The sequence below is a fragment of the Xanthomonas sp. LMC-A-07 genome, from assembly GCF_030208825.1.
GTDB classification, from domain to species: Bacteria; Pseudomonadota; Gammaproteobacteria; order Xanthomonadales; family Xanthomonadaceae; genus Xanthomonas; species Xanthomonas campestris.
Window position 1 is genome coordinate 1 of sequence record NZ_JARVTF010000015.1, and the last position, 57,671, is coordinate 57,671.

At 64.7% G+C, this 57,671-nt stretch carries 44 protein-coding genes, 4 tRNA genes and 1 pseudogene (1 of these 49 running past the window's edge); 15 read left to right on the plus strand and 34 right to left on the minus strand.

The annotated features are described in order from the left end of the window. The first annotated feature begins 400 nt into the window (after positions 1 to 400). Positions 401 to 2,509, plus strand: coding sequence for a methyl-accepting chemotaxis protein (locus QRM89_RS16465; protein WP_285448523.1), 2,109 nt, complete (start codon positions 401 to 403; stop codon positions 2,507 to 2,509). A gap of 524 nt (positions 2,510 to 3,033) precedes the next feature. Here the strand turns inward: QRM89_RS16465 and QRM89_RS16470 are convergent. After that, a complete protein-coding gene (locus tag QRM89_RS16470; protein ID WP_114999188.1) occupies positions 3,034 to 3,402 on the minus strand; it encodes a response regulator in 369 nt (122 codons plus the stop codon). Positions 3,403 to 3,476: 74 nt separating this feature from the next. Between QRM89_RS16470 and QRM89_RS16475 the strand changes: the two genes are divergently transcribed. The 5 genes from QRM89_RS16475 to rmuC all read left to right on the plus strand — a co-directional run bounded on the left by QRM89_RS16475 (position 3,477) and on the right by rmuC (position 16,650). Continuing rightward, positions 3,477 to 4,802 carry a PAS domain-containing sensor histidine kinase gene (locus QRM89_RS16475; RefSeq protein WP_285448503.1) on the plus strand — a complete coding sequence of 442 codons (1,326 nt, stop codon included), beginning with the start codon at positions 3,477 to 3,479 and terminating at the stop codon, positions 4,800 to 4,802. 342 nt (positions 4,803 to 5,144) lie between these two features. Continuing rightward, positions 5,145 to 5,624, plus strand: a complete 480-nt coding sequence (locus tag QRM89_RS16480; RefSeq protein ID WP_119959639.1) for a hypothetical protein — start codon at positions 5,145 to 5,147, stop codon at positions 5,622 to 5,624. 275 nt (positions 5,625 to 5,899) lie between these two features. Then, a complete protein-coding gene (locus tag QRM89_RS16485) occupies positions 5,900 to 14,428 on the plus strand; it encodes a glucoamylase family protein (protein ID WP_285448504.1) in 8,529 nt (2,842 codons plus the stop codon). Continuing rightward, positions 14,425 to 14,709, plus strand: coding sequence for a hypothetical protein (locus QRM89_RS16490; RefSeq protein ID WP_285448505.1), 285 nt, complete (start codon positions 14,425 to 14,427; stop codon positions 14,707 to 14,709). The genes QRM89_RS16485 and QRM89_RS16490 overlap by 4 nt, the downstream gene beginning before the upstream one ends. A gap of 156 nt (positions 14,710 to 14,865) precedes the next feature. Then, positions 14,866 to 16,650: a DNA recombination protein RmuC gene (gene rmuC, locus QRM89_RS16495; protein ID WP_285448506.1), complete on the plus strand. Its 1,785-nt coding sequence runs from the start codon at positions 14,866 to 14,868 to the stop codon at positions 16,648 to 16,650. A 458-nt stretch (positions 16,651 to 17,108) separates the two neighbouring features. On the opposite strand, the gene QRM89_RS16500 is transcribed toward rmuC, so the two are convergent. The 3 genes from QRM89_RS16500 to QRM89_RS16510 all read right to left on the minus strand — a co-directional run bounded on the left by QRM89_RS16500 (position 17,109) and on the right by QRM89_RS16510 (position 20,294). Next, positions 17,109 to 17,759: a TraX family protein gene (locus QRM89_RS16500; RefSeq protein ID WP_116670597.1), complete on the minus strand. Its 651-nt coding sequence runs from the start codon at positions 17,757 to 17,759 to the stop codon at positions 17,109 to 17,111. Positions 17,760 to 17,887: 128 nt separating this feature from the next. Further along, positions 17,888 to 19,681 carry a transmembrane repetitive protein gene (locus QRM89_RS16505; RefSeq protein ID WP_285448507.1) on the minus strand — a complete coding sequence of 598 codons (1,794 nt, stop codon included), beginning with the start codon at positions 19,679 to 19,681 and terminating at the stop codon, positions 17,888 to 17,890. Between the two features lie 13 nt (positions 19,682 to 19,694). After that, a complete protein-coding gene (locus tag QRM89_RS16510) occupies positions 19,695 to 20,294 on the minus strand; it encodes an NfuA family Fe-S biogenesis protein (protein ID WP_014507816.1) in 600 nt (199 codons plus the stop codon). A gap of 92 nt (positions 20,295 to 20,386) precedes the next feature. Here QRM89_RS16510 and QRM89_RS16515 point away from each other — a divergent pair, with 92 nt between their 5' ends. From QRM89_RS16515 to zupT, 3 genes are all read left to right on the plus strand, one after another. Next, on the plus strand, positions 20,387 to 20,743 hold the full coding sequence (locus QRM89_RS16515; RefSeq protein ID WP_014507817.1) for a 4a-hydroxytetrahydrobiopterin dehydratase: 357 nt from the start codon (positions 20,387 to 20,389) through the stop codon (positions 20,741 to 20,743). Then, positions 20,740 to 21,162 (plus strand): energy transducer TonB, encoded by a 423-nt coding sequence (locus QRM89_RS16520; protein ID WP_285448508.1) that lies wholly within the window; start codon positions 20,740 to 20,742, stop codon positions 21,160 to 21,162. The genes QRM89_RS16515 and QRM89_RS16520 overlap by 4 nt, the downstream gene beginning before the upstream one ends. A 127-nt stretch (positions 21,163 to 21,289) precedes the next feature. Further along, entirely contained in the window at positions 21,290 to 22,108 is an 819-nt protein-coding gene (gene zupT, locus QRM89_RS16525) for a zinc transporter ZupT (protein WP_011037238.1), read from the plus strand. A 383-nt stretch (positions 22,109 to 22,491) separates the two neighbouring features. Here zupT and QRM89_RS16530 read toward each other — a convergent pair whose 3' ends face one another. Further along, positions 22,492 to 23,475: an RluA family pseudouridine synthase gene (locus QRM89_RS16530; protein WP_116889366.1), complete on the minus strand. Its 984-nt coding sequence runs from the start codon at positions 23,473 to 23,475 to the stop codon at positions 22,492 to 22,494. A 403-nt stretch (positions 23,476 to 23,878) separates the two neighbouring features. Between QRM89_RS16530 and rne the strand changes: the two genes are divergently transcribed. After that, positions 23,879 to 27,466: a ribonuclease E gene (rne, locus tag QRM89_RS16535; protein WP_285448509.1), complete on the plus strand. Its 3,588-nt coding sequence runs from the start codon at positions 23,879 to 23,881 to the stop codon at positions 27,464 to 27,466. Between the two features lie 568 nt (positions 27,467 to 28,034). Here the strand turns inward: rne and QRM89_RS16540 are convergent. The 3 genes from QRM89_RS16540 to QRM89_RS16550 all read right to left on the minus strand — a co-directional run bounded on the left by QRM89_RS16540 (position 28,035) and on the right by QRM89_RS16550 (position 30,058). Further along, complete coding sequence (locus QRM89_RS16540; protein ID WP_011037241.1) at positions 28,035 to 28,682, minus strand: response regulator; 648 nt, start codon at positions 28,680 to 28,682, stop codon at positions 28,035 to 28,037. A gap of 215 nt (positions 28,683 to 28,897) precedes the next feature. After that, entirely contained in the window at positions 28,898 to 29,659 is a 762-nt protein-coding gene (locus QRM89_RS16545) for a sulfurtransferase (RefSeq protein ID WP_115573020.1), read from the minus strand. A 33-nt stretch (positions 29,660 to 29,692) separates the two neighbouring features. Continuing rightward, positions 29,693 to 30,058 (minus strand): DUF6164 family protein, encoded by a 366-nt coding sequence (locus tag QRM89_RS16550; RefSeq protein ID WP_012438461.1) that lies wholly within the window; start codon positions 30,056 to 30,058, stop codon positions 29,693 to 29,695. Between the two features lie 60 nt (positions 30,059 to 30,118). Between QRM89_RS16550 and QRM89_RS16555 the strand changes: the two genes are divergently transcribed. Beyond that, entirely contained in the window at positions 30,119 to 30,550 is a 432-nt protein-coding gene (locus tag QRM89_RS16555) for an FKBP-type peptidyl-prolyl cis-trans isomerase (protein ID WP_014507823.1), read from the plus strand. Between the two features lie 11 nt (positions 30,551 to 30,561). Next, entirely contained in the window at positions 30,562 to 31,815 is a 1,254-nt protein-coding gene (locus tag QRM89_RS16560) for a TIGR03862 family flavoprotein (RefSeq protein WP_285448510.1), read from the plus strand. On the opposite strand, the gene QRM89_RS16565 is transcribed toward QRM89_RS16560, so the two are convergent. Then, positions 31,799 to 33,091: a nucleotide sugar dehydrogenase gene (locus QRM89_RS16565; RefSeq protein ID WP_115573022.1), complete on the minus strand. Its 1,293-nt coding sequence runs from the start codon at positions 33,089 to 33,091 to the stop codon at positions 31,799 to 31,801. The two genes, QRM89_RS16560 and QRM89_RS16565, sit on opposite strands and share 17 nt — an antisense overlap. A gap of 139 nt (positions 33,092 to 33,230) precedes the next feature. Here QRM89_RS16565 and QRM89_RS16570 point away from each other — a divergent pair. Next, a tRNA-Leu gene (locus tag QRM89_RS16570) sits at positions 33,231 to 33,314 on the plus strand. An 18-nt stretch (positions 33,315 to 33,332) separates the two neighbouring features. On the opposite strand, the gene hemN is transcribed toward QRM89_RS16570, so the two are convergent. The 14 genes and pseudogenes from hemN to QRM89_RS16640 all read right to left on the minus strand — a co-directional run. Next, positions 33,333 to 34,745 carry an oxygen-independent coproporphyrinogen III oxidase gene (gene hemN, locus QRM89_RS16575; protein ID WP_285448511.1) on the minus strand — a complete coding sequence of 471 codons (1,413 nt, stop codon included), beginning with the start codon at positions 34,743 to 34,745 and terminating at the stop codon, positions 33,333 to 33,335. 300 nt (positions 34,746 to 35,045) lie between these two features. Then, positions 35,046 to 35,121 (minus strand) — tRNA-Gly (locus tag QRM89_RS16580). Positions 35,122 to 35,201: 80 nt separating this feature from the next. Then, positions 35,202 to 35,275, minus strand: a tRNA-Cys gene (locus QRM89_RS16585). Positions 35,276 to 35,344: 69 nt separating this feature from the next. Then, positions 35,345 to 35,420 (minus strand) — tRNA-Gly (locus QRM89_RS16590). Positions 35,421 to 35,456: 36 nt separating this feature from the next. Continuing rightward, on the minus strand, positions 35,457 to 36,089 hold the full coding sequence (pgsA, locus tag QRM89_RS16595) for a CDP-diacylglycerol--glycerol-3-phosphate 3-phosphatidyltransferase (RefSeq protein WP_011037265.1): 633 nt from the start codon (positions 36,087 to 36,089) through the stop codon (positions 35,457 to 35,459). Then, positions 36,089 to 37,945 (minus strand): excinuclease ABC subunit UvrC, encoded by a 1,857-nt coding sequence (gene uvrC / locus QRM89_RS16600; RefSeq protein WP_285448512.1) that lies wholly within the window; start codon positions 37,943 to 37,945, stop codon positions 36,089 to 36,091. Before uvrC ends, pgsA begins: the two co-directional genes overlap by 1 nt. After that, entirely contained in the window at positions 37,942 to 39,360 is a 1,419-nt protein-coding gene (locus QRM89_RS16605; RefSeq protein WP_161960860.1) for a hypothetical protein, read from the minus strand. The genes uvrC and QRM89_RS16605 overlap by 4 nt, the downstream gene beginning before the upstream one ends. 23 nt (positions 39,361 to 39,383) lie before the next feature. Further along, a complete protein-coding gene (locus QRM89_RS16610) occupies positions 39,384 to 39,848 on the minus strand; it encodes a low molecular weight protein-tyrosine-phosphatase (RefSeq protein ID WP_012438238.1) in 465 nt (154 codons plus the stop codon). Beyond that, complete coding sequence (gene kdsB, locus QRM89_RS16615; protein WP_014507831.1) at positions 39,845 to 40,654, minus strand: 3-deoxy-manno-octulosonate cytidylyltransferase; 810 nt, start codon at positions 40,652 to 40,654, stop codon at positions 39,845 to 39,847. The genes QRM89_RS16610 and kdsB overlap by 4 nt, the downstream gene beginning before the upstream one ends. 80 nt (positions 40,655 to 40,734) lie before the next feature. Further along, positions 40,735 to 41,790: a tetraacyldisaccharide 4'-kinase gene (gene lpxK, locus QRM89_RS16620; protein ID WP_285448513.1), complete on the minus strand. Its 1,056-nt coding sequence runs from the start codon at positions 41,788 to 41,790 to the stop codon at positions 40,735 to 40,737. After that, on the minus strand, positions 41,787 to 43,556 hold the full coding sequence (gene msbA, locus QRM89_RS16625; RefSeq protein ID WP_114998716.1) for a lipid A export permease/ATP-binding protein MsbA: 1,770 nt from the start codon (positions 43,554 to 43,556) through the stop codon (positions 41,787 to 41,789). Before msbA ends, lpxK begins: the two co-directional genes overlap by 4 nt. Further along, positions 43,553 to 43,990 carry a biopolymer transporter ExbD gene (locus tag QRM89_RS16630; protein WP_019237622.1) on the minus strand — a complete coding sequence of 146 codons (438 nt, stop codon included), beginning with the start codon at positions 43,988 to 43,990 and terminating at the stop codon, positions 43,553 to 43,555. The genes msbA and QRM89_RS16630 overlap by 4 nt, the downstream gene beginning before the upstream one ends. Positions 43,991 to 43,993: 3 nt before the next feature. Continuing rightward, positions 43,994 to 44,662 (minus strand): MotA/TolQ/ExbB proton channel family protein, encoded by a 669-nt coding sequence (locus QRM89_RS16635; protein ID WP_042599154.1) that lies wholly within the window; start codon positions 44,660 to 44,662, stop codon positions 43,994 to 43,996. Continuing rightward, positions 44,556 to 47,081 (minus strand): annotated as a pseudogene (locus QRM89_RS16640) (DNA internalization-related competence protein ComEC/Rec2); the annotation flags it as partial. The pseudogene QRM89_RS16640 and the gene QRM89_RS16635, both read right to left, overlap by 107 nt. A gap of 413 nt (positions 47,082 to 47,494) precedes the next feature. Between QRM89_RS16640 and QRM89_RS16645 the strand changes: the two are divergent. Beyond that, entirely contained in the window at positions 47,495 to 48,559 is a 1,065-nt protein-coding gene (locus QRM89_RS16645; protein WP_285448515.1) for an SDR family oxidoreductase, read from the plus strand. A gap of 620 nt (positions 48,560 to 49,179) precedes the next feature. On the opposite strand, the gene lolD is transcribed toward QRM89_RS16645, so the two are convergent. The 10 genes from lolD to QRM89_RS21365 form a co-directional block, all read right to left on the minus strand. Then, a complete protein-coding gene (gene lolD / locus QRM89_RS16650) occupies positions 49,180 to 49,920 on the minus strand; it encodes a lipoprotein-releasing ABC transporter ATP-binding protein LolD (RefSeq protein ID WP_161961949.1) in 741 nt (246 codons plus the stop codon). Further along, entirely contained in the window at positions 49,913 to 51,154 is a 1,242-nt protein-coding gene (locus QRM89_RS16655; protein ID WP_014507840.1) for a lipoprotein-releasing ABC transporter permease subunit, read from the minus strand. Before QRM89_RS16655 ends, lolD begins: the two co-directional genes overlap by 8 nt. Before the next feature lie 23 nt (positions 51,155 to 51,177). Next, positions 51,178 to 51,630, minus strand: coding sequence for a hypothetical protein (locus QRM89_RS16660; protein ID WP_285448516.1), 453 nt, complete (start codon positions 51,628 to 51,630; stop codon positions 51,178 to 51,180). Next, positions 51,581 to 51,829 carry a succinate dehydrogenase assembly factor 2 gene (locus QRM89_RS16665; protein WP_014507842.1) on the minus strand — a complete coding sequence of 83 codons (249 nt, stop codon included), beginning with the start codon at positions 51,827 to 51,829 and terminating at the stop codon, positions 51,581 to 51,583. The genes QRM89_RS16660 and QRM89_RS16665 overlap by 50 nt, the downstream gene beginning before the upstream one ends. Before the next feature lie 109 nt (positions 51,830 to 51,938). Further along, positions 51,939 to 52,721 carry a succinate dehydrogenase iron-sulfur subunit gene (locus QRM89_RS16670; protein ID WP_011037280.1) on the minus strand — a complete coding sequence of 261 codons (783 nt, stop codon included), beginning with the start codon at positions 52,719 to 52,721 and terminating at the stop codon, positions 51,939 to 51,941. 16 nt (positions 52,722 to 52,737) lie between these two features. After that, a complete protein-coding gene (locus tag QRM89_RS16675; RefSeq protein WP_285448524.1) occupies positions 52,738 to 52,941 on the minus strand; it encodes a hypothetical protein in 204 nt (67 codons plus the stop codon). Between the two features lie 12 nt (positions 52,942 to 52,953). Next, positions 52,954 to 54,744 carry a succinate dehydrogenase flavoprotein subunit gene (gene sdhA / locus QRM89_RS16680; protein ID WP_012438231.1) on the minus strand — a complete coding sequence of 597 codons (1,791 nt, stop codon included), beginning with the start codon at positions 54,742 to 54,744 and terminating at the stop codon, positions 52,954 to 52,956. Between the two features lie 30 nt (positions 54,745 to 54,774). Beyond that, positions 54,775 to 55,161, minus strand: coding sequence for a succinate dehydrogenase, hydrophobic membrane anchor protein (gene sdhD, locus QRM89_RS16685; RefSeq protein WP_014507844.1), 387 nt, complete (start codon positions 55,159 to 55,161; stop codon positions 54,775 to 54,777). After that, positions 55,158 to 55,553, minus strand: a complete 396-nt coding sequence (gene sdhC / locus QRM89_RS16690) for a succinate dehydrogenase, cytochrome b556 subunit (RefSeq protein WP_011037283.1) — start codon at positions 55,551 to 55,553, stop codon at positions 55,158 to 55,160. Before sdhC ends, sdhD begins: the two co-directional genes overlap by 4 nt. Before the next feature lie 56 nt (positions 55,554 to 55,609). Then, complete coding sequence (locus tag QRM89_RS21365) at positions 55,610 to 55,918, minus strand: DUF1674 domain-containing protein (protein ID WP_308507412.1); 309 nt, start codon at positions 55,916 to 55,918, stop codon at positions 55,610 to 55,612. On the opposite strand from QRM89_RS21365, the gene QRM89_RS16700 reads away from it, so the two are divergent. Next, complete coding sequence (locus QRM89_RS16700; RefSeq protein WP_285448517.1) at positions 55,820 to 56,692, plus strand: folate-binding protein; 873 nt, start codon at positions 55,820 to 55,822, stop codon at positions 56,690 to 56,692. The two genes, QRM89_RS21365 and QRM89_RS16700, sit on opposite strands and share 99 nt — an antisense overlap. 152 nt (positions 56,693 to 56,844) lie before the next feature. Here the strand turns inward: QRM89_RS16700 and ugpC are convergent, their stop codons facing one another. Then, positions 56,845 to 57,671 carry the 3' portion of a sn-glycerol-3-phosphate ABC transporter ATP-binding protein UgpC gene (gene ugpC, locus QRM89_RS16705; RefSeq protein ID WP_285448518.1) on the minus strand. 268 nt of this gene lie beyond the right edge of the window, so 827 of the gene's 1,095 nt are visible here — the last part of the coding sequence; its start codon lies off the right edge, out of view — the gene reads right to left on this strand; its stop codon occupies positions 56,845 to 56,847.

Below are 57,671 nucleotides of genomic sequence, written 5' to 3' on the forward strand. Positions count from 1 at the left end.
ACGTCAGTTGCATGGATCACTCCTCAACATCAGGCGGGTAGTGTCGCGTATCTGTGGTGCGTTGCTCAGAGGTTCCTTAGCACAAAATGCCAGCTAAACCGCTGGCATCTTTTTACGCGTTCCCACTTCAGTCCGCCGCCACCACGCCGCTACCCATCTCGGTAGCCCGCTGGCAGGAGGCGAGGGCAGCATTGCTACGGCATCCACCAATCCACGCTATTCGTCGGAGCACGTTCTTGCAGCTCCACTCCTCACGCGCTACAGGCTCAAGGCTCACTCGATGAAACAGCTAAGTCTCTCTACCCAACTTGCATTGGGGTTCGGCACGGTGGTGCTGGTGCTATTGATCGTCGCGGCGGTTGGGCTACGTGGACAATCCGACTTGTCGGCCGCAGTGGCCATGAACGACCACACCTACCAAGTGATTGCCACCGGCCGCAGCATGTCCAATGCCTCGGTCAACATGGAGACGGGTGCGCGCGGTTTTCTGCTGTCTGGCAATGATGCAAACCTGAATCCTTATCGAAACGGCATGTTGGCCTTCGACAAGGAGTTCGCCAGGGCTAAATCCCTGACCTCCGACAACCAGATCCAGCAGGAACGTCTCAAGAACCTGCACGCGGCCTATGACGAATTCAAAGGCCACGAAGACACGTTGATTGCACTGCGCAAAAGCAATGGGGAAATGTCCGAGGTGTTGACCCTGTTCAAGGCCGGCCATGAACGTGCGGCGATGGGCAAGATTCGTCAGCTGCTGGTCGATTTCGAAGGGCAAGAGAGCGGGTTATTGGTCAAGCGTAGCGCAGCGCTGGATGCCGCCAAGGTCCGCAGCCGCTGGTCGATGATCATCGGTAGTGGCATCGCTGTACTGGTTGCGTTGGTCAGCGGTTGGCTGATCCGGCGCCGCCTGATCAACCGGCTTGGCGTTGCTTCCAACGTTGCCGATGCCATCGCTGCCGGCAACTTGTCGATTGCCGTAGACAGCAGCGGCGCCGACGAGACCGGGCGTCTTCTTGCCAGCATGAGCAAAATGCAGATGCAGCTGCAGAAGGTCTCGCAGGGACAGCTGGAGATGAAACGCAGGCATGACCAGGGCGAGCTGAATTACCGTGTGGATGAGGCCGCGTTTCCTGGCGATTACGCAACAATCGTCCGTGACAACAATGATCTTGCCGCCTCGCATGTCGCCGTAATGATGCGCCTGGCACAGATCATGGGCCGCTACGCAGTCGGCGATCTCAGCGAAGACATGGACAAGCTGCCCGGCGAAAAGGCTATGCTTACCAACACCATGGCGCAGGTAAAAACCAACCTCAGCGCAATGAACCACGAGATCAAGCATCTAGCGCAGTCCGCCGCCAACGGCGACTTCAGCGCACGCGGCGATGCCGAGCGCTTCCAGTACGACTTCCGCGTAATGGTGGACAGCCTCAACACCTTGATGTCCACCGCCGATGGCAACCTGCAGTCGCTCTCCAGCCTGTTGCAGTCGATCGCTGCCGGCGACCTCACCGCACGCATGAGTGGCGAATTCCGCGGCGTGTTCGCACAGATGCGCGATGACGCCAATGCCACTGCCACACAGCTGGCCGAGATTGTCGGCAGCATCAAGACCTCGGCAGTATCGATCAAGGGCGCGGCCAGCGAAATTGCCGCCGGCAACCAGGACCTGTCGCAGCGCACCGAACAGCAAGCTGCCAATCTGGAAGAAACCGCGGCCTCGATGGAAGAGCTCACCTCCACCGTCAAGCAGAATGCCGAAGGTGCGCGCCAGGCTAATCAGCTGGCCATCGGTGCGGCCAGCGTGGCTGTGCAGGGCGGCGAAGTGGTCGGCAAGGTCGTCGAGACCATGTCCGGTATCGAAGCCTCGTCGAAGAAGATCGCCGACATCATTTCCGTCATCGACGGCATTGCCTTCCAAACCAACATCCTGGCGCTGAACGCCGCGGTGGAAGCGGCGCGTGCGGGCGAACAAGGCCGCGGGTTTGCGGTGGTGGCATCGGAAGTGCGCACGCTTGCGCAGCGCTCCTCGGGCGCCGCCAAGGAGATCAAGGACCTCATCGACGACTCGGTGCAACGTGTGGCCGAAGGCTCCGCGCTGGTGCACACCGCCGGCAAGACCATGGGCGAAGTGGTGGCCAGCGTGCAGCGCGTCACCGACATCATGGGCGAGATCTCCGCGGCCTCTCAGGAGCAGTCGGCCGGCATTGAGCAGGTCAACCAGACCATCACCCAGATGGACGAGACCACTCAACAAAACGCCGCGCTGGTGGAAGAAGCCACTGCCGCCGCGCGCTCGCTGGAAGACCAGGCCGTGCAGCTCACCGAAGCAGTGGCCGTGTTCAAGACCGACAATCGGGTGGTGGCCGCGCCGGTTCGGCATGTGCCAAGCCCAGCGATAAACCCCGCAATTAAGGCGAAAGTGGCAGCTGCCGGCCGTACGCCGGCGCCCAAACCACGCGCCGTCGTCACCACTGCCAGCAACGAAGGCAGCTGGCAGGAATTCTAGGGCCGTCGAACCGCATGCGGTGAGCAGGCAACACACAGCCTGCTTTCCGCTGCACGGTGCTCTTCGTTTCATCGGGGAGCGCTGTGGACTTCGGCCTTGGCTAGTTGCCGAATAAACCAGCGTAGGCGGGAAGGCCTCACGGAAGCATCCACTCCTGCGGCAACGTCGGTCTATGGTCGCCGATCCATGGCCGAGTGTCGGAGGATTCAGGTGGTGCCGGCATGATGCGACGCTAGTGTTCTTGCACGCAGCTCAGCGACGCCACGGACGTTGGCCAACTGCGCTTGGCACGTACTCGCACTGTGTCCATGCATCGCATCAGATGGATGTAAACATGTCGATCCCGGAACAACCCATCACTGCGGCGCTACCGGCAGACGTACGTATTGTGGAGGTCGTGCTTGTCGATCAGCCAAGCTCATCGAACGCATTAACTGAGGGCAGTGCACTTGGCTCGTGCCCTGGCAGCAGATGCCTCGCTTACATCGCCGATGGAAGCAGGAGTAGCGCTCTGCACTTCGCTATCAGTGACTGACAAACGCCTCGATGTTCTGCACGAGATTGCGGCAGGTGTAGGGTTTGCTCAGGAAGCTCGTGCGCGGCGGCAAGCCCTTCGGTGACGATCCCAGGCCCGAGGTCAATATAGCCGGGAGGTTATTGCCGTCGGCCCGGAGGTAGGCAATGAGTCCATACCCATCCAGGAGACCGGGCATCTGAAGGTCGGTGAACAGCAGCGCGATTGCAGGGTGCGCATCGATCAGCTCGAGTGCTTCTTGCGCATCAGCGGCGGCGACAACGCCGTAGCCCTTGTCTTCCAACAGCAGCATGGCGATCTCGCGCAAGCCAGCATCATCGTCGACCACAAGGATCAACCGTTCGATTGGAGCGGGCATGAGGCAGGACTTCTTCAGATCGACTCGCAACAATACGTCGCGCAAATGAAGGCTGCGTGATCTACTGGTAAGCTATGAACGCAATGCAAGACTTTCCTGACCATCGTTATCGGCAAATGGTCGAGCTATCTCTGGATTCCATCAAGGAAATTTCGCTCGATGGCCGCGTGGTATTCGTCAACTCGCACGGCTTGGCCAGGGTCGCGGCGCGCAATGCGGACGCCGTCATCGGCAAACAGTGGGCATCGCTGTGGCCGGAGGAATTCAGGCCCAGGATCGAAGAGGCGCTCGCTGCGGCGGCGCGTGGCGAGTCGCAGCGGTTTGAAGCCGAATGCACCACCGACGATGGCCACCGGCACTTCTGGCTGGTGTCGACAAACCCGCTGCGTGCTGCCGACGGCCATGTCGAGGCGGTGCTGGCGGTCAATCGCGATATCACCGAGCGGCGCCAATCGCAGCAGGCGCTGCGCACGCTCAATGACAGCTTGCGCACCCAGCCCGAGCTGCTGGGCCCGCAAAGCGAGCTTGCAGACGCGATTGACCAGGAGCTGCAAAGCTATAGAAATGCCTCGGCGCCGGAGATCGAAGGTGAGCTCGACATCGCACGCGCTGCGCAGCGTCTGGCCGAAGCGGTCGCCGAGCGTGCGCAGGAAGGAGAGGCCGTCGGCCAGCTCCTGGCCGGCGTCGTGCACGACCTGAACAACGTGCTGCAAACGGCCGGCGCGGCCATCGAGATGGTGCAGACACGCGCCTCGGTCATCGGCCAGGACAAACAGCTTCTGGGGATGGCACAGAGCGCGCTGCAAAAAGGCTCGATCATGGCGCAGCGCCTGTTGGGGTTTGCGCGCCACCATCCGTATGCCCCCGAGTGCATAGACCTGGGCGACCTGGCAGAACGCCTGATGCCGCTACTGCAACAGGCGGCGGGAAGTACCGTTGCGGTCGAATTACATCAAGAAGCGTCACAGCGGTTCGTCCTGGCCGATGCGCACTCGTTGGAGCGCGCGCTCTTGAACCTGGTGATCAACGCACGCGATGCCTGCGCGGAAAGCGGCCACATTCGCATCACCTTGGGCAACCAGACGACAAGCGATGCCACCGACGCCGACGATCGTGCGGCAGGCGATTACGTCACGCTTGCCGTGCAGGACAATGGCAAAGGCATCGCACCTGACGTGCGTGACCGGCTGTTCGATGCGTACTTCACCACCAAGCCGGTAGGCAAGGGCACCGGCCTGGGGTTGGCCCAGGTTGACGGTGCGGTTCGGCAAGCCGGTGGTTTCATCGACGTCGAATCCGAGCCGGGCCATGGCGCCTGTTTCATCCTGGGCTTCCCCGCGGCGGATACGCAGTGCCTTGCCGCCGACGCCGCGAATAAGCGCGGCCAACCACCTGGCTAACCATCGCAATCGCAAGCGATGGTGCAAGGCGCACGAAGTGCTCGCGGGCAAGGCGCCCATGCCTGGCAGGAAATGACGGATCAGCGACATTGCTGACAGCGCAGGCGAGCCGAAGAATCGCCGCTCATTCACCGACCTTGGCCGCCGCAGCTTCACAATCGCGACCGACACCACCGTGGCCCAGTTCGACGCCGCGCGGCCGGAAGGCGCGGACTATGTGATCGTGCCCGCGCAGGCCGCAAAACCCGCCTCCTCGCACGGCTGAGACAGCAGGCGGGGCAGGGCGCGACCAAGCGTGAGGTCGATGCCCGCGGTCACGCCGGCGGATGACCACACACGCCCATGGGCGCCCGGCATGATCTCTCGCAAAACGAAGCCAAAGTGCTGGTAGAACACTTGCGTGGGCTGGCTGGTGTCCAGCACAGCGTGCCAGAGACCGGGTTTGAGAAATGGCTTCAAGGCGCGCCAGAAACAGCTGTGCCCCAGGGCCCCGCCGATGCAAGTGCGTGCGACCATGCCCCGGCACAAGCTTGCCGTAGCGACATCCTCGTGCACGTAATAGCCGGCGCAGGCACCACTGACACGATCGTTTCCAATAACCTGCTACCGCCATTCGGCAGCATCGCGCGCAAAGAATTGGGAGACGTCGATGCGTTCGTCCTCGCAAAAAGATGCACAGACATTGCCATTCAAAAATGGCAAGGCATGCGGCGAATCACGCTGATGACAGAGCCTGATGAACTCCATTCGTCCAGGCAGATGCACGAATATGCGAAGAGGAAATCGCTTGCCGAGATCGCACAGCTCTTGAAGACCGGCTGATCTGCCCCGTGCAACGGTACTGCAAGCGAGTGCCTCTGGCGCCTGACCCAATGTCAGCCACTGTCCTGAAGCCTTCACATGTCACCTGGCGCTAGCGCGCATGATCCTGGCTCTAGCGGCGCTCACGCCGCACAGGTCCTGTCTCCATGCTTCCACCACGGAAGGCTTCTGCGTTTTCTCTCTGGTGGCAGTCGATTATCCAACCAGCAGCACCACCAACACAGTCGGCGCGTAATGCTGGAAATCCCAGCGCAGCCCTGCTCGGCGATGAACAAATGGAGGGGCTGGCACGTGCGCTGGCAACCTCGCATGTGCTCTACACAGGGCCGGCACGGGAGTTGCTGCTATCGGGGCTCAAACGCAATCAGCGGGCGCTTGGCAGTGCAGCAGCGCAGCTGAGCCAGATGGTTGCTGAGGGGGTGCGCATGCACCCTGCCGGAGAGTGGTTGCTGGATAACTATTATCTGGTTGAAGAGCACATGCGCCTGGCGCGACTGCATCTTCCGCCAGGCTACAGCCGACAACTGCCGCGTCTGCAGACGCCAACCGCGACTGGCCTGCCGCGTGTCTACGAGCTGGGGCTGCAGGTTGTTGCGCATGGCGATGGCCGTGTGGACGCAATTACGCTGAGTCGCTTCATCGCCGCCTATCAGCAGGTCGCGCCGCTCAAACTTGGCGAGCTATGGGCGGTTCCAATCGTGCTCCGGCTGGCCTTGATCGACAACGTGCGCCGCATTGCCGACGACATCATGCACGATGGACGCGATACCCATCTGGCCACGCAGTGGGCAGCGTTGCTCAACGCCACCGCTGCAGCGCAGCCCAAGGATGTCGTGGCCGTTGTGGCCGACATGGCACGCTCGCAGCCGCCCGCCACCGGTGCATTCGTGGCTGAGCTCACGCGTGGTATTCAAGGCCGCGGCCCCATGTTGTCGATGGCCAGTGCATGGGTGGAGCAATGGTTGGCCAGCGAAGGCCACAGCGTGGAGGGATTGGTGCATGCCGAGAGCCAGCGCCAAGCCGCCGAGCAGGTGGCGATCAGCAACAGCATCGGAAGCCTGCGTTTTCTGGATGAGATGGATTGGCGCGAATTCGTCGAGAGCATGAGTTTGGTCGAGCAGACCTTGCGCAAGGATCCCGCCGACGTCTACGCGCGCATGGATTTCCAGACCCGGGATGCCTACCGCCACGTAGTGGAATCGCTGGCGCAACGCATGCCCGGCGACGAGACAGAAGTGGCACAGGTCGCGTTACAGCTGGCGATGCAGGCCGACGACCGGAGCTCGGTCGCCGCACATGTGGGCTATTTCTTGGTGGATGCGGGGCTACCCACGCTGCGTGCAGCACTGCGCGCGCCACATGCGCCTGCGCAAGCGCTGCCGATCTCGCACCGGCCGCAGGCACGCAGGGTGCCGCTGCCAATCTATCTGGTGCCGATTGCACTGATCTCGCTGCTATGGGCCGGCCTCCTGATGCGATGGCTGCCGGCAGTGCCGTCGGCTGTGTGGTGGTCTGTCGCTGGCCTTGCAATGCTGGCCGCCAGCGAGCTGGGGATCGCGCTGGTCAACTGGGTGGCAACGCTATGGGTGCGTCCGCATCCATTGCCTCGCATGGAGTTGCGCCTGGGCATTCCGCCGGACTGCCGCACGCTGGTGGTGATGCCCAGCATGCTGGCGAACGCGGAGGCGATCGATGAGCTGGCTGCCGCGCTTGAGGTGCACGCGCTGGCTAATCGCGATGCGCAGCTCTACTTTGCCCTGCTCACCGATTTCCTGGATGCGCCAGAGGCATCGCAGCCGGCCGACGCGTCGTTGCTAGCGCGCGCGGCGCAGCACATCGAGCGGCTCAACGAACGCTACGCCGATTCGCACGGCGACCGATTTTTCCTCTTGCACCGGGCACGCCAGTGGAATGCAGGCGAGCGCTGCTGGATGGGCGCAGAGCGAAAGCGCGGCAAGCTGGAAGCCCTCAACCGGCTGCTATGTGCCGAGGACGTGGCCCTGCAAGCTGCGGTCGAGTTCTTGCAGGTGCAGGGCGATGTCACCGCATTGGTGCACGTGCGCTATGTGATCACCCTGGACAGTGACACCCAGTTGCCTAGGGATGCTGCCCGTGCGCTCGTGGGTGCCATGTCGCATCCACTGAACGTGCCGCGCCTGGACGCGACCGGCCAACGCGTTGAAGCCGGCTACGGCATTTTGCAGCCTGGCCTTGGCACCGGTATGAGCGAAGGCGGCGAGTCGCGGTTTGCACGCATGTTCGGCATCGAACCAGGCATCGATCCCTATACACGTGTGGTGTCGGATGTGTATCAGGACCTGTTTGGCGAAGGTTCGTTCATCGGCAAGGGGATTTACGCGGTGGCGACCTTTGAACAGGTCCTGGCCGGTCGCTTCCCCGACAACCGCGTACTCAGCCACGACCTGCTGGAAGGCTGTTACGTGCGTGCCGGCCTGCTCAGCGATGTGCGCCTCTACGAGCGCCACCCACAGCGCTACGCCACGGATGCCAAGCGCCGTGCGCGCTGGGTGCGCGGCGACTGGCAATTACTGCCGTGGCTGCTGCCGTGGGTGCCTGACCGCGACGGCCGACATGCGCGTAATCCGCTGTCGTGGCTATCGCGTGGCAAGTTGCTGGACAACCTGCGCCGCAGTCTGGTGGCACCGGCCGCCTTCGCCCTGTTGTTGACCGGTTGGTTGGCATCGCCGACACCCGTGCGCTGGACGCTTTGGTTGCTGCTGCTATGGCTCTTGCCAGGGCTGGGTTCGGCAGCGTATGCGCTGGCCCATCCTCCCGAGGGATTGGCATGGCACCACCATGCGCGCCAGGTGGCGGTGGGGCTGCGTCAGTCGATGCTGCGCATTGGCGTGGTGCTTGCCTGCCTGCCATTCGAAGCCGGACTGCAGCTGGCAGCCATCGCGCGCTCGCTGGTGCGCATGGCAATGACCCACCGCCATCTGTTGCAGTGGGCGCCGTCCAGCGAGGTGGAACGTGGTGCGCGCAGTGGCGACGCAGAGCATCGGGTCATGGCAGGCGCTGCCTGCACCGCGGCGCTAGTCGTTGCAGCGGTGGCATGGATGGCCCCGTGGGCATTGTGGGCCGCGTTGCCGCTGGGGCTGAGCTGGATGGCAGCGCCTTGGTTGATGGCGTGGCTGGGCGAACGTCCCGCCGCGCCGGTGGCACAATTGTCGCAGGAACAGCGCATGTTTCTTGGCGGATTGGCAAGGCGCACCTGGGCATTCTTCGAGACCCATTGCACGGCGCAGCATCACTGGCTGCCGCCGGACAACGTGCAGGAGTATCCGGAGACCGTGGTGGCCAGCCGTACTTCGCCGACCAATATCGGCCTGGGCCTGCTCGCCAACCTGGCCGCCTACGACCTGGGCTATCTGACCATGGGCGGGGTGATCACGCGGGTGACCAACACGCTGACCACGTTAGAAGGGTTGCCGCGTCATCGCGGGCATTTTTACAACTGGTATGACACCGAAACTCTGGCGCCGCTGTCGCCACGCTACGTGTCCACCGTGGACAGCGGCAACCTTGCCGGGCATCTGCTGACCCTGCGCCAGGGCCTGCTGGCGCTGGCAGATGCGCCGCTGCTGCACTCAGCGCTCTTCGATGGGCTGTCTGACACCGTTGCCGTGCTGGCGGAGCAGCCGCGTGGTGATGGTGACGGTGCCGCTCTGGCTGCAATGACCCACGCACTGGATGGGGTGCGTGAGCTACCGGTGCCGACGTTATTGCAAGCCAAAGCGACATTGCAGCTGCTGCTGGCGCAAGGCCAACTGATGCGGGCAGCACGCCAGGGTCGCGGCATCGAGGCGCCCGATCCTTGGCTGCAGCGTTTAATGGAGACCTGTGACGCGGTGCTGGCCGAGCTGAGCCATTGCACCTCTGCAGAGGCCGATCCCGAGACAGATGCGCTGGCAGCGCACAACAGCCATGTCGCAACACTGCGGCAGCTGGCCGCAACCGATGGTACGCCCAGCACGCAACGTTGGGCCTATACACGCCTGCAGGAACTGGAGCAGCTGGCGCAGGTCGCAGGCCGCTTGGCGGAGATGGACTACGACTTCCTTTATCGCCCAGCGCAGCAGTTGTTGTCGATCGGCTACAACGTCGACGAGCGCCGCCTGGATGCGGGGAATTACGATCTGCTCGCTTCGGAAGCGCGTCTGGGAATCTTCGTGGCGATTGCGCAAGGCAGGTTGCCGCAGGAGAGCTGGTTCGCCCTCGGGCGCACGCTGACCGATACCGGCGGCGAGCCGACGCTGCTGTCGTGGAGCGGCTCGATGTTCGAGTATCTGATGCCTGATCTGGTGATGCCAAGCTACCCGCAGACGCTGTTGCATCGCTCGATGCGCGGCGCAGTGCAGGCGCAGATCCGGTATGGCGTGGCGCGCAATGTGCCCTGGGGCGTGTCCGAATCCGGCTACAACACGGTAGATACGCAGCGCAATTACCAATACCGCGCCTTTGGAGTGCCTGGGCTCGGACTCAAGCGCGGCCTGGGCCAGGATCTGGTGATCGCGCCTTACGCCAGCGCAATGGCGTTGATGGTCGAACCGGATGCGGCGTGTCGCAATCTGCAGCGGCTGCATGGGTCGGGATTTTGCGGGCGCTTCGGTCTCTATGAGGCGATTGACTACACGCCGGCGCGCGTTCCGCGTGGCACCCAGCATGCGGTGGTGCGCTCTTTCATGTCGCACCATCAGGGCATGGCGCTGCTTGCGCTCGACCAGGTGCTGCGTGATGCGCCCATGCAAGCCCGCTTCATGGCCGACCCACAATGCCAGGCAACGGCATTACTGCTGCAGGAGCGCGCGCCGCGCGCCGGTGTTTACCTCAAGGGATTGACCGACGCCGAAGATCGACCAGTGCCCAGCGAGGCGGGGATGGCGTTGCGCATCTATCGCGATCCGGACCTGCCGCAACCGGCGCTGCAGCTGCTCTCCAATGGGCGTTATCACGGAATGCTGACCTCCGCCGGCGGCGGCTACAGCCGCGCGCGCGACATGGCCGTCACACGCTGGCGCGAGGACGGTACCCGCGATCATTGGGGCACGTTCTGCTATTTGCGCGACGTGGACAGCGGTGCTACATGGTCGGCCGCACATCAGCCGACCTGCGTACCGGTGGAGCGCTACGAGGCGATCTTTTCGGATGCAAAAGCCGAGTTCAAAGGCAGCCACCAGGGCTATGAGAGCCATCTGGAAATCGCCATCTCCGCAGAAGACGATGTGGAGCTGCGGCGACTGCGCATCCGCAACCGGTCACGGCAGACCTGTGTCATCGAAATCACCACCTACGCCGAAGTGGTGTTGGCACCGGCCGCCTCCGACGAAGCGCATCCGGCGTTCAGCAACTTGTTCGTGCAGACCGAAATCCTGGCCGACAAGCAGGCACTGCTGTGCACACGGCGCCCGCGTGGACATGACGAAGCGCAGCCGTGGATGTTGCATCTGGTTGCCGTCCACGATGCGGATGTGGCGTCGATCTCCTACGAGACCGATCGCGCCGCGTTCGTCGGCCGTGGCCGCAGCACCCGCAACCCAGCGGCGTTGAGCGGGCAGGGCATGTTGTCCGGCGCCGCAGGCTCGGTGCTTGATCCCATTGTGGCCATCCGTTGCCGCATCGCGTTGGCACCAGATCAGCAGGCGCAGGTGGACATGGTCTACGGCGTTGGCACCCAGCGCGAGGCGTGCAGCGCACTGATCGACAAATACCGCGACCGCCGCCTGGCTGACCGCGTGTTCGATCTGGCACTGACACAGAGCCAGGTCACGCGCCGACAGATCAACGCCTCGCTGGAAGACGCGATGCTCTACGAACGGCTTGCCGCGCGCGTGCTCTTCGTCGACCCGCAATTGCGCGCCGATAGCGAGGTCTTGCTGCATAACCATCGAGGACAATCGGCGCTGTGGAGTCATGCCATTTCCGGCGACCTGCCGATCGTCCTGCTGCGCATCGCCGACCCGGACAATGTGGCGTTGGTGCAGCAGCTCGTGCAGGCACATGCGTATTGGCGGCTCAAGGGGCTGCGCGCGGATCTGGTGATCTGGAACGAAAGCCAGTCCGGTTACCGGCAACAGCTACAGGACACCATTCTGGGGCTGATCGCCGCCGATCCGGAAGCCAATGTGCTTGACCGCCCAGGCGGCATTTTCGTGCGTGCCATCGAACACATTTCGCAGGAAGACCGGATCCTGCTGCAAACCGTGGCGCGCGCAATCCTCAGCGACGCCAACGGCACGCTTGCCGCACAGTTGGAGCGCCTCGCCGGCCGGCGCGCGCAGCCGCCGCTGCTGGAACGCCTGCCGCAGCAGGACGATCTCACCGATCAGCCTAGCGCGTCGGTGCTGGACGTTGCAGTCGCGCAGGCTGAGGCAGGCCAACTGCTGTTCGACAACGGCCTTGGTGCGTTTGCCGCCGATGGTCGCGAATACTGCATCACCCTGGACGAGGGCACGACCACGCCGGCGCCGTGGTGCAACGTCATGGCCAATGCGCAATTCGGCACCGTGGTCAGCGATAGCAGCGCCGGCTATACCTGGGCCGAGAATGCGCATGAGTTCCGGCTGACGCCCTGGCATAACGACCCGGTCGGCGATACCTGTGGCGAAGCGTTCTACCTGCGCGATGAAGAGACCGGCCAGGTGTGGTCGCCGATGGCGCTGCCGTGCCGCGGCAGCGGGCGTTATACAGTGCGCCACGGCTTCGGCTACAGCGTCTATAGCCATACCGAACATGGCATTGCCAGCGAGCTCTGGGTGTTCGTCGATGTAGAGCAGCCCATCAAGTTCAGCCATCTACGGCTGAAGAACCTCTCCGGCCGCGCGCGTCGGCTTAGCGTGACCGGCTATGTGGAATGGGTACTCGGTGACATCCGCACGCGCTCGCAGCTGCACGTGGTGAGTGAGGTGGATTTGGCAACCAGCGTGCTCACTGCACGCAACCCATACAACACCGAGTTCGACGGCCGCGTCGCCTTCTTCGATGCCGATGCACCCAGCCGCAGTATCACTACCGACCGCAGCGAGTTCCTGGGCCGCAATGGCGACATGCAGGCGCCGGCCGCGCTGTCCCGGCAGCGGCTATCCGGGCGGGTCGGCGCAGGACTGGACCCATGTGCGGCGATCCAGATCCCGGTGACGCTGGAGGCCGGGCAGAGCGTGGAGACGGTGTTCCGGCTGGGCGCGGCCAGCAGCCGCGATGCGGCGCTGGACGTGGCGCGGCGCAGTCGTGGCGTGGCCACCGCACACGCGGCATTGCTTGCCGTGCGCACACATTGGGAGCAGGTGCTGGGCACCGTCCAGGTGACCACGCCCGACCCGGCACTGGACCTGTTGGCCAACGGCTGGCTGCTCTATCAGACCATTGCCTGCCGGTTCCTGGCGCGCAGCGGCTATTACCAATCCGGAGGCGCTTACGGGTTTCGCGACCAGTTACAGGACAGCATGGCGATGGTGCACGCGCAGCCAGAGCTCAGCCGCGCGCACCTGCTGCGCAGCGCCGCGCGCCAGTTTCCGCAAGGCGATGTCCAGCATTGGTGGCATCCGCCACAGAACCGTGGCGTGCGCACACAGTGTTCGGACGACTTCTTGTGGTTGCCGCAAGCCATTTGCCGCTATCTGGACACCACCGCTGACAGCGGCGTGCTCGATGAACTGGTCGGCTTTATTGACGGGCGTGCACTCAAGGCCGACGAAGAGTCGTATTACGACTTGCCTGGTGTGACGGGCGCGCTGCAGTCGCTCTATGCGCACGGCGTGCTTGCACTGCAACGCGGCATGGCACATCTGGGCGAGCGTGGTTTGCCGTTGATCGGCAGCGGCGATTGGAACGACGGCATGAATCGCGTCGGCAAGGAAGGGAAGGGCGAAAGCGTGTGGCTGGGGTTCTTCCTCTACGACACACTGCTGCGTTTTTCTGCCGTGGCGGTGCAACACGGCGACCACGCCTTTGCCGCTACCTGCCATGCACACGCGCAGCCCCTACGTATTGCGCTGGAGCGGCATGCCTGGGACGGGCAATGGTATCGGCGCGCCTGGTTCGACGACGGCACGCCGTTGGGGTCGCATACGTCTGACGAGTGCCGCATCGATTCGCTGTCACAGAGTTGGTCGGTGTTATCCGGCGCGATGGATCCGGCACGCAGTGCACAGGCCATGGATGCAATGCACCAGCAGCTGGTCGATGCGGACGCTGGCGTCGTCAAGTTGTTGATGCCGCCATTCGATCGCACCGGACATGACCCCGGCTACATCCGCGGCTACGTGCCCGGCGTGCGCGAAAACGGGGGGCAATACACCCATGCAGCGGTCTGGGCGGCGATGGCCTTCGCGCACCTTGGCGATAGCGCCCGGGCCTGGGAGCTCGCCGGGCTGATCAACCCCATTCACCATGCGCTGGATGCGCAGGCAGTGCAGCGCTACAAAGCCGAACCTTACGTGCTGGCCGCCGACGTCTACGCGGTGGCCCCGCATACCGGTCGCGGCGGCTGGAGCTGGTACACCGGTGCAGCGGGCTGGATGTATCGGTTACTGACCGAATCGCTGCTCGGTCTGCAGCGGCGCGGCACGCGTCTACAGATCACACCGTGCATTCCGGCCGCATGGCCGGGCTACCAGCTGCGTTATCGGTACGGCACGAGCACCTATGTCATCGACATCACCCAGCGTAAAGGCGGAGATGCCAGGCTGGAGGTGGATGGAATACCCCAGGCAGCGCTTGCTTTCACCCTGATCGATGACGGCGCGGTCCACGCTGTCACTCTGGAGTGGCCGGGAGACGCGACATGAGCATCCGCACCAATACCGATCACCAGCTGTCCGATCTGGGCAAAATGCTGGCCGTATGGCCACAGCGGGTACGCGACCCCAGCCAGTTCTGGCCGCAATTTGACGCGCTGGCGCAACGGATTCTCGATAGTGCTACCCAAGCCGATGTCGTCCGCGTGCGGCGTGAGTTGCAACGCTTATTGCACCGCAACGGGCTGAGCCGTGCGCGATGGACATTTTCAACGACTAGTTCCAAAGGACCGCAACGCATCTGGACGAGGGCGCTGCTGGTTACGGAGTGAGTGGGTACGATTAGCCTGTGTTATCGCGGGTTGGGTCCGCTGCATCGGCCGAAAATTGCCCAATCTGGGATCGGACTGAGTTTGGCCTACCGTGATCGCGGCGTTGTCCCCGACGTATCATGCGACGGGCACAGGGCCAATACCGAGGAAGGAACCATGGAGAGCATGCCGGTTTGGGGATGGACGGTCGTTCTGCTGACGGTCGTGATCGCAGCCATCGTCGTCGGCCTGATCATGTGGCAGACCTTGGCGAAGGCGCGGGATCTGCAGGCAAGGATTGACGCGCTGTCCGGGGAAGCTGCGCGCTTGCCCGACGCTATCGAGCGAAGCGGGCGGGCTGAGAAGCAGGTCGGCGAACTGACGGAATCGATCAGGGCGGCGACGGCGAGGGAAGCCGCGCTCGGCGCACAGCTTGAAGAAGCCAGGTTATCCGTGGAGAAGCTGACCGGCACAGTTGCCGAGCGCGACCGGGTACTGACCGAGGTGCGCGAGACCCTCGAAGCCTTGCAGCGGACCACGGCAACGACGACGGCCAATCTCGTTGCAAAATTGGCCGAAGCCGACCAACTTCGCCTTGAGCGTAACGGTGCGCGGGAGAGCCTTGAGCAGACGCGCCAGGCCCTGGAGGAGTTGCAACGGTCGGCAGCGGTTATCGACGCTAATCTCACCAGCCAAACCACAGAAACCAACGAGCTTCGCCGTGAACGGAGCGACCTTCGTCAAAGCCTCGACGACGCCAACGTCGCCCTACGAGATCTGAGAGCCGAGCACGCAACCGCTGTGGCCGTTCGAGATGCGGCGCTCGAAGCGGTTGAGCAAACCAAAGCGTTTCTCGCCACGGCCGAAACCCAGATGCGCACCGCTTTTACCGAAGCGGCGAGCCGCGTCTTTGATGAGAAGTCTGTCGTTCTCGACCAGCGGATCAAAGCAAGTGCGGACGCATCGAAGGAGGGGCTCGAAACGACCCTCAAGCCATTTGCAGAGAAGGTCGCCACTTTCCAGGCAAAGGTGGAACAACTCGGGTCGGAACAGGCCAGGGAGCATGCCACCCTCGTCGGAACCATCGGCGAGTTGAAAGGCCTGAACCAGAACATGGCGACCGCGACCGAGGCCCTAACCCGTGCACTCAAAGGCAACTCGAAAACCCGGGGTGACTGGGGTGAACTCATCCTCGATACGGTGCTTAAAGCGTCGGGGCTAGTAGAGGGGAGCAACTACATCTCGCAGGGACACGGTGTGGATGAAGACAGTGGCCAGCGCGTGCGACCGGACGTGGTGGTGACCTTGCCAGACAAGCGGAAGATTGTGGTCGATTCCAAAGTCAACCTCATTGCCTGGAGCGATGCGCAAAATGCCGATTCCTTTGAGGATCAGCAGGAAGCCTTGGTACGCCATACGGCCGCACTCCGAGCCCATGTGCGTGATCTCGCGGACAAGAACTACCCCCGCGCCATGGGCCCCGAGACTCTGGACCTGACAGTCCTTTTTGTACCCATCGAGGGTGCGTTGTCGTCAGCGTTGTCGATCAGTCCAGACTTGCAGACCGAAGCTTTCAACAAGCGCGTGGTGTTTGCATCCCCGAACACCCTGATGGCGATGCTCCGTGTCGTTGAGCGGCTGTGGACACGCGACAAGCTACAGCAGCAGATCAGCACCATCGGCGAAGAGGCGGCAAAGCTGCTGGACTCGCTTACCGGGTTTATCGAAGACTTTGAGTCTATAGATGAACGCCTGAAGAAGGCAGGAGATGCTTACAACAAGGCGAAGAATCGACTTAATGATTCCCCCCAGTCCGTGGTTGCTCGCGCCCGCCGGTTGGTCGGAGCGGGAGCTAAGGGGAAGAAGGCGCTGCACGAATCGCTGAAACCGCTTCATGGTGAGGAAGAGTCGCCACTTTCACTCGAGGGCGACACTAACGCGTTATTGGCCACAGTTCCCTAGCACCCGTGGATATCGAACAATCAAAAGTACACGTCCGAGAATGCCATCAGTGATGCCGTTAAGCGGGTAACCGGCAAATCACCCAAGGGATACGGGCTATCGAATGCTGCACCCGCTGCGCTGCATGACGCGCGGGGTGGACGGGCGCGCCGTGCAAATAGCGCCACCTAACCGATGATGAGCTCGCGGTTGAGGTTGCCGGCGACCAAAGACCAGATGCCTGGGCTCTTGAAAAACGGGTGCCAAGCCGGCGGCGCGATGAACGACACGTCCCGGCCCTTGGTCCGGATGGGGACGACCGTGCCAGCAAGGTCTGCTTCGGCCGCGCACGCCTGCAAGGACACGAATTAAAAAAACTGACAACAACAGTTGATAGGTCGCCAGCACGCACAGGGGCGTCAACATCGCACTTCGCATAATGTATATTATGTCAGAACAACGTCTACAGGAGCATCAGTTCAAACCATTGCGTACGACAACCCAGTCAAAGCCATCAGATGGCCGCAGTAATACATGTAGAACGCTCTACCCGTCCGCGGGATGGCCCATGACAGGTAAGCCAAACCTGCAATCGGCAGCGCAAGCAGCGGCCACAACGTCCGGTTCACCGAGCACAAGAGCACTAGCGGGATCACCAAGAGCACGACAACCGACGCTGCCCTGGGCCATCGCCAGCCCCCGGGATTGCGCCAGAACAGCCAGGCACCGAGTACAACCGCCAGACCGTTCCACCGATAGTCAACCAAGTAAGGTGCCGGCAACAGGCAGAAAGCCAACACAACCCATTTTCGTTCTTCGATCGCGCGGATACAGACAGCTGCCAATGCGAAGGACAAGAGAATATTGAGCGGCAGTGCCCGATTGAATGCGATCGCCGCAATCGGTGTCGCAATGAGTCCCCACAAGAACAAGCGCTTGATCAACTTGGCGACATCAGCACCCGGCTGCGCCAAATTGTAGGCAAACACCAGTGCGAACAATGGAAATGCCACGCGGCCCAGTTCTGCAATGACCGGCACATAGCCCAGGTGCAAAATCTTCAAGGTGTGGTCGCCTGTCATAAACAGCAGCGCGAGCCACTTCACCAATTCACGGCCTCCGCTTGTCATGCGATCCCTCCTTGTTCGACGACGGCTCGATGAGCTAATGCGGATTTACTGATCAACTTATCTAACTCTGGAGCTGCCAGCAGTTCTGCAGCACCGGCCACCAACCCCAGCCATTCTTTGCAGCCCTGCTATCTCACAGCCCCATTGTCTTCCTGCAACTCCCGCTTGAACGGCACATCCGGTGGCGGCCTTGCGGTGGCTGGTTGATCGTTGAGATTCGGGTCGCTCAGGCCGCAGCCGCCGCCGAATTGCAGCAACGACACCACGCAGCTGATCTTGGTCGTGGTGCCGGGAATGGGAATTTCGATCTTCTTCAATCCGCGCCGCACCCATTCCTGCAGCAGCGTCTGGTTCGGCATCCAATACTTGTCCAGCGACGTCGGCGTGTAACCGTACGGCGGCCGCTTGAGCCAGGTGCCGCCTTGCGCAATCTGGTCACGCGTCCAGGTGTCGGTGTCGCTGCCAGGCGGGCCGCGATCGCCAGCGCCATTGCCGGCCTCGCCACCGGCGGCAACCCGTACGCTGCCGTCGTTATTGAACATGCCATCGCGTTTGCCATCGGCGCCGGTTGCCTGCCCGGCACGGTCGCGGGTCGATTTGCTCCAGTCGTCCGCGTTGGCAGCCACATCCCATCCGCCACTGCGATCAACTGGTTTCGGGCCGGCACCGCCGGTGGCCGCCGGCTTGCTGGATGCGGCGGCCGCTGACGCCGGTTTCGCAGATTGCGCAGCCGTCTGTTGGTTGGTCTGATTAGCGGATGACGGCGCGCTGGAAGGTGTCGGCGCCGCAGGCGATACGGGGGCCGTCGCGGCCGAAGGCGTCTGCACGACTGCCGGTTGCGCCGGGGGTGTCTGCGCCGGCGTCGGCTGTGGCGCCGGGTCCGGCACGTTCGGCAGCTCCGCAGCACGCACCGCCAGCTCGGGCATGCGAACCGTGGGAACTACCTCACGTGCACGCACGGTGGGCGCGGTGACCCTAGCCTGCTCGGGCACGACGATCTCGCGCTCGCGCACGGTGGGCGCCGCGGCAGCGCGCACGGCAATGGCCGTAGTCGGTCGCTGCAGTTCGCGCACCTGTGGCCGCTCGGTCACCGTCTGGATCTCGCGCTGACGTACCTGTGGTGCAGCCGGCTCGATCGGGCGTGGCGCCACAGTGATGGTGGGCGGCGGCGGGACGACGAAATCCGTGGTCGGCACCGGTGTTTCAGTCACTTGCAGCGGCGATTCCAGCGTGACCTGCGGTACCTGCACACGGACCTGCGGGATATCGGGCGTACTGGGTTCCGCCGCAGCGGCCACAACAGGTTCGGGCGCGACGTCCGGCACGTCGGCTGCCGGCCCCACCGGCTCGGCCACTGTGGATGCGGCGCTTGCCGGCGACGCTGCTGCTGACGACGCGGCTACCGCAGATGCCGCCGCTTGCTGAGCGCCAGATGCAGCTGTGGCTGGCGCAGCGTCCGCCACCGGCTCGCCTTCGCCACCGCCCTGCTCTGCGGCGCCCTCTCCTACATAGGTCAGGCGCACCCGGGCCTCGTCGCCCTGTTTGGTGTCGTCCGGGGCCCAGCGCACGCTGACTACCCACAGCAACAAGGCGACAAATCCAAGGTGGATCAGCGCACTGCCGAGTACCGCCCCCCAGTGCAGCGGGCGCTCGTCGCGTGGACGCGGGTCCCAGTGTTGCCACCACAGGCTGCGGAATGCTTGGAACGGACTCAGTCTTCCCGCCATACCGTCGCGAGGTCGCGGCGCAGGACGCGCCAACAGCGCGTCCGTCAGTTGGTCGTCATCAAACCGTGCTGGCGTACCCAGCCGCCCCCGCATCCAGATGCCCCAGCCATAGGGCAACCCGGTCCGCCGATCCAGAATGAGCTTGCCCGGCATGCGCGCCAACAGCGCCTGCAGGAGATCGGCAGCGGTTGTCACCGGTGGTGCGGAATCAGGCCGCGCTGTCGCGCGGAATGTACGGCGCGTCGCCGGTGGCGTGATCGGTCGCGTCGCGTACGGCAATCACGCCGGGCACGCGCCCCATCAAGGTCTTCTCGATGCCCTGCTTCAAGGTGACATCGGCCATGCCGCAGCCGTGGCAGCCGCCGCCGAAGCGCAGCAACACCACGCCCTCGGCCGAGACTTCCTGCACCGCGACGCGCCCGCCATGCGAGGCTAGCTGCGGGTTGATCTCGTTCTCTACCACCCAGCGCACGCGTTCCACCATCGACGCCGACTCGGCCGGTGCCTCGCCCTTGATCTTGGGCGCCTTGATGGTGAGTTGCTGGTTGCCGGTGGACTGGGTGACGTAGTCGATCTCGGCGCCATCCATCCACGGCACGCTGGCGGCCACCACATACAAGGTGAAGCCATCGCAATCGATGGCCCATTCGTCGCCGGACAAGTCGGCCGGCTCGGCGAACTCGAGTTTGGCGTCTGCACGCGGGGTGCCCGCGTCCACCGCGCTCAGGCGCACGCCCATGCCGGGCACACCCTCGCGCTCGATGAGCTTGCGGAAATAGGTCTGGGCTTTGTCGGATATCTGGATCATGCGGGTTATTCTACCGCTCAATGCGCCCCCGCTCATGGAACACCGTGATCCTGGTGGGTGCTTCTGTTCGCCACTTCGCGAGGCCGCCTGTCATGACCGATCTCATCCCCCTGGAACAGGCCCATTGCCTGCCCCGCAAGGGCAGCGACCACAAGCTGGGCGAAGCCCGCCTGGCCGAGCTGTTGCCCCAGGTCCCCGGCTGGGAGCTGGCCGAAGCCGGCATGGCCATCACGCGCACATTCCGCTTCGCCGACTATTACCGCACCCTCGCCTTCGTCAATGCGCTGGCCTGGATCGCCCACCGCGAAGACCACCATCCGGACCTGGGCGTGCATTACGACCGCGTGGTGGTCCGCTATTCCACTCATGACGTGGGCGGGCTGAGCGAGAACGACTTCATTTGCGCGGCCAAGGCAGCGCAGCTCTTCGATCAAGGAATCACCGCATGAACCAGTATCGCGCCCTGCTTGCCGGCCTGTGCGTCGCCGGCGCCCTCGTCGGCTGCGGCAAGCCATCGCAAGAGGCCGCCACGCCCGGCGTGGCTCCCACCGAGCTGGCCGCCCTGAAGACGCCCCCGCCTGAATACTCACCGCAGCTGGCCTGTGCGGGAATCGGTGGCAAGACGGTGCTGCGTGTGGTGGTTGGCCCGCAAGGCTCCCCTACCGATGTGACTGTCGCGCAGAGCAGCGGCCAGCCGGTGCTGGATGAGGCGGCGCAGACGCGCGTGCGCGAATGGAAGTTCAAGGCCGCCACCCGCAATGGCCAGCCGGTCCCGCAGACCATCCAGGTGCCGGTGGACTTCAAGCCGCCGGTCCCCAAGCCTGAAGAATGCTTCGCCATCGAAGAGCGCGCCCGCCGCGGCGGCTGACCACCACGCATCCATCATCGCGCCATGGCCATCCTGCAGCGGCGGATGGCCGAGCGCAGACACGCGCAGCTGAACTCGCCACGCACTCCGCCGGATCGCCATTCTTTTCGACGAGGTCGTCGCGTCAATGCTTGAAGTGTCATCGCACAATGTCTGGACCGCGCTTGCGGTCACTCTGGCCGCCGGCCTGGCGACCGGCCTGGGCAGTCTCATGGTCGTCTTCGCCAAGAAGCCCAACCCGCGCCTGCTGGCCTTCGGGCTGGCGTTTGCCGGCGGCGCCATGGTGTTCGTGTCGTTGTCGGAGATCCTCAACAAGTCGATCGCCTCGTTCTCCAACGCCTACAACGACAAGCTCGGCTTCACCTACGGCACGCTGACCTTCCTGGGCGGAATGCTGCTGATCATGGTGATCGACCGCCTGGTGCCCAATCCGCACCAAAGCCTGTCCACCGACGACCCGCAATTTCGCGACGACAACCGCGCCTACATCCGGCGCGTGGGCCTGCTGACGGCAGTCGCCATCACCGCGCACAACTTTCCCGAAGGCCTGGCCACGTTCTTCGCAACGCTGGAAAGCCCGGCGGTGGGCATGCCGCTAGCGTTCGCCATCGCCATCCACAATATTCCCGAAGGCATTGCGATCGCCGTGCCGGTGTACTTCGCTACGCGTAACAAGTTCTATGCCTTCGGCGCGAGCCTGTTGAGCGGCCTGGCCGAGCCAATCGGCGCGGGCATCGGCTACCTGCTCCTGTCCAGCGTGCTGTCCGAGGCCGTGTTCGGCGCAGTGTTCGGGGTGATCGCCGGGGTCATGGTGTTCCTCGCCCTGGACGAGTTGTTGCCTGCCGCCAAGCGCTACGCACAAGGACACGAGACGGTCTACGGCCTGGTGTCGGGCATGGGCACGCTGGCGATCAGCCTGGTGTTGTTCCGTTATGCGGCACCTTGAGCCTGCAGCCAATTGCCACTGCTGATGAGTGCTGCCCTGCCCCACAGCTGCCTGGTCTGCTGCTACAGGGATGCAGCGATGCCGATATAGCGCGCCAAATCGGCGCGCCTGACGTGCACACGCGAACTCACGCGAGGCGTGCTCTAGCCAAGACCCACGAAAAGGCACCGGAGGCAGCTAGCGGGCTAGACCCGCTAGCCGTTCCCCGGTGACAGCGGAGGCATGGACCTCAAGCATTTCATCCCGTCCCGTTGCCATGCCCGGGACATCGATAGATCTGACGTTGAACCTGCAAAGGCTGCGTACGCGCCGTACATCAAGCACGAAGTGCAAGCGCCTCCACGTGCCAGCGAGGAACCCATCGCCTCATGCGAAGCCGCGACTCAACCCAGCCGATCCAGCGCCTCAGCCAACTCCGGCGCCAACGGTGCGTTGAGCACATACGGCGTCTTGCCGTTGTCCAGCGCGAACTCCAGCGAGGCGGCATGCAGGAACAGGCGGCGCAGGCCGACCTGGTCGCGCAGGCGCTTGTTCACCTCGGGGTCGCCGTACTTGTCGTCGCCGGCAACCGCATGGCCTAGGTGCTGTGCATGCACGCGGATCTGGTGGGTGCGCCCGGTCTCGATGCGCACCTCGCAGTAGGAATGCCCGCCGCGACGCTCCAGTAACCGGAAGTGGCTCAGCGACGGCTTGCCGATCGCATTGACCTGCACATGCCGCTCGCCGCCCTGGCGCAGGCCGATGTGCAGCGGCGCATCCACACTCATCATCCCGTCGGGCATCCGCCCTACCAGCAGCGTGAGGTAGCGCTTGGTGATGCTGCGTCCGTCCACCCTGTCGTCTTCGCGCATCAAGGCCTGCAGCTCGGTCAGCGCCGAGCGCTTTTTGGCCACGATCAATAGGCCCGATGTATCGCGATCCAGACGATGCACCAGCTCCAGCGTCTGGTTCGGACGTAAGGCGCGCAAGGTCTCGATTGCCCCGAAACTGATCCCGCTGCCGCCATGACTGGCCACGCCGGTGGGCTTGTTGAGCGCCAGCAGGCGCGCATCTTCGAACACGATGGCCGCTTCCAGCCGCGCCTGGAACGCCGACGGCGGCGCGGCCTTGTCGCCCTCTTCGGTGAGACGCACCGGCGGGATGCGCACCTCTTCCCCGCCCTCCAGCTTGCGCTCGGCCTTGGCCCGCCCGCCGTTCACGCGCACCTGCCCGCTGCGCACCAGCTTGTAGATCAGGCTGCGTGGCGCGCCCTTCAATTGTCCCAGCAGGAAATTGTCCAGCCGCTGCCCAGTGCGGTCTTCCGGAACTTTGAGAATGCGCACGCCCACACGGTCGGCGGGAGGCTTGGGGGGCTGGGGGTCGGTCATCCGGCTATTTATTCTGTTACACTCGGCGAGCGAGATAAGGGTTTGATTTCGTTGGAAGTTGATTGGCCAGAAGCCTGACTTCCGATGATTCCGGCACAGTGCGCGACCACCGCCCCCGGGGCGGCCATGTTAGCGGCTCACCGGCCTACCCGGCCATCGCCAGCGGTTTTTTGGCCGTTGCGCTGAACATGTCCCGTGCGCTGTCCCGGTTGTCCGGACGCAGCTGCCGGCCCTGAAACACCTATAAAAAACTTAAGAGAAGCGCTCCCGCGGCCTGCCGTGGTGTTGCAGCGCTGGAAACCCTAGCCAGGCCTGTCCGCGCGTTGCGCGAAAGGCCGGCGACCCGTTCCAGAGGCGAAACGTCACGGCGTTCCGCGCGGTAGAGCGCGCGAGGAACGCAACAATGAAGCGAATGCTGATCAACGCAACGCAGGCCGAAGAGCTGCGCGTGGCGATTGTGGACGGCCAGACCCTGTACGACATCGACATCGAACAGCCGTCCAAGGAACAGAAGAAGTCCAATATCTACAAGGGTCGCATCACGCGGCTCGAGCCCTCGCTGGAAGCGGCGTTCGTGGACTATGGCGCCGAGCGCCATGGCTTCCTGCCGCTGAAGGAAATCTCCCGCGATTACTTCCAGGCCGGAGTCGACCACAACAAGTCGACCATCCGTGAGCTGCTGCGTGAGGGCCAGGAAGTGGTGGTCCAGGTCGACAAGGAAGAGCGTGGCAACAAGGGCGCCGCCCTGACCACGTTCATCTCGCTCGCCGGCCGCTATATGGTGCTGATGCCGAATTCGCCGAGTGCCGGTGGCGTCTCGCGTCGGATCGAAGGCGAAGACCGTGCCGCACTGAAGGACGCGCTGGACAAGCTCGACATCCCCGACGACATGGGCGTGATCATCCGCACCGCCGGCGTCGGCCGCGATGCCGAAGAGCTGCAGTGGGATCTGGATTACCTGCTGCAGACCTGGAAGGCGATTGCCGAGGCCGCGCTGAGCAAGCCGGCGGCGTTCCTGATTTACCAGGAATCGCGCCTGATCATCCGCGCCCTGCGCGACTACCTGCGCGCCGACATCGGCGAAATCCTGGTCGATACGCCGGAGCTGTACGCCGACGCCCAGGAGTTCATGCAGCAGGTCATGCCGCAGAGCCTGCGTAAACTCAAGCACTACACCGACGACATCCCGCTGTTCAACCGCTTCCAGATCGAGTCGCAGATCGAAGGCGCCTACGAGCGCAATGTGCGCCTGCCGTCGGGCGGCTCGATCGTGGTCGACCAGACCGAAGCGCTGACCGCCGTCGACGTCAACTCCTCGCGCGCCACCAAGGGCAGCGACATCGAGGAAACCGCGTTCCAGACCAATCTGGAAGCGGCAGAAGAAGTGGCGCGCCAGTTGCGCCTGCGTGACCTCGGCGGTCTGGTGGTCATCGACTTCATCGACATGGCGTCCACCAAGCACCAGCGCGAAGTCGAGAACAAGCTGCAGAACGCGCTCAAGTACGACCGTGCGCGCGTGCAGCTGGGCCGGATCTCGCGCTTCGGCCTGATGGAGATGAGCCGCCAGCGTCTGCGTCCGAGCCTGGGTGAGTCCAGCCAGATCGTGTGCCCGCGTTGCGACGGCCATGGCCGCATGCGCAGCGTGGAATCGCTGTCGCTGTCGATCATCCGCGTGGCTGAAGAGCACGCCATGAAGGAGAACACCGGGCAGGTGCTGGTCCAGGCTCCGGTGGAGATCGCCAATTACCTGCTCAACGAAAAGCGCAGCGCATTACGCGAGATCGAGCAGCGCCATGAGTCGCCGATCATCATCGTGGCCGACGAGCAGCTGCATACCCCGCATTACGAAGTCACGCGCCTGCGCGAGAACGAGCTGGGCGAAGACAGCGGCAAGCCAAGCTATCAGCGCGGCACGCCGCGCAAGTTGCCGGTGCATGCCCTGACCAAGGCGCAGTTGAATATCCCGGTCGCGCCGGCGGTGACTTCGATCAAGCCGAGCCAACCAGCTCCGGTACGTGAAGAGGCCCCTGCCCCGGTCGCCGCGGCGCCCGCCCCGGCACCGGTGGTGGCATTGCCGCTCCCCGCGCCGGTCACCGGCGTGGTGGGCTGGCTGAAACGCATCTTCGGCGGTGTCGATGCCCCGGCCGCAGCGCCGGAAGCGTCGCAGCAGCAGCGTCCGCGTCAGAACGACGCCGCGCGTGGCAACCGCAATGATCGCGGCGAGCGTGGCGGACAACGCCGCGATGGTCGCGATGCACGCAATGGCAATGGCGGCCAGCACCGCGGCAATGGCGGCAATGGCAATGGCGCTAACAAGGAGCGCCGCGACGAGCGTCGCCAGCCGACCGCGCCGCAAACTGGCAGCCAGCCGCAGCAGCAGCAAGTGCAGGTGGCCAAGCCACCGCGCAACGAGCCGCAGGCACCCAAGCAGCCGCAGCAGGGTCAGCAACCGAAGCAGCCAAAGCAGCAGCAAAACCAGCAGCCGCGTCCTCCGCGCCAGCAGGATGGTGCGCCGGCTGAAAAGCAGCAGCGTCCCGCACGCCAGGACGATGCAGCAGTGGCACAGGCCGTGACCGCGACTGCAGCGACCGCCACCACCGCAAGCGTGGCAGCGGCCATTGCCGATACCGCCGCGCCGGTGTCCAGGACGGTGCCAACGCACGAGACCGACGCCGCACATCCGGTCGACGTGACGGTGACGCCCGCCGCCTCCGAGGCAACTGCCGATGCCGCCGCCGAGGGCCATGCCCAGGACGCACCGGCAGGCGATGACGGCGCCAATGGCGAGGGCGGAAGCCGTCGCCGTCGCGGCCGTCGCGGTGGTCGCCGCCGTCGTCGTGGTGCAGGCGCCACGGGTGAAGGTGGGACCGGAGCTGATGGTCTTGAGTCCGATGATCTGGACGGCGATGCCGACGGTGATCTGGATAGCGACAACGACGATGCCGGTACGCCAGCACCGATGTCGTCCGTACCACGCGCCGGGCAGCCCGAGTTCGACTTCGATGACGATGCCGGCACACCGCCCGCTCGGGCTCAGGCAAAGGTTGAGCGCAGCCCGGAGCAGCAGACGCCGGTGACGCCACGTCCGGTTCCGAAGGAGCGAGCCGAAACGCAGCCGCCGGCTGATACGGCAGCGTCAGCGGCACCGTCGGTCGACAGCGCACCGACTACCCCGCAGCAGCCGGTGATCACCGCGCAGTCGGCACCGGTTGCCTCGCCCGAAACCGCCGTCTCGTCGCAGGCGGGATCCTCGCAGGCAGCGTCGCAGGAACCCGCTGCAGCACCGCATGCCGCTTCGGCATCGACCGAGGCTGCGCCGGCACAGGAGCAGCAGCGCGCTCCCGTGCAGGACGCCCCGCGTGTTGCTCCGGAGGCAGCGGCTCCGGCTCCGGCTCCGGCTGCGGTGCAAAGCGTTCGTCCTGAAGTGACTGCCCCGACCTCCCCGTTGCAGCCCGCAGCACCGACTCAGCCTGCCGCGACAGCGTCGGTTGAGCCGTCGCCTGCAGCGCAGGTCACGCCGGCGCCCGTTGCGCCGGCCGAAGCTGCCGTGGTCACGGTCACCGCACCGCATGCCGAACCGTCCAGCACGGCCGGCAAGGACGTGGATGTCGCGGTGACCTCGACCGCCGCGGTTGCGCAGCCGGCCACCGACACCGCGCCAGCGGCGCCGGTGCGCAAGCCCTACGCGCCGGTGCAGACCACACTGCTCGATGCGTTGGCTCCGCAAACGCCGCAAGCGGCAGCTCCGCAAGCTCAGATCGAGACTGCTCCGGTAGCCAAGGTATCTGAGCACTCCACGCCGGCCGCTGCTGCGGCACCTGTGGCTGCGCAGCAACCCGCAGAGGCACGGCAGCCGACGGTGGTCGTGTCGGAGGCGTCCACGCCGGCAGCAGCATCGTCTGTTGACGCTGCTGATGCAGCGGACGACAAGGACGACACCGAGGCCGCAGCGTCGAAAGACGATGCCAACAAGCCGCGTAGCGATCACTGATCGTTCCGCGTGACTGGCGCTGTCCTGGGCAACCCGGATGGTGGCGACAAAAAAAGCGGCCTTCGGGCCGCTTTCTTTGTGTCATCAACTGACAGTCGCGAACTGCATGGAGTCTGCAGCTGCCTGGTACGCGAACTTCAAACGTCGACAGTTATTGCCCATTGACGCTTCAATCAGGCCGCGCCCTGAGCATGTCGAGACACAACGTCGCCGTTGCCACCTCCAGCAGACAGAAGTTCAGCGCTTTGATCAGATCGGCGAGTACCTGCACCGTCACCGCATCGGTAAGCAGTCGCTCCGCGGGCCTACAGCCCTGCGCGTCTACCGATCTGAGACGCTGATACCCCACAGGACGACAGCGCCCCAGGGACGCTAAGCGCAGAGCACGACTAACGCTCTACCACTCGCACCAGCACAGGAACATGCCAGCCCATCTCTCAATGACTTTCCATAAGGCACGAATGTTCCAACGTAACGCGACCACCAAAGTGACGCGCCACGAATTGCCTCTCGATTGATCAGCCAGACACCGCCGACGACACCACATCACCTCAGCGGCGGCATGCGTTCACAGCGTGCGCGCGGGATCGGTCAGGCCGTACTGATTGGCCAGGCGCGCCAGGGCGATGTTGTCCTGGATGCCGACCTTTTCGAACAGGCGCGCCTTGTGGGTGTTGATGGTCTTGGCGCTGAGATTCAGGCGCTTGGCGATGTCTTCCTGGCGCAGGCCCTGCGTCAGCAGCAGCGCCACCTCAAGCTCACGTGGCGACAGCGCATCGAAGGGCGAACCGCCGCCTTCCAGGTTGGACAGCGCAAGGTTCTGCGCGATGGTGTTGCCGAGATAACGACGGCCCAGCGCCACTTCACGCACGGCGCGCAGCAACTCGTGCGCGTCGCCGCCTTTGCCGACATAGCCGGACGCACCGGCTTCGAGCAGCCGCTTGGGCAGCGGGCCATCTTCCAGCACCGACACGATGATGACCCGCGTGCCGTAGTCGCCTTTGACGATGCGCTCAGTGATCTCCAGCCCGCTGACTCCCGGAAGGTGCAGATCGCATAACACGATGCCCGGCTTGAGCTGGCGAATCTGCGGCAGCGCCGCTTCCCCGCTCTCTGCTTCGCCCACCACTTCGATGTCCACTTCCTTGGACAGGATCATCTTCATGCCGGTACGCACGAGTGCATGATCGTCGATCAGAAAAACTCTGATTGTCATCCGTGTAGTCCTCGCTGTGCGGCTGGCTGGTGCAGCCTAGCTCCGTGAATAATTCAGGGCAAGCTCGATGCGACGTATTACGTGGAAGTTAGACGCGTGTACTGCGCCAGATCCCGGCGGACCCGCGCTCAACGCGTGCTGCGCCGCGCTCCACGTGACCAGCATCGTGCCGTGACGCACGCGTTGCAGGCATCGGGCAATACAGTCGTGCCCGGTCAGATTTTCCCTGCGTCTGCGCAGGCTACGCCATCGACCAACGGGCGGAGTTCCGCATCGAGGGCGACGCGCTCATCGAACACGAAGCATCGACCGTCGTAGCCCTCACCACCGACGTCCTCGAAGTACCCCAGGATGCCGCCTTCCAGCTGCAGCACGTTGTCCATGCCCTCGGCATGCATCCACAGCGCAGCCTTTTCGCAGCGGATGCCGCCGGTGCAGAAGCTCACCACCGTGGCATCGGCAAGCGCTGCACGGTGCGGCTGCAATGCCTCGGGCAGTTCGGTGAACTTGTCGATCGGCAACGTGAGTGCGCCCTGGAACGTGCCATACGCCACTTCCTGGGCATTGCGGGTATCCAGCAGCACCAGCGGGCGGCCGTGATCGTCGTGCCCCTGCTGCATCCATTTCCGTAGCACTGCAGGCGCGACCGACGGCGCGCGGCCTTGCAGCGGCGAGGCATCATCGCGGCGGAAGCTGATGATTTCCGGCTTGACCTTGACCTTGAGCCGCGCGAACGGTTGCTCAGCGCTATGGCTGTATTTCACGCGCATCTGTGCAAAGCGCGCGTCTGCATGCAGCCAGGCATAGAAGCCTGCGATCTGCTCGGCATCGCCGGCCAGAAACAGGTTGATACCTTCTTCGGCCACCAGCACCGAACCCTTCAGCGCATGCTGCTGGGCGCGCTCCAGCACGCTGTCCGCCAGCTGTTGCGGGTCGTGGATCGGGGCGAACTGATAGGCAGCGGTATTGGTGATCATGGCGCTATTTTAAGCCCGATCCGCTGCGGCGGGTTATCCGCGCAATAGCAGGAACGGCAGCAATACCAGCGAGGCGATCACCAACATGCCGACCAGGGTAGCCAGCACGAACAATGGCCGCCGACGCAACAACGCGCCGAAGGTTTCCGCGGTCCCCGACGCCAGCGCCTGCTGCCGCTGCGCACGCGCATCGGCACCGCGCCGGGCCTGGTACGCATCCATCAGTGCCTTGGCACGTGGATAGTCCGCATCCTCGCTAAGCCAGATGCCGCCGGCGGAAATGCCCCAATTGCTGGGGCGCGTTTCGTAGGTCTGCACCAGGTTGTCGCGCATCAGTGCCCGCACGTCGTCGGCTTCGTCGTCGGGGACATTGCGTAGGTTGAGCAGCAGTTTCGCCATGACGCGATGATAGCGGGAGCCAGGTGCGATAATGCGCGCCTCACTCCTGTGGATCACGCCATGCGCCTCTTTTTGACGCTTTGCGCCGCCCTGCTGCTGGCGAGCTGCGCCCCTGCCCTGCCCCCGTCCGGTGGCACCATCGCCGCGTTCGAGCGGATCGATCGCACCGTCGGCACCGGCGCCGAAGCCACGCCCAATGCGTTGGTCACCGTGCACTACACCGGCTGGCTATACGACGAGAAGGCGGCCGACAAACACGGCAAAAAGTTCGACAGCTCACTGGATCGCGCAGAGCCGTTCCAGTTTGTGCTGGGTGGCCGCCAGGTCATCCGCGGCTGGGATGAGGGCGTGGCCGGCATGCGCGTCGGCGGCAAGCGGACCTTGATGATCCCGCCGGAGTTCGGTTACGGCGACAAAGGTGCCGGTGGGGTCATTCCGCCGGGCGCCTCGCTGGTGTTCGACGTCGAACTGCTTGGCGTGCAGCCGCGCTGAGCACGCACCTCATGACCGATGGAAACACACCGCGGCTCGCGGTGATTGGTGGCGGCCCGGCCGGCTTGATGGCGGCCGAGGTCGCGCGCGCCGCAGGGCTTGTGGTGGATCTTTATGAAGCAAAGGGGTCGGTCGGGCGCAAGTTCCTGATCGCCGGCAAGGGCGGCTTGAACCTGACCCACTCCGATCCGCCGCCTGTCTTCGCACAGCGCTATCGCGAACGCAGCACCGAGGTTGGGCACTGGCTGCAGGCGTTCGACGCCGAGGCACTGCGCGCGTGGGCGCGCGACCTGGACGTGGAGACCTACGTTGGAAGTTCTGGCCGCGTATTTCCGATGGACCGCAAGGCCGCTCCACTGCTGCGCGGCTGGGTGCGACGGCTGAAGGAACAAGGCGTGAGCTTCCATGTGCAGCATCGTTGGCTCGGCTGGGATGACGATGGTGCGCTGCGCTTCGCCACACCAACCGGAGAGCAGGCATTCGCGGCCGATGCGGTCGTCCTGGCACTGGGAGGCGGCAGCTGGCCGCAGCTGGGATCGGATGGGCAATGGATACCCCTCCTGGAGCAGCGCGACATCGCGGTGGCACCATTGCAGCCGGCCAATTGCGGCTTCGATATCGCATGGACGCCGCATTTTGTGCAGCGCCACGCCGGTGCGCCATTGAAGGCGGTGGTTGCCCAGTGGCAAGGGCGCGATGGTGCGACACAGGCGCTGCAGGGCGAATGCGTGATCACCGCAACGGGGATCGAAGGCAGCCTGATCTATGCGCTGTCGGCGGACCTGCGCACGCAGATCCAGACGCATGGCACGGCGACGCTCTGGCTCGACCTGGTACCCGGCCGCACGCTGGAGCGGCTGCAGGTGGATCTGCAAAAACCGCGCAACGGGCGCAGTTTCAGCGAGCACCTGCGCCGCCAGACCGGCATCGACGGCGTCAAGACTGCCCTGCTGTTCGAACACTTAGGCAAGCAGGCCGGCGATGACCTCACGCGCGTTGCGCAGGCGCTCAAACAGCTACCGCTACGTTTGCTCCGGCCACGGCCGTTGGCGGAAGCGATCAGCACGGCCGGCGGTGTACGTCTGGAGGCACTGGATGCGCAGCTGATGGCGCGTGCGCAACCGGGGGTGTTCTGCGCCGGCGAAATGCTCGACTGGGAAGCCCCGACCGGCGGTTATCTGCTGACGGCGTGCTTTGCCAGCGGCCTGCGCGCGGCGCAGGGCGCGGTGCAGTGGCTGCAACGCGGCGCTACAGCCGAGCGTTGATCGACGCGCGCGGCCACACCGATTTGACGTCATAGAACACCGCGCCCGGCTTGCCGAGTGCGGCGATGCGCTGCGCATCGTAGTCGCGGTACTGCGCGTGCGCCACCGCCAGGACCACGGCATCGTAGGCGCCCTCTTCCGGCGTCTCGCACAGCTGCACGCCGCCGTGGCGCAGCGCGTCTTCGGGATCGGCCCACGGGTCGCAGGTATCGACCTGCGCGCCGGCGGCCTGCAGCAGCTGCACCAGTTCCAGGGCACGGCTGTTGCGCAGATCCGGGCAGTTCTCCTTGAAGGTGGCGCCGAGCACCAGCACTCGCGCCTGCGGTGGTGCAATCCCTTGCGCCGCGAGCAAGCTGCAAACGCGCTCAGCCACGTGGCGGCCAACGCGATTGTTCACCTGCCGCGCAGTGTGGATCAGGTCCGGGTGGTAACCCACGCTCTCGGATTTGTGCAGCAGGTAATACGGGTCCACACCGATGCAATGCCCGCCGACCAGACCGGGCCGGAATGGGAGGAAATTCCACTTGGTGCCGGCGGCTTCGAGCACATCGAGCGTGTCGATGCCGAGCTTGTCGAAAATCAGCGCCAGCTCGTTGACCAGCGCAATGTTGACGTCGCGCTGGATGTTCTCCACCACCTTGGCCGCTTCGGCTACGCGGATCGATCCAGCGCGCCACGTGCCGGCCGTGATGATGCTGGCGTAGAGCGCATCCACCGCGTCCGCGGCGTCGGGTGTGGAGCCGGAGGTGATCTTGCGAATGTCGCGCAGCCGCCGCTGCCGGTCACCCGGGTTGACGCGCTCGGGGCTGTAGCCACAGAAGAAATCGGCGTTGAACCGCAGCCCGGAGGCTTCTTCGAGCAGCGGCACGCAGACTTCTTCGGTGGTGCCGGGGTACACGGTCGATTCGTAGATCACCAGATCGCCTGGCTTGAGCGCAGCGGCAATCAACGCGGTGGCACTGCGCAATGGTTCGAGGTCCGGCTGTTCGAAACTGTCGATGGGCGTGGGTACGGTGACGATGAAGATCGTGCAGCCCGCAAGTTCTGCAGCGTCGGCGGTGTAGCGTAACTGCCGTGCAGCGGCGAGTTCCGCATCGTCCAGTTCCAGCGTGGCATCGTGGCCCTGCTGCAACTGCGCCACGCGCTGCGCATCGATATCGAAGCCCAGCGTGTCGCGCCGCTCACCGAACGCGACGGCCAGCGGCAGGCCAACGTAGCCCAGGCCGATGACGGCGATACGCGCCTGAAGCGGGTCGAACGGCGGGGTGCGGGACATGCGGTTCCTTCGATCATGCGCGGCACGGCACCGCGCGCCAGTGCGGCGGCAGCATAGCGCAGCCGGCAACCGCCCGGTCAGCCGCTCTGCACGCGATGGAGATTCACAATCGCCCCGCAATCAGGCACGCTATCGGTCTGCCCGGGTGGCGAAATTGGTAGACGCAAGGGACTTAAAATCCCTCAGCCGCAAGGCTATGCGGGTTCGACCCCCGCCCCGGGCACACCTATCGCACGCTCCATCAGATCGCTTTCGAGTAGCGCACGGCCTGCCCCACAGGTTGCAGATAGCGGTCAAAGCACATGGCAGCCAGGCGGACCAGCGGCCACCCTGTTGCGGTGACATCAACGCACAGGCCGCGCACCTCCACCAGGCCATCGGCGGCAAGCACCTCCAGCGCAGCCAACGCGTCATCGAAGCATTGCCGCGCATCGCACTGATGGCGTTGCGCCACGGCAGCCAGATCCACACGTCCGCAGCACAGTAAGGCCTGGATGACCTCCGCGCGCAGCAGGTCGTCTGCACTCAGTTGCATCCCGCGGCACACGGGCAAGGCACCGCGATCGACCGCTGCTTCCCACGCAGCCAGTTCGCGTGGATTCTGGCTGTAGCTGTCGCCAACATGGCTAATCGCACTCACGCCCAAGCCGATCAGATCGGTATCGGCATGCGTGGTGTAGCCCATGAAATTGCGCTGCAGATCGCCGCGCCGTTGCGCGATCGCCAGGTCTTCGCTGGGAAGCGCGAAGTGATCCATGCCGATGTACTGGTAACCCGCCGCCGACAACGTACGTACGGCGAGCCCGAGCAGCGCCAGCCTCTCTTGCGCGGAAGGCAACTCCTGCACATTGATCTGCCGCTGCGCCTTGAACACATGCGGCAGGTGCGCATACCCGTAGATCGCCAGCCGGTCTGGCCGCACCGCCAATACGCGGTCCAGCGTGCGCGCGAAGCCCGCCTGCGTCTGCCGCGGCAAACCGTAGACCAGATCCACGTTCACCGAGGCGATGCCTGCCTGCCGACATGCAGCGATGAGTTCCAATGTCTCCTGCTCGCCCTGATGGCGATTGATCGCTGCCTGCACGTCCGGATCGAAGTCCTGGATGCCCAGGCTGACCCGGGTGAATCCGATTTGCGCCAGCGCGGCAATGTCGTCAGGTTGAACAGCCCGAGGATCCAGTTCGATCGAGATGTCGCGACCGGGATCGATACTGAAACGAAAGATGCGACGCAGGCCATCGAGCAAGTCGCCCAGCAGCGCAGGCGAGAGAAAATTGGGCGTCCCGCCACCCAGATGCAGCTGCACGACCGTTCGACCGCGCTCCAGATGCTCGGCGGCGCTGGTCGCCTCGCGGAGCAGCCGCGCGACATAGGCCTGCCCCTTGCTCGCGTCGCGCGTGATGATCCGATTGCAGCCGCAGTAGAAACAGGGACTGCTGCAAAACGGCACATGCACGTACAGCGATACGGCGCGCCCAGGGCGCTGCTCCTGCGCGCGCAAGAACGCCGCCTGCAACTCCGTGGCACCAAACCCGGGCTGGAAGTGCGGCGCGGTGGGATAGGAGGTGTAGCGCGGGCCTGGGCGGTCGTAGCGTTGCAACAACGCGTGATCGAAGTTCCAACGGGCATGCGCGGCAGCGATATCGGGTTCCATGCGCGCAGCGTGCCGTACCTGCGACAGAGGCGCCTTGATCAGAATCAATCTGCCATCACGTGGCGCAGGGAGTGGCACGCCCGCTGAAATCACATTCGCCCTGCAGCGCTGTCAGCGTGTGGTGCAGCCAGCTTGCACAGCAACTGGCGCATCGCTCATACGGTGCCAGTGGGCGGCGCAGTGAATTTTAGATCCCGCAGCATTCAGTTGCCCGACCATCGCTGCACGACATGCAGCTCATCCACGCCACGTGCAACCCAAATAAAAAAGCCATGGACTGTAAAGTCCATGGCTTGAATTTGGAGCGGGAAACGAGACTCGAACTCGCGACCTCAACCTTGGCAAGGTTGCGCTCTACCAACTGAGCTATTCCCGCGTGGAGCGATATTCTACAGCTTGTCACCGTTTTGCGCTAGCCCTATCGCCGCGTTGGAGGCAGGGAAAACACACACGATGTGGAGGCCTGGGCCGGAATTGAACCGGCGTACGCGGATTTGCAGTCCGCTGCATAACCACTCTACCACCAGGCCGAAACATCAAACCCAAGGCATCCTGCCCTGAAACAACACGACCCCGCGCACGGGGCCGCGTTTACATCTTGGAGCGGGAAACGAGACTCGAACTCGCGACCTCAACCTTGGCAAGGTTGCGCTCTACCAACTGAGCTATTCCCGCTTGGGAGGCGAAATTTTACAGTGAACGGGATAGCTGTCAACTGTTGCTTTCGACTTTTTTCGGTTTGTTGGTAATCGCGGCCTTTTCATCGGCACGCAAACTTGGCCATGCGGCCTGCAGATACTGGAAACCCGACCACAACGTCAGCAATGCGGCGATTGCCAGGGTCCAATATCCCGCCTGGAAGATCAGGTTGCCCAGCCAGATTTCATGCGTGGGCATCTGCCCCGGCGTGACCGAATACAGCAAACAGAGCAACGCAACCATCTGTGCGGTGGTCTTGACCTTGCCGATCATCGCCACGCGCACCTTGGCACGCTGGCCGATCTCGGCCATCCACTCGCGCAATGCAGACACCGCGATTTCGCGCCCTACGATGACCGCCGCCCAGAACGCCATCCACGGTGTGGGATGCCCTTGCACGATAAGGAACAACGCCACGGCGACCATCAGCTTGTCGGCCACCGGGTCCAGAAATGCGCCAAACGCCGAATACTGGTGATAACGCCGCGCGACCCAGCCATCCAGCCAGTCGGTGATCGCGGCCAGGGCAAACACACCGGCCGAGGCGAAATTGGTCCACTTGTACGGCAGGTAGAACACCACGACCAACACCGGGATCATCACGATCCTCAGCAGTGTCAGCCACGTGGGGATGGTCAACTTCATTACGGACTCGACTCGCCTGCCGCATCGGGGAGCGCCAGCCCGTGCAGGTTAGCGTAGATTCGCGCGGCGAGTGCGGCATTGACCCCCTCCACCCGCGCAATCTCCGCTTCGCCGGCCGCCTTGAGACCGACCAGGCCGCCGAAATGCTTGAGCAGGCTGGCGCGCCGGCGTGGCCCGATGCCGGGAATATCTTCCAGCTTGCTGGTCATGCGTGCTTTCTGGCGGCGTCCACGGTGGCCGGTGATGGCAAAACGGTGCGCTTCGTCGCGAACCTGCTGAATGAATTGCAGTGCGGGCGATGCGGCGCCGGGGCGCAGCTCGCGGCCATCGGCCAGGATCAGCGCTTCGTGCCCTGCCCTGCGCTCTTCACCCTTGGCCACGCCAACCAGCAACACATTCTCGATGCCTAGGTCGGCCAATGCGGCTTGGGCCTGCGCCAACTGGCCGGCGCCGCCATCGATCAGCAACACGTCGGGCAGCACGCCGTTTTCTTCCACCGCGCGACGGAACCGGCGCTCGATCGCCTGGCGCATGGCGGCGTAGTCGTCGCCGGGGGTGATGCCGGAAATGTTGAAGCGCCGGTACTGCCCGCGCACCGGGCCGCTGGCATCGAAGACCACGCACGAGGCCACCGTGGCTTCGCCCATGGTGTGGCTGATGTCGAAGCATTCCACACGCTTGACCTGCTCGGCCAGGCCAAGCATTTCGCGCAAGGCTTCGCTGCGCGCGTGCTGCGCGCTCTGGCTGGTGAGTTCGGTGACCAGGGTCAGCTGTGCGTTGCGGCTGGCCAGCAACAGGTAGCCGGCGCGTTCGCCACGCACGCTCCACTTCAGCGCAACCTTGTGTTCGGCTGCGGCACTCAATGCTGCCTCGATCAGCTCGGCGTCGGGGATCTCGCGGTCCAGCAGGATTTCGCGCGGCGGTGCATGTTCGGCGTAGTACTGCGACACGAACGCGGCCAGGATCTCCTCGGCGCTGTCTTCGCCGTTGGTCTTGGGAAAGAACGAACGCGTGCCCAGGTTGCGCCCGTCGCGGAAACTGAGCAGCAGCACGCAAGCCTGGCTGGACTGTGTGGCGCACGCCAGCACGTCCAGATCGGCGGCGCGCCCGTCCACGTACTGGCGGTTCTGCATGCTGCGCAGCGAGGAGAGCAGATCGCGCAGACGGGCGGCACGCTCGAATTCGAGCGCCTCGCTGGCCTGCTGCATCGAGTGCATGATTTCTTCGCCGAGCTGGTCGCTCTTGCCTTCCAGGAACATGGTGGCGCGGCGCACGGCTTCTTCGTAGTCCTGCGCCGCCACCAGATCCACGCACGGCGCACTGCAGCGCCCGATCTGGTACTGCAGGCACGGCCGCGAGCGATTGCGGAACACGCTGTCCTCGCAGCTGCGCAGCTTGAACAATTTGTGCATCAGGTTGAGCGTTTCGCGTACGGCGGTGACGCCGGCATACGGGCCGAAGTAGCGCCCGTTCACCGCGCGCGGGCCACGGTGCAGCGCAATGCGCGGCCAGTCTTCGCGGGTCAGCAACACGTAGGGATAGCTTTTGTCGTCGCGCAGGGACACGTTGTAGCGCGGCGACAACGACTTGATCAGCTGGTTTTCCAGCAGCAGCGCTTCGGCCTCGCTACGGGTGACGGTCACGTCCATGCGCGCGACCTGCGACAGCATCGAAGTCAGGCGTGCGTTCTTGGGTGTGCCGTTGAAATAGCTGCCCACGCGCTTGCGCAACGCGCCGGCCTTGCCGACATACAGCAGGCTGTCGTCGGCCGCGTACATGCGGTAGACACCGGGTGCGGTGCTCAGGCGGGCGGCGAAGGCCTTCCCATCGAAATCAGCTTGTGGCCTTGCGCTCATTCGTCTATCGAAACATCACTCAATGCGCCTGTTGCCAGGTCGTAACGCAGCACGGCGTGCGCGTCGGTTTCGGCGATCCACACCGCGCCGCCGGCAACGGCCAGCCCTGCCGGGCCATGTAGGCGCCGCGGCAGGGCGACCGTGGTCAGCTCGCCGCCGCCCAGGCGCAGGCAGCGCAGCCGACCATTGCCGGTGTCGGCCACCCACAGCATCGGCGAATCGGCGGCCAGCGCGATTGCCTGCGGAAACTGCAGGCGTGCAGTGCTACGTGGGCCATCGTCTTCACCGAACTGCCAGGTGCCCTGCCCACCAACCAGGGTCTGCACCAGGTCGCCACGCAATTGCATGGTGCGGATCGACGACCCCAGCCCATCGCAGACGTAAGCCACCTGCTGGACCGCAGCCAGGCCTGCCGGCTGTGCGAAAGCAGCGAGATGGCCGCTGCCGTCGCGGATTTCAAGGGAGCCGGTGCCGGCGCGCGCGGTCAGCGCGGCGCGGCCCAGGTGATAGCTCCAGATGCGGTTGTCGCCGGCCATCGCGATCAGCAGCTGGTTATCGGCAACCGCAAGTCCTTGCGGGTAGTTCAGCGGCGACGCGCCCGCACTGGCGAGCGGGCCTTCGATCGGTTCGCCGCTGCGCCCGGTGCCGCACAAGGTGTCGACCTGGCCGCTGCGCAGGTTGATCCGCCGCAAGGCGTGGTTGCCCGTATCCGCCACATAGAGTTCTTCGCGCTCAAGCGCCAGGCCCTGCGGGCGTCGAAATGCCGCTTCGCCCACGCCGCCATCGATGAGGTCGGCATTGCCGTGGCCGAACTGACGCAGCACGCGGCCGCTGTGGGTGCATTCGAGGATGCGGTGGTGCCCGGTGTCGGCGATATACAGCCGGTCTTCGGTCGCCGCCAGGCCGGTGGGGAAGCGCAACGCCAGGCGCGGCTCAGGGTCGCGCTCAGCCACACCGTGCAGATCGGCATCGGATGGCGGCTGCTGGCCTTCGCACAACGCGGCCAGTGCCTTGTCGAGATCGCCGGTGACGCCGACCAGCCGCTGCCGCTCGCGGCCATAGGCGTCGAGCAACACCAGGGTGGGCCAGGATTCGATCCCGAAACGGCGCCAGGTTTCCCAGTCCTTGTCGAGCAGGATCGGCGCACTGACGCCATGCCCGCGCAACTGCTTGAGCGAGCGCTGCGGCATGCGTTCGCTATCGAAGCGCGGCACCTGCACCACGATCACCTGCAGCCGGCCGGGGCTGCGCGCCTGCCAATGCGCAAGCTCGGCCAGCCGCTCCGCGCACCACACCGAGCTGGCATTGACGAACGCCAGCACGAGCGCGCGGCCGCGATGCTCCTGCAAGGTGGAGGGCCTGGCGTTGAGCCAGGTGGGAAATTCCGGCAGTTCCTGGGTGAGCTGGGCAGTCATGCCGTGATTATGCCCAAGCCCGGTCAGCCGCGGGTGAGTCTGGCCACGGTCTGGCGCGCGGCGGTATCGACCAGCCGCCAGGCCAGTTCGAACTCCTGCTTGCCGCCGGTGTACGGGTCGGGGATATCGCTGCGCTCGTCCACGCCGGCCCACGGCAACCACAGCGCAACCTTGTCGCGCAGCGATGCGGGTGCAAGCCGCTGCAGATCGCGCAGATTGCTGGCGTCCGCACACAGCAGCCAATCGAAGCGTTCGAAATCGGCCAGCTGCACCTGACGCGCGCGCAATCCGGAGATGTCCACGTCGTGACCGCGTGCGCAGCGGATGGCACGGGCGTCCGGTGGTTCACCGGCATGCCAATCGCCGGTGCCGGCCGAATCCACTTCCACACGGCGTGCCAGCGGCGAGGCGTCCAGACGCGCGCGCAAGGCGCCCTCGCCCATCGGCGAGCGACAGATATTGCCCAGGCAGACGACCAACAGCCTCATGCAGACGCCAATTGCGCTTGCGCGCGCTGCAGGTCTTCCGGCGTATCGATGCCGGGTGGGAACTGCTCAGGCGTCAGCGCCACCGCGATGCGGTAGCCGGCTTCCAGCACACGCAACTGCTCCAGCGATTCGATGCGCTCCAGCGTGCCCGGCGGCATGGCTGCGAACTGCTGCAGAAACCCGGCGCGGTAGGCGTAGATGCCGATATGCCGCAGCCAGTGATTGCCGGCCGGTACCGCATCGCGCTGGCTAGCAAAACTGTCGCGATGCCACGGAATCGGCGCACGGCTGAAGTACAACGCATCGCCATGGGCGTTGCGCACCAGCTTCACCACATTGGGATCGAACAGGTCGTGTGCGCTGTCCACCGGCGCGGCGAGCGTGGCCATCTCCGCGCCGGAGCGTTGCAGCACCTGGGCCACTGCACGAATGCCGGCAGCCGGTGCGAACGGTTCGTCGCCCTGCAGGTTCACCACGCAGGTAGCCGCATCCCAGCCGGCAATCCGCGCGCACTCGGCCAGCCGGTCGGTGCCGGACAGATGCACGCTGCTGGTCATCGCCACACGCACGCCGGCCAGGCCCTGGATGGCCTCGGCAATGCGCGCGTCGTCGGTGGCTACCCAGACCTCGCGAGCACCGGCTGCCAGCGCACGCTCGGCCACGTGCTGGATCATGGGGCGATCGCCGATCAGCTGCAGCGGCTTGCCGGGCAACCTGGTGGAGGCATAGCGCGCCGGGACGGCCACCACGAAGGCGCTGGACGCGTCGTCCGACGCGATGGGAGACGCTGCAGAAACTGGTTGCACGGTGTCCTCGCTGGTTGGAAAGGATGGAGGCTGCATCGACCGGCGGTTATCTCGCTGCTGCCGAGGCGCGGCCGACGCCGTCAGGCATCGGAATGGCGGCTGGCCAGTTTGTCCAGGCGATCGAGCAGACTCACCCAGAAGGCCGCCGGCAGCTCCGCCCTCAGCGGCACGCTGTACAGCCACTCGTCGGCGAAGGGCCGGCACTTCACCGCGTCCTTTTCGGTCATCAGCACCGGCAGGCGGCTGCCGAAGCTGAAGTCCTGCGCGCGGTACACATGATGATCGGGAAACGCATGCGGCACCACGCCGATGCCGCGTGCGCGCAGCATCGCGAAAAACCGCTCCGGGTGCGCAATCCCGGCCACGGCATGCACGCGTTGCCCAGCCAGCGAGGCAAGTGGCCGTGCACGTTTGCCATCCATGGGCTGCACGCTGTCGATGCTCAGACGCATCTGCCATTCGCCGAACCCGGCATCGGTATCGGCCACTGGCGTGGCGACCGCCGGTACCACTGCATCGCTGCCCTGGCCCAGATTCACCACGCGGAAATCGCACTCGCGCGCACGCGCTGCGGGTTCGCGCAATGGCCCGGCGGGCAGCATGCGTCCGTTGCCATAACGGCGCTGGCCATCGACGACTTCAATTTCGACATCGCGTGCCAGCCGGTAATGCTGCAGCCCGTCGTCGCACACGATGATGTCGCAGCCGGCCTCGACCAGGGCACGCGCCGCGGCCAGACGATCAGTGTCCACGCGCACGCGCGCTCCGGTTTTCCAGGCGATCAGCACCGGTTCGTCGCCGCCGAGTGCTACTGGCGTGTCCGCATCGACCCAGCGCGCAGTCCCGGCGTCATCGCGGCCATAACCACGGCTGGCGACACCCGGGGTCCAGCCGGCCTGCTGCAGCCGGCTGACCAGAGTAATGGTGAGTGGCGTCTTGCCGGTGCCGCCAGCGGTGACGTTGCCGATCACCACCACCGGGACCGGCACGCCATGGCGCTTCAACCAGCCGCGCCGATACAGGCTGCGGCGCACGGCGGTGACCGCGCCATACACCGGCGCAAGCATGCGGGCCGGCAGCGGGATGGGCGTGTTGTCATACCAGTAGCCCGGCGTGCGGGCGCCGCGCTTGCTCATGCCTGACGTTCGCGAAACTGCATGCCGTGCAGATGCGAGTACAGCCCGCCCAGCGCGAGCAGTTCCTGATGCGTACCACGCTCGACGATGCGGCCCTGGTCCATCACCAGCACCTGGTCGGCATGCTCGATCGTCGACAGCCGGTGCGCGATCACCAAGGTGGTGCGGTCCGGCATCAACTTGTGCAAGGCGTCCTGCACCAGCCGCTCGGATTCGTTGTCGAGTGCAGCGGTCGCCTCGTCCAGGATCAGGATGGGCGCGTCCTTGAGCATCGCGCGTGCGATCGCCAGACGTTGACGCTGGCCGCCGGACAGGCGCCCGCCCTTGGTACCCACGTGCGACTGCAGGCCCTCCGGCAGCTGCGCGACAAACTCCATCGCATTCGCGCCCTGGATGGCGCGCTCCAGTTGCCCGGCATCGCACTGGCGCATTTCGCCGTACGCCACGTTCTCGGCGATGCTGCCGTCGAACAGCATCACCTGTTGGCCAACCAGGGCAATCTGGCGGCGCAGATCGGCCAATGCATAGGCCTGCACAGGGTGACCGTCGAGCAGGATCTGCCCGGACTCGGCCTCGTAAAAGCGTGGAATCAGCTTGATCAGGCTGGATTTGCCGCTGCCGGAGCGGCCGACGATCGCCGTGACGGTGCCCGGCTGTGCCACGAAGCTGACATCGGCCAACGCAGGATTGGCCTGCCCCGGATAGCGTGCGGTGACATCGCGGAATTCGATCAAACCCTTGGCGCGCGTCAGCGGCACCTGGCCCTGGTCGGGCTCGTCAGGGCTGTCCAGCACCGAAAACAGGCGTTCGGCAGACGCCAGGCCGCGCTGCACCATGTTCTGCACATTGGTGAGCTGCTTGAGGCCCGGAATGATCGTCAGCATCGAGGTCATCAACACCACGAAATCGCCAGCCGTCAGGCGCCCGGCCAATGCCTGCGCGCCAGCCACGAACAACAGCGCGGACAGACCGATCGCGCCGATCATCTGCACGGTGGCGGTGGAAATGCCGCGCGTGGATTCGACCTTCATGGCCAGCCGGAGATTGCGGTCGGCCAGGCCCGAGTAGCGCTCCATCTCGCTCTGCTGCGCGCCGTAGATCTTGACTTCCTGGTGGCTGGACAAGGTCTGGTCGGCGGCCTGCAACAGATGCGCGCCACTCTCCTGGATGCTGTGACTGATCCGCCGATAACGGCGCGCCACCTTGTCCATCACCCAGGCAAGCACCGGCGCCAGCACCAGAATGGTGAGCGTGACCTGCCAGCTATGCCACAGCATCAGCGCCAACGCGCCGATCACCTGCAGCGACTGCTGGATCATCACCTTCACGGCATCCACAGCGGCCTGCGCGACCTGATCCGAGTCCGAACCCAGGCGGATCAGCATCGAGGGCACCGGTTCGGAGTCGAAGCGCGAGCCCGGCAGGCGCAGATACTTGGACATGACCTTGACGCGCAGATCGCGCGCGATGCTGCGCGCAGACTTGCCCATCGCCATATCGGTGATGTAACCGGCCGCACCGCGGATCACGAACAACAGGATGATCTGCACCGGTAGCCAGCGGCTGACTTCGGCGTTCTTGTAGATGAAGGTCTCGTCGGTGATCGGCTTCATCAAGGCCAGAAAGCCGGTGGTCCCGGCGGCCTCGATCAATGCGGCGATCAACGCGGCCACCAACAGCAGCCGGTACGGTTTTGCGAATGCCAGCAGACGCCGATAGGTCTGCCAGGACGACACCTGCGGCACGTTCTCGTTGATGGTCTTCACTGCCGCGTTCCGTTCTTGCCCGCTTCCGGCGCTGTCGCAATGGCGATGCGGCGGAAACCGAGTTGGCCCAGCGCGTCCTGCGCTGTCACCACAGCTTGATACGGCGTGCGCGCGTCGGCACGCATCAGCACGGTCTGCTCGCGGTCATCGCCGGCAACCTGGGCGATGGTCTGCTTGAGCGAATCCACATCCGACCGCAGCACTTCCTGGTCGTTGATGAAATAGCGTCCATCGGCATTGACCAGCACGCTCAGCGAACGCGGCGGCGCGCTGGTGTTCTGGTCGCTGGCAGTGGGCAACTGCAGTTGCAGCGTGGAGCGGGCGTCGAAGGTCGTTGTTACCACGAAGAAAATGATGAGGACGAGGATGACGTCAATCAATGGCACCAGGTCGATCTGTGGCTCGTCCTGGCTTCGGTCACTGCCGATGCGCATCCGTCAGCCCTTCGCCATGGCGGGGTTGCCGGCCGGCACGGGCGCCGCAGCTGCGGTGCCGCCTGGCACGGGGCGGCCTTCCATCGTGTCCAGCAGCAAGGTCGCTTCCTGCTCCATCTCGATGATGTAGCCAGCAATACGCCCCTTGAAAAACCGGTGCGCCATCAACGATGGCACCGCGATGATCATACCGGTCGCCGTGCACACCAGCGCCTTGCCGATACCGCCGGCCAGCTGGTTCACGTCACCCACGCCGTGATCGAGAATGCCCAGAAACATCTGGATCATGCCGACCACGGTGCCCAGCAGGCCGAGCAGCGGCCCCGCCGAGGCGATCGTGCCCAATGCATTCAGATAGCGCTCCATGCGATGCACCACATGGCGGCCGGTGTCTTCGATGCGCTCACGAATCAGGTCACGGCTACGCCCACGCACATCCAGCGCGGCTGCCAGCAAGGCGCCCAGCGGCGAATTGCGGCGCAGCGACTCGATATGGGTGGGGTCCAGCTTGCCCCGCGCGGCCCAGTTGCGGACTTCCTCGCCCAGACCCGGCGGACTCACCTCGTTGCGGCGCAGGGTCCACAGACGTTCCAGCACGATCGCCAGCGCGATCACGCCCAACAACAGCAACGGCACCATCGGCCAACCGCCTGCCTTGACCAGCTCCAACACGATTCGATTCCTCCGGCAACGCGGCCGCCTATTCGCTGGCCGATAGGATAGCAGCCGACCGCCGCCGTTCCGCAGCATCCCAGAGCCGTGGCTGCCAGCGGCGACGCTCGCGGACCTGCAGCCCCCCGCGGCCCAGCCAGACCCGCACCGCACCGGTCTCGGCGGTATCCAGCACCTCGGCACCGGCGCCCTGCCAGCGCTGCACGGTGTCTGCGCGTGGGTGGCCGAAACGATTGCCATGCCCGGAGGACACCAGCGCAAGCCGCGCCGCGGTGGCCGCCACGAAGCCGGCATGCGAGCCATCGGCGCTGCCGTGATGCGGCACCACCACCACATCGGCGCGCAGCTGCGATTGCCCTGCATGCAGCAGGCGGTGTTCGACGATGCTGTCGATGTCGCCTGGCAGCAGCGCACGCCCGTAGCGCGTCTCCACCAGCAGCACGCAGCTGGACTGGTTGCGCAGGTAGGGAAAGCCCGCAGTGGGATGCAGGAAACGGAACCGGACGCCCTCCCACTCCCAGCGCTGCCCGGCCTGGCAGCGGCGGCGCACATCCAGCGGCGCGCCAGGTGGCGCGAAGGTATCGGCCACCGGCAATCCGGCGCGCACCGCAGCGTAGCCGCCGGCGTGATCGGCATCGGCGTGGCTGAGCACGATGGCGTCCAGCCGCCGGAGCCCCAACGCCCGCAATGCCGGCAGCACCACCCGCTCGCCGGCGTCGAATCCATCGCGGACCGCCGGGCCGGTATCGAACAGCAAGGCGTGCCGCTGGGTCCGCACCAGCACTGCCAGGCCCTGCCCGACATCGAGCACCTGCAGATCAGCCTCGCCGGCTTCGGGCAGGGCACGGTCCGGCCACAGCAGCGGCAGCCACAACAGCAACGCCACTGATTTGGCCGGCGTTCCCCGAGGCATCAGCAGCCAGAATGCGCCGACCAGCGCGGCGACGAGCGCAATGGCGTCGGATTCGGGCACCCACCACAACGCCACCTGGGTGCGCCCAAGCCAGACGAATGCAGGCCAGGTCAGCTCGAAACACCAGCCGGCCAGTTGCCAGGCCCAGACGCCCGCACCCTGCCAGGCCGCTTCCAGCGCGGTGCCAAGCAAGGCCAGCGGCACCACCACGAAGGTCCACCACGGGATCGCAACCAGATTGGCCAGCGGCCCAACCAGCGACGCCTGCCCGAATAGGCTGACCGTCAGCGGCAACAGGCCAATGGTCGCCACCGCCTGCGCCGACAGAAATCCGCGCAGCATCGAACGATCGTCAGCCGGCAGGCACCACACCAGCCACGCAACCCCGGCGAAGCTGAGCCAGAAGCCGGCCACCAGCACGCTCAACGGGTCCCACAGCAGCACCGCCAACATCGCCAGCGCGAGGATATGCGCGGTGCTGGCGCGGCGACGCAGCACACGGGCCAGCGCCACCACCGCGATCATCAACACCGTGCGCACCGTTGGTAGCGCAAGGCCGGCGAGCACTGCATAGCAGGAGGCGCCGAGCAACGCCGCCACCGCAGCGGCATGCAGCCGTGGCACGCGCGTTCCCAGGCCAGGCAAGAGGCGCCACACCCCAGTGATCAGCAGCGCGCAGAACGCGGCGACCAGGCCAACATGGAAGCCGGAGATCGCAATCAGGTGACTCAGCCCGGTCGCACGCAAGGTCGCCCACGCGGCATCGTCGAGCCCGCGGGTGTCGCCCAAGGCCAAGGCACGCAAGTAAGGCGACGCCGGCCCGGAGATGGTGTGCGCGATGCGCGCTGACATGCGCTCGCGCCATGCATCCACGCCACTGGCCGGCGCCACCTGTCTGGCCGCAGCGGGCATGCGCACATAGCCGGTTACAGCAATGCCTTGCGCCAGCGCCTGTCGCTCGGCGTCGAACCCACCCGGATTGCGCAGACCGCGCGGCGCACGCAGCTTCAGGCGCAGCTGCCAGGTGGCGCCGGCCGTCAACGCGGCGCGTGGGCCGATGGTGTCTGCACCAAAGTCGTCGTACCAGCTCACCTGCAGGAGTGCGCCACGCAGCGCTTGCGGCTGCGCAGGATCATCAGCCAGACGCAACTGGAAACGCGTGCGGCGTGGCTCGGCGATAGGCAGGCCCATCACCCTGCCCTGCACCACCCATTCGCGCGCTTCATCGGCCGGCAGTAGCTGCGCCCGCAGCACTCCAGCCGCTTGCCAGCCCATCAGCCCAAATCCAGCCACGCACACCGCGCTCAGCAACAACCAGCGCCGCGGCCACCAGCGCAGCGCCGCAAGGCCGACCGCGCCGGTGAGAAGGCAACTACCGTAGACAGTGCGCGGCAGCACCGCCGGTGACCAGGCACATGCCACAACGCCCAGCAATAACGCGGCTGCGACCGCAACGGTGGCGCCAGCGAGCGGCCTCACCGCGTGCGTTGCATCGTTCATGTCCATTGCCCGCGCGCTGCCGATCCATCGCTCAACGTAACGATCGTCTGCCACGACGGGCAGCAGCGTTCAGCGTGTTGCCGGGTAGGGAGATGGCGCGAGAGCTTGCAGGCAAAGCAACCGCTCGAAGCGCTGCATCACGACCACCGCTTCCGCATTTGAACCGATGCACGCGGCCGAGCGCAGGTGAGCAGGACCGCGGATGCTTCCAGCGATCAATCCGCGTCACGCTGCCGCCGCTGGCACCTCGACCGTCCACACGCGCTGAAACCGGCCACGCGGCACACTGCGCACAAACGCGGCACAGCAATGATCCGTTCTACAAACGCGCTTCATTTCGTAGTGAAATCAAGCCTGCGTTCGCCCTGATTTCATGGCCGCATCGCTATGGTGGACGCTGTTTTTCGAGGAGTTCCCCCATGCGTAAAGGTACTGCACTGATCGTCGGCGTGACCGGCATCTCCGGCTACAACCTCGCCAATGTGTTGCTCGCCGACGGCTGGACCGTCTATGGCCTGGCGCGCCGCCCGCTGTCGCACGAAGGCGTGATCCCGGTAGCGGCCGATCTGCTCGATGCGGAGGCAACCAAAACTGCGCTGCAGGGGCTACCGATCACGCACGTGTTCTTCTGCACCTGGACGCGCCGCGATACCGAGCGCGAGAACGTCGAAGCCAACGGCGCGATGATGCGACACCTGTGCGATGGCTTGAGCGAGGCGCCGCTTCAGCACATGGCGCTGGTCACCGGCACCAAGCACTACCTGGGTGCTTTCGAGAACTACGGCAGTGGCAAGGCGGAAACCCCGTTCCGCGAAAGCGAGCCGCGCCAGCCCGGCGAGAACTTCTATTACACCCTCGAAGATCTACTGTTCCAGCATGCCGAACAGCACGGTTTCGGCTGGAGCGTGCACCGCTCGCACACCATGGTTGGCATTGCCAACGGCAGCAACGCGATGAACATGGGCGTGACCCTGGCGGTGTACGCCTCGCTGTGCAAACACACCGGGCAACCGTTCGTGTTCCCCGGCTCGCAGGCACAATGGAACAGCCTCACCGATGTGACCGATGCAGGCCTGCTCGGTCGGCAACTGGCGTGGGCCGGCCTGAGCCCGGCAGCGCGTAACCAGGCCTTCAACACCGTCAATGGCGATGTCTTTCGCTGGCGCTGGATGTGGGGCGAGATTGCGAACTTCTTCGGCCTGGAAGCGGCGCCCTGCCCGCAGACGCCCGAACCGCTGGAGGTACGCCTAAGCGACACCGCACCGGCGCAATGGGCGGAATTGGCCGCAAAGCATGGCCTGGTGGAGCGGGACGTCAACCGTCTCGCCTCGTGGTGGCATACCGATGCCGACCTCGGCCGCGAGATCGAATGCGTCAACGACATGACCAAGAGCCGCGAACTGGGCTTTCTGGATTTCTACGACAGCCGTGCCGCATTCCTGGAACTGTTCACCCGGCTGCGCGCGCAGCGAATCATTCCCTGACGACGAACCGCTCCCGGCTGCTTAGAGGCCTGGACGCATTGGAAGGCTAGACGTCCGGTTACACGCTTGTGGCCGGACGTGCATGGCGACAACACCGTCGCATGTGCTTGGCGATTATTGGTTGGCGCTGAGTGCTTCGTGCTCGGCGCTGGGTTTGGGTGGCTAAGTGCCAAGTGCTAAGTGTTCGAGCAACGTAACCCGCACAACGCCTGCCGAATTACAGTGCGATCAGGCAGCCCACGATGCAGCACAACAGACATCACCAACCGCGCCGCCCATTCCCATCCTGGCGGCAATGATGTCTACCTCAACGCGTTGTCGAGGGAGTAGTTCAGCCACGTAGGCGCATCGTTCGATGCGCTCAAACTTCGAGCTCAACGCAAAGCGGAGCCGACGCGCGCAGTACGCCGGTACTGTGATCGCTCCGATTTTGTAGGAGCGCGCTTGCGCGCGATGAGGCGTGACCGGGAAATCCACATCGCGCGCAAGCGCGCTCCCACGGTGGCAATGAGCCGCGTCCTTTCTCGCAATGACTGCAAGAGTGCCTGCGCCCCATCTTGCCAGCCTGCGTACCACCACATTGTTCGGCACCCTCTTTGCACCGAACTCGGCAAGAGACCTCACACCGCCGAAGGCGCCAGTTCGCGCAACTTGCCTTGGTGCAATTCAAGAACGCGGTCCAGACGTCGCGCCAGGCTACGATCGTGCGTCACCAGCACCAGGCTCGTGCGCTGGGCGCGATTGAGTTCCAGCATCAGCTCGAACACGGTGCCAGCCGTCTTGTCGTCGAGATTGCCGGTGGGCTCATCGCCGAGCACGCAGCCGGGCTTGTTCACCAACGCCCGCGCCACCGCACAGCGCTGACGCTCGCCACCGGACAATTCGCTGGGCTTGTGCTCCACCCGGTGCCCCAGGCCGACCGATTCAAGCAACTGCAGTGCCTGCCCGCGCGCGATCGCCACGTCCTGCCCGGACAACAGCACCGGCATCATGACGTTTTCCAGCGCAGTGAATTCCGGCAACAGATGATGGAACTGATACACGAAACCGAGCGAGCGGTTACGCAGCTTGCCGCGCTCGCCATCGGACAGCGCAGACATGCGCCGACCCGCGACATACACCTCGCCGGAGGTCGGAATATCGAGCCCACCGAGCAAGTGCAACAAGGTGCTCTTGCCTGCACCCGACGCGCCTACGATCGCCACGGTTTCGCCGGTCGCCACCGACAGATCCAGGCCATCGAACACCGGCGTACGCATCTTGCCTTCGGCGTAGGTCTTGCCCAGCCGTTCGGCGCGAATCACCGCCGCGCTCTGGTCTGCCTGCGTCTTTCCAAGCACGGACTCTGGAACATTACTCATAACGCAGCGCCTCCGCGGGCTGGGTGCGCGAGGCGCGCCATGCCGGGTACAAGGTGGCCAAGAAGCTCATGACCAGAGCGACCACGGTGATCACCACAACATCCTGCGTCTGCATGTCGGTCGGCAAGCCGGTGATGTAATACACGTCTTCGGGCAGCAATTTGACGCTGAACACCGCCTCGATGGCACCCAGGATGCGCTCCAGGTTGAGCGTCAGCACGATGCCGCCGATCACGCCCATGATCGTGCCCATGAAGCCGATCAACGAGCCCTGCACCATGAACACCTGCATCACCCCGCCAGGCGAGAGCCCGAGCGTGCGCAGGATCGCGATATCGGCCTGCTTGTCGGTCACCAGCATCACCTGCGAAGACACCAGGTTGAAGGCGCCCATCGCCACAATCAGCGACAGCAGGATGCCCATCACCGTCTTTTCCATCTTCAACGAGTGATAGAGGTTGGCGTTTTCCTGGGTCCAGTCGCTCACGCGATACGGCCCGCGCAGTTTCAAGGCCAGATCGCGCGCCACCGTAAACGCCTGATCCATGTCGTGCAGTCGCAGACGCACGCCGGTGACGCCGTCCATGCGCAACACGCGTGCCAGATCCTCCATGTTCACCACGGCCAGGCCACGATCGATCTCGTTGTAGCCGGCCTCAAAGATGCCGCTGACGGTGAAGCGCTTGAGCCGTGGCATCGCGCCCAACGGGGTTGCCTGGGTATCGCTGAGCAGCACCACGATGCTGTCGCCGACATCCACACCCAGCCACAGCGCCAACTCCTTGCCGATGACGATGTTGTAGGAGCCCGGCGTCAGGCTGTCGACCGAGCCTTGCTGCATCTTCTTGGCCAACACCGAGACCTTGGCTTCTTCGGACGGAATCACGCCGCGCACGATTGCCGGTTGCTTGCGCGGGCCCTGCAACAGCGATTCGGTTTCGATATAGGGCGCGGCACCGGCAATGCGCGGGTCCGCGCTGGCCACTTCGACCGCGTGGCGCCAATCCTGCATCGGCGCGCCTTCGGCGCTGACCGTGGCATGGGCGGCCATCTGCAGCAGGCGGTCGCGGATTTCCTTCTGGAAACCGCTCATCACCGCCAGCGTGGTGATGAGCACCGTCACGCCCAGGGCAATGCCGAGGATCGACGCCATCGAAATAAACGAGATGAAGCCATTGCGTCGCTTGGCGCGGAGATAGCGCAAGCCGATGGCAACCGGGATAGGTTTGAACATGCGGTTCAACCAGGAAAGGGACGCTATGGTGCCACTAGCGACCGCCGGGACGAAATGGCACGGGCCTGAGCGGCCAGACGCAGTTCACGTCGCTGCGCGGTTGGCAGCGTGTCCGGCCAGAAATGCAGCCGCACGCGGCGGCCTCCCGGATGCGCCCACGACACCACCGCCATCGGCCCGCGCCACGTTACCTGAAGCGCATCCACGCGTTCTCCATCCACGCTGGCGGCCGCATCCGTCCACGGCACAACGAGTTGCCGCACTGGCGAGCGCAACAGCAACCACACCGCACGCATGCCGATCACTCCAACATACGCAGACAAGCCCACGGCCAGCCAGACCTGCACGCCGGACCGCCAAACGGCCCACAGTGCGGCAACGGTGATCAGGCTCAACGCGCAGGCGAGCCCGCGCGAGGGGCGCCAGTCAAGCCGGCATGGCGCGGATATCGGCGATGAGGGCGGCGTTGTCGGCATCGGGGCAAGCCTCGTATCCCATGAACCAGCGCCACAACTTATCGTCTTCGCAATCCAGCAGCTGTAGGAAAACCGCGCGCTCGGCCGCAGGGGCCTGCGCCCATCGGCGGTCCAGATACCGGCCGAACAATTGGTCCAGCTCGCGCATGCCACGCCGGCAACGCCAGCGCAGTTTTTTCAGCAGTGTGTCTTCATCCATCTCTTTCTCCACCCCGCGTTTTAGCGGGCCGAAAACGACAGCGGCACCAGACCTGAGGGCCGGTGCCGCTGTGGCGACGTCCTGCCTGAGCAGGACATCAGCGCCAGGATCAGGCGCGGCGCGCCATCATCAACTTCTTGATCTCGGCAATGGCCAGCGCCGGGTTCAGGCCCTTCGGGCAGGTCCGGGCGCAATTCATGATGGTGTGGCAGCGATACAGCTTGAACGGATCTTCCAGATCGTCCAGGCGTGCACCGGTGTCTTCATCGCGCGAGTCGATGATCCAGCGGTAGGCCTGCAGCAGGATCGCCGGGCCCAGGTAACGCTCGCCATTCCACCAGTAGCTCGGGCAGCTGGTGGAGCAGCATGCGCAAAGGATGCATTCGTACAGGCCGTCGAGCTTCTTGCGGTCTTCCGGCGACTGCAGACGCTCGCGGTCCGGCGGCGGCGGGGTCTGGGTACGGATCCACGGTTTGATCGAGGCGTACTGCGCATAGAAATGCGTCAGGTCCGGCACGAGATCCTTGATCACGCTCATATGCGGCAGCGGATAGATCGGCACCTCGGCCTTGCCACACGCGGCAATCGCCTTGGTGCAGGCCAGCGTATTGGTGCCGTCGATGTTCATCGCGCACGACCCGCAGATGCCTTCGCGGCACGAACGGCGGAAGGTCAGGGTCGGGTCGATCTCGTTCTTGATCTTGATCAGCGCGTCCAGGACCATCGGCCCGCACTTGTCCAGATCGATTTCGTAGCTGTCGGTGCGCGGATTGGCGTCGCCATCCGGATCCCAGCGGTAGACCTTGAAGGTGCGCTTGTTCTTGGCGCCTTGTGCAGGGTAATGCTTGCCCTTGCCGATCTTTGAATTCTTGGGGAGGGTGAACTCTGCCATAGCTGCTCTCGTTGGCTCAGGCGATGCGCGGTGCGATGGGAGACCGCAGCGTGCGCATGAAATTGAAGACGATGGATGCCACCACCGATGCGGGAGTGCAGCGACCGGCGGACTGCCGGCTCTGCGCGTGTGTCATGCCGCGTTCGCACTGTGGCGCCACGCTGCCGCCCTGCCCTTCAGGGCCGGACGGCAGGTGCGATGCAGGAACGAAATGCGGCATCTGCATCGGCACTCAGTAGACGCGCGGCTTCGGCGGAACCACGTCCACTTCCTTGCTCAGCGTGTACATGTGGACCGGGCGGTATTCGAAGTCGCACTGGCCCTTGTCGTCCACGGTGACCAGCGTGTGCTTCTGCCAGTTGACGTCGTCGCGGTCCGGGAAATCCTCGTGCGCGTGCGCGCCACGGCTTTCCTTGCGCTGCTCGGCCGAGTTGATCGTCGCCACTGCATTGAGCAGCAGATTGTTCAACTCGTAGGTCTCGATCAGGTCCGAATTCCAGACCAGCGAGCGGTCCGATACCTTGACGTCCTCGAAGGTGGCGAAGATCTCGGCCATCTTGTCGACGCCTTCCTTCAGCGTCTTGCTGGTCCGGAACACCGCTGCGTCCGACTGCATGGTGCGCTGCATGTTGTCGCGGATCACCGAGGTCGGCGTGGAGCCATTGGCATGACGCAACTTGTCCAGCAGGCCCAGCGCCTTGTCGCAGGCATCGGACGGCAGCGGCTTGTGCGGCTGGTTGGTCTTGACGGTCTCCGCGCAGCGGTTGGCCACCGCACGCCCGAACACCACCAGATCCAGCAGCGAGTTGGAGCCCAGACGGTTGGCGCCATGCACCGACACGCAAGCCGCTTCGCCGATCGCATACAAACCGGGCACTACCGCATCCGGGTTGTCGCCCTGCTTGCGCACGACTTCACCGTGGTAGTTGGTTGGGATGCCGCCCATGTTGTAGTGCACCGTCGGCAGCACCGGGATTGGCTGCTTGGCCACGTCCACACCGGCGAAGATGTGCGCGCTCTCGGCAATGCCGGGGAGCTTGTCGTTGATCACTTCCGGGCCAAGGTGAGTCAGGTCGAGCAGGATGTGGTCCTTGTGCTCGCCAACGCCACGGCCTTCGCGGATCTCGATGGTCATCGAACGCGACACCACATCGCGCGAGGCCAGATCCTTGTAGTGCGGTGCATAGCGCTCCATGAAGCGCTCGCCGTTGCTGTTGCGCAGGATGCCGCCTTCGCCACGCACGCCTTCGGTGATCAGGCAGCCCGCACCGTAGATACCGGTGGGATGGAATTGCACGAACTCCATGTCCTGCATCGGCAAGCCGGCACGCATCACCAGGCCGCCGCCGTCACCGGTACAGGTGTGGGCAGAGGTGGCGCTGAAGTAGGCACGGCCGTAGCCGCCGGTGGCCAGCACCACGCCGTGGGCGCGGAACAGGTGCAGCGAACCTTCGGCCATGTCCAGCGCGAGCACGCCGCGGCACACGCCTTCTTCGTCGAAAATCAGGTCGAGCGCGAAGTACTCGATCATGAAGCGCGCGTTGTGCGCCAGCGACTGCTGGTACAGCGTATGCAGCATTGCGTGACCGGTGCGGTCGGCGGCGGCGCAAGTGCGCTGCGCAGACGGACCTTCGCCGTATTTGGTGGTCATGCCGCCGAACGGGCGCTGGTAGATCTTGCCCTCTTCGGTGCGCGAGAACGGCACACCGTAGTGCTCGAGCTCGATGATGGCCGGGATCGCCTCACGGCACATGTACTCGATCGCGTCCTGGTCGCCCAGCCAATCGGAGCCCTTGATGGTGTCGTAGAAGTGATACCGCCAGTCGTCTTCACCCATGTTGCCCAGCGCGGCGGAAATACCACCCTGCGCGGCCACGGTGTGCGAACGGGTCGGGAAGACCTTGGTCAGGCAGACGGTCTGCAGGCCCTTCTGGGCCAGGCCGAAGGTCGCGCGCAAGCCGGCGCCGCCGGCGCCCACCACGACCATGTCGTACTTGTGTTCTGTAATCTTGTAAGCGGACATCGAATTATGGATTCCTGTTGGGTCGCTGGCTCAGGCGATGCCTAGCGCGATACGCGCCACGGCAAACACGCTGACGATGGCACCGAGAACGGCGACAAAGCGCACGAGGGTCTGCGCCGCAAGGGCGAGCAGCGAGTTGTGCACGTAATCCTCCAGCACCACCTGCATGCCGAGCTGCGCATGCCAGAACGAGGCAATGAGGAAGCCCACCAGCAGGATCGCGTTCCACGGCTTGGCAACCGCGGCGCTCGCCGCTGCGTGGTCGGCACCGATCAGGCTCAACACGAAGATCAGGAACCAGATCGACAGCGGCACCAGCGCGGTGGCGGTCAGGCGCTGCACCACGAAATGCTCGGTGCCGGTCTTGGCGGCGCCCAGGCCACGCACGTTTTTCAACGGGGTTCTATAGCGGCTCATACGGCACCTCCGGACAGCAGCACGTACGCCCAGATGGCGGCGGTCAGCACGAAGCTCAAAATCACCGACAACCAGCCGATGCTGACGAACGAGCGCACGGCATAGCCCTGGCCGAAGTCCTGCAGGATGTGGCGCAGGCCACCAAACAGGTGGAAGGCAAAGCACCAGGTCCAGCCGAACAGGAACACCTGTCCATACCAGGCTGCTGCCATGTCGCGGAAGCAATTCCAGTGGTCGGGGCCAAGCATGAGGGTCAGCAAGGCGGCGGCAATCACCAGGGCGCCGATGGACAGAACAATGCCGGTGGCTCGATTCAGGATCGAGGTCACCATCTGTATCTGCCAGCGATACACCTGAAGATGCGGGGAAAGTGGACGTTCGCGGGTCGCCATTCGCTGGGCTCGTTTTCTCGGCTGGGCGGCACTAGGCCGCTGTGGCTAAAAGCTGCTCAAAAATCGATGCAGCGTCCATTTTTTTCCCAGTCGCCGTAGCGCGTTGGCTCAGGGCCGTCGCGCCCACCAATCTCCTTGGGCAGGGGTTTCTTCTCGGGAATGTGCTCCTGAGGAGAAGGCTGCGTCTCGGAATCCTGCGCTGGGGTGGGGGTTGGATGGCCTATCATAGTGGTCTCACAACATTGCGATTTTAGTCCTCCCCTTCCATGGCTGACAACCTGAATCTTATTCCACAGGGTTTTGGCTCCCTGCACGACATGCAATACGTCCGCTTGAGCGGTTCGGATGCAGTGGCGTTCGCGCATGCCCAATTTGCCAATGACGTGCAAGCGTTGGCGATTGGGCAATGGCAATGGAATGCGTGGCTGACAGCGAAGGGGCGCGTGATCGCCATCTTCGCACTCTTGCGTGATGAGGATGCGCAATTGCTGATGCTGTTGCCCGATGGCAACGCGGCCGAGATCGCCGCGCAGCTCGGCCGTTTCGTGTTCCGGCGCAAGCTGCGCATCACCGCCATTGCGCTGGCCGCGCAGGGCGCGTTCGCCGCACCCGCTCGCGCACAGGCGGCACATGCCGACGTGGGTGTGGATGCGATCGAACTGGACATGGGCAGCGCTGCCTTGCCGCGCACGCTGGTGTTGTGTGCGCCGGACACATTGGCAGCGCCTATCGAACTGCCGAACATGGATGGCGCATGGCGTCGCGCAGACCTGCAGCTGGGACTGGTGCGGCTGCTTGATGCGCAGCGCGAACAGTGGACGCCGCAACAGCTGGCGTTGGACCAGCTGCATGCGTTCAGCGTCAAAAAGGGCTGTTACCCGGGCCAGGAAATCGTGGCGCGCACGCATTTTCTGGGCAAGGCCAAACGCGCAGTGCATTTGCTTGAAACCGACGCTGCGGTTGCGCCGGGCGATGCGGTGCGCCTGGACGGCGCTGAGGTGGGCAGTGTGGTCAGTTGCGCCGAGAACGTGGCGCTAGCGGTGCTGCCGCTGGAGCTGGCAATTGGGGAAGGCATGACGCTGAGCGCCGGCACCTCCCCTGCCCGACCGCTGCAGATCCTGCCCGGGCTGGGGCGCTGAGGGCAGCGATTCTACTCCACAGGCTGGTGCGACGTTTCGCCGCAGCCACTGGCATGCACGCGGCGGACTGCCGTTCGCGGGCATCCAGCGAGTCAATGCATGCGCAGCGTCTGCCGACCTCTTCGCGAGGCCGGCAGCGCACTCGCGCAGTGTCACGAGGCCGAAGTCGTCAGGCGTTCGCCGCTGGCCGGGTCGAAGAAATGCAGAGCTTCGCTGCGCAAGGCCAGACGCAGCGACTCGCCCACCGCCGGCAACGCCTGCGGGGTGACGCGGATCACCAGCGGCTGCCCGCCGCGGTCGAGATTGAGGAAGATCTCGTTGCCTACCGGTTCGATGACATCGATACGTGCATCGAATCCCAACTGCGCGTCGGCTGACGGCTGCAGGTGCTCGGGACGCACGCCCACCACGACCTCCTGGCCCAGCCAGCGCTGATCGATCTGCGCCGCGCCCAGCGGCACGCGCCAGCCATTTGCCATCACCAGATGCAGGCCGTCCTGGGCATCCAGCCGCCCCTGCAGCACGTTCATTGCCGGGCTGCCGAGGAAGCCGGCCACGAACAGGTTGGCCGGGCGCTCGTACAGCGCCATCGGGCTGTCGATCTGCTGAATTACGCCATCCTTGAGCACCACGATGCGCTGGCCCAGGGTCATCGCTTCGACCTGGTCGTGGGTGACGTAGATCATGGTGGTGCCGAGCTTGCGATGCAGCTGCGCGATCTCGGTGCGTACGCTGTGGCGCAGCTTTGCATCCAGGTTCGACAACGGCTCATCGAGCAGGAACACTGCCGACTCGCGCACCATTGCGCGCCCCAGCGCCACGCGCTGGCGCTGGCCACCGGACATCGCCTTGGGCAGCTTGTCGAGCATGGGCGTCAGGCCCAGCAACTCGGCCGCATTGTTCACCCGCTCGGCAATCACCTGCTTGGGATGGCCGCGCAGCTTGAGCCCGAACGCCAGGTTTTCGGCCACGGTCATGT

Coding starts and splice junctions, on each gene's coding strand:
- QRM89_RS16660 (WP_285448516.1), bottom strand. CDS start 51,630: ATGCCGACAACGCCGCCCTCATCGCCGATATCCGCGCCATGCCGGCTT.
- lolD (WP_161961949.1), bottom strand. CDS start 49,920: ATGAGTAATGTTCCAGAGTCCGTGCTTGGAAAGACGCAGGCAGACCAG.
- QRM89_RS16655 (WP_014507840.1), bottom strand. CDS start 51,154: ATGTTCAAACCTATCCCGGTTGCCATCGGCTTGCGCTATCTCCGCGCC.
- QRM89_RS16530 (WP_116889366.1), bottom strand. CDS start 23,475: ATGACCGACCCCCAGCCCCCCAAGCCTCCCGCCGACCGTGTGGGCGTG.
- rne (WP_285448509.1), top strand. CDS start 23,879: ATGAAGCGAATGCTGATCAACGCAACGCAGGCCGAAGAGCTGCGCGTG.
- QRM89_RS16605 (WP_161960860.1), bottom strand. CDS start 39,360: ATGACTGCCCAGCTCACCCAGGAACTGCCGGAATTTCCCACCTGGCTC.
- QRM89_RS16475 (WP_285448503.1), top strand. CDS start 3,477: ATGAACGCAATGCAAGACTTTCCTGACCATCGTTATCGGCAAATGGTC.
- QRM89_RS16500 (WP_116670597.1), bottom strand. CDS start 17,759: ATGACAAGCGGAGGCCGTGAATTGGTGAAGTGGCTCGCGCTGCTGTTT.
- QRM89_RS16665 (WP_014507842.1), bottom strand. CDS start 51,829: ATGGATGAAGACACACTGCTGAAAAAACTGCGCTGGCGTTGCCGGCGT.
- sdhA (WP_012438231.1), bottom strand. CDS start 54,744: ATGTCCGCTTACAAGATTACAGAACACAAGTACGACATGGTCGTGGTG.
- QRM89_RS16630 (WP_019237622.1), bottom strand. CDS start 43,990: ATGCGCATCGGCAGTGACCGAAGCCAGGACGAGCCACAGATCGACCTG.
- QRM89_RS16470 (WP_114999188.1), bottom strand. CDS start 3,402: ATGCCCGCTCCAATCGAACGGTTGATCCTTGTGGTCGACGATGATGCT.
- QRM89_RS16515 (WP_014507817.1), top strand. CDS start 20,387: ATGACCGATCTCATCCCCCTGGAACAGGCCCATTGCCTGCCCCGCAAG.
- rmuC (WP_285448506.1), top strand. CDS start 14,866: ATGGAGAGCATGCCGGTTTGGGGATGGACGGTCGTTCTGCTGACGGTC.
- sdhD (WP_014507844.1), bottom strand. CDS start 55,161: ATGAGCCGCTATAGAACCCCGTTGAAAAACGTGCGTGGCCTGGGCGCC.
- QRM89_RS16510 (WP_014507816.1), bottom strand. CDS start 20,294: ATGATCCAGATATCCGACAAAGCCCAGACCTATTTCCGCAAGCTCATC.
- QRM89_RS16545 (WP_115573020.1), bottom strand. CDS start 29,659: ATGATCACCAATACCGCTGCCTATCAGTTCGCCCCGATCCACGACCCG.
- hemN (WP_285448511.1), bottom strand. CDS start 34,745: ATGGAACCCGATATCGCTGCCGCGCATGCCCGTTGGAACTTCGATCAC.
- QRM89_RS16490 (WP_285448505.1), top strand. CDS start 14,425: ATGAGCATCCGCACCAATACCGATCACCAGCTGTCCGATCTGGGCAAA.
- QRM89_RS16675 (WP_285448524.1), bottom strand. CDS start 52,941: ATGCCGCATTTCGTTCCTGCATCGCACCTGCCGTCCGGCCCTGAAGGG.
- QRM89_RS21365 (WP_308507412.1), bottom strand. CDS start 55,918: ATGCGCGAACGCCACTGCATCCGAACCGCTCAAGCGGACGTATTGCAT.
- QRM89_RS16670 (WP_011037280.1), bottom strand. CDS start 52,721: ATGGCAGAGTTCACCCTCCCCAAGAATTCAAAGATCGGCAAGGGCAAG.
- QRM89_RS16560 (WP_285448510.1), top strand. CDS start 30,562: ATGACCGATGGAAACACACCGCGGCTCGCGGTGATTGGTGGCGGCCCG.
- QRM89_RS16565 (WP_115573022.1), bottom strand. CDS start 33,091: ATGTCCCGCACCCCGCCGTTCGACCCGCTTCAGGCGCGTATCGCCGTC.
- QRM89_RS16645 (WP_285448515.1), top strand. CDS start 47,495: ATGCGTAAAGGTACTGCACTGATCGTCGGCGTGACCGGCATCTCCGGC.
- QRM89_RS16485 (WP_285448504.1), top strand. CDS start 5,900: ATGGAGGGGCTGGCACGTGCGCTGGCAACCTCGCATGTGCTCTACACA.
- uvrC (WP_285448512.1), bottom strand. CDS start 37,945: ATGAGCGCAAGGCCACAAGCTGATTTCGATGGGAAGGCCTTCGCCGCC.
- QRM89_RS16700 (WP_285448517.1), top strand. CDS start 55,820: ATGGCTGACAACCTGAATCTTATTCCACAGGGTTTTGGCTCCCTGCAC.
- QRM89_RS16550 (WP_012438461.1), bottom strand. CDS start 30,058: ATGGCGAAACTGCTGCTCAACCTACGCAATGTCCCCGACGACGAAGCC.
- sdhC (WP_011037283.1), bottom strand. CDS start 55,553: ATGGCGACCCGCGAACGTCCACTTTCCCCGCATCTTCAGGTGTATCGC.
- pgsA (WP_011037265.1), bottom strand. CDS start 36,089: ATGAAGTTGACCATCCCCACGTGGCTGACACTGCTGAGGATCGTGATG.
- QRM89_RS16480 (WP_119959639.1), top strand. CDS start 5,145: ATGGGCGCCCGGCATGATCTCTCGCAAAACGAAGCCAAAGTGCTGGTA.
- QRM89_RS16610 (WP_012438238.1), bottom strand. CDS start 39,848: ATGAGGCTGTTGGTCGTCTGCCTGGGCAATATCTGTCGCTCGCCGATG.
- lpxK (WP_285448513.1), bottom strand. CDS start 41,790: ATGAGCAAGCGCGGCGCCCGCACGCCGGGCTACTGGTATGACAACACG.
- QRM89_RS16555 (WP_014507823.1), top strand. CDS start 30,119: ATGCGCCTCTTTTTGACGCTTTGCGCCGCCCTGCTGCTGGCGAGCTGC.
- QRM89_RS16540 (WP_011037241.1), bottom strand. CDS start 28,682: ATGACAATCAGAGTTTTTCTGATCGACGATCATGCACTCGTGCGTACC.
- QRM89_RS16520 (WP_285448508.1), top strand. CDS start 20,740: ATGAACCAGTATCGCGCCCTGCTTGCCGGCCTGTGCGTCGCCGGCGCC.
- zupT (WP_011037238.1), top strand. CDS start 21,290: ATGCTTGAAGTGTCATCGCACAATGTCTGGACCGCGCTTGCGGTCACT.
- QRM89_RS16465 (WP_285448523.1), top strand. CDS start 401: ATGAACGACCACACCTACCAAGTGATTGCCACCGGCCGCAGCATGTCC.